Genomic DNA, 54,817 nt, shown 5'->3' with positions numbered 1-54,817 from the left:
TTGGCCCGGTGCGCGGGATCGCAGCCAGCGGCGCGGCAGGCAAAAGTGCCGCACCCGTTGCCTCCGCGCCAGCGGCGCCCGGCGCGCGCCTGGCCAGCCAGTATCAGTGCGTGGCCTGCCATGCGATGGACCGCAAGCTGGTGGGGCCGTCGTTCGCCGACATCGCCGGCAAGTACAAGGGCCAGGATGCGCATGCCGCGCTGGCGCGCAAGGTGAAGGCGGGCGGGCAGGGCGCATGGGGCAACGTGCCGATGCCGCCGCAGCCGCAGATCCCGGATTCGGACGTGCAGGCCATGGTGGGCTGGATTCTTGAGGCAAAATAGCGGACTGGCCGTTGCAGTGCCCCCAGGCGGCGGCCAGAGTGTGCCGCGAAGCCACCGCAGTACGGCCCAGCGGCCTTTGCCGTCCCCACGGCGTTATTGAGTTTGGAGAGCTTAACAATGAAGCAGTTTGTCATCGCAGCGCTGATGCTCGGCGCCGCCGCATCGGCCCACGCGGTCGATGCCGCCAAGGCACAGGAAATCGCCAACAAGAACGCCTGCATGGGTTGCCACCAGGTCGACAAGAAGCTGGTCGGCCCTGCCTTCAAGGACGTGGCCGCCAAGTACAAGGGCGACAAGAACGCCCTGGCGACCCTGACCAAGAAGGTCAAGAGCGGTGGCTCGGGCGTCTGGGGCCCGGTGCCGATGCCCGCCAACGCGGCGGTCAGCGACGCCGACCTGAAGACCGTGGTCGAGTGGGTGCTGGCAGGCGCCCCCGCCAAGTAAGACCGACTGCCAGGGCGGGCAGTCCGCCGATGCAGCGGGCCGGGCGGTGAACGCCGCGCGGCCCGGGACAACCAGCGGCCGGCCATGTACCGGCCGCATGCAACACCCTGAAGCGGTCCACGACCGACTGGAACGGAGTAGCCGGAGAGCAAGCAATGAATTCAAAACGACGAGAAGTGCTGCGGGTCACCGCTGTCCTGTCGCTGATGGCCGCCACCGGCCTGATCAGCGAAGCGCAGGCGGCCGAGTGGAACAAGACCGCCTTTGACGGCAAGAGCGTTGCCGATGTGATCAAGGCGCTCGGCGGCGGCGGCACCGAAAAAAGCACCGCCATCACCTTCACCGCCCCCGATATCGCCGAGAACGGCGCCGTGGTGCCGGTGGCCGTGACCAGCAATATCCCGGATACCGAGCAGATCGCGATCCTGGTGGAAAAGAACCCCAACACGCTGGCCGCCGACTTCGTCATCCCGGCCGGCACCGAGCCGTTCGTCTCCACGCGCGTGAAGATGGGCCAGACCTCGGTGGTGCATGCCGCGGTCAAGGCCGGCGGCAAGTGGTACGTGGCATCGAAGGAAATCAAGGTCACGCTGGGCGGCTGCGGCGGCTGATGCCGCGCCCCGGATCGAGATTCCACACTGCAACAGGAGAGACATATGGCAGACCCGATGCGCGTACGCGCCACCGAAAACGGCGGCGTGGTTGACGTCAAGATTCTGATGAAGCACGACATGGAGACCGGCCAGCGCAAGGACGCTGCCGGCAAGATCGTCCCGGCCTGGCATATCCAGACCGTGACCGCCCAGTGCAAGGGCAAGGAAGTGTTCCGCGCCCAGTTCGGCCCGGCGGTGTCCAAGGACCCGTTCCTGAACTTCAAGTTTAAGGGCGGCGCCAAGGGCGACAAGGTCGCCGTGACCTGGATCGACAACAAGGGCGACAAGCGCACCGACGAAGCGACCATCGCCTGACGCCGGCCGATGGTGCCTGATCCCGGTCCGGGGCCGGCAGGACACGCCGTCGTCTGCTAAGGTTCGGGACGGATGCCGGGACTGGCCCGGCGGGAAGGAACAACATGCGGCGAGCATTTATTCGAGCATCGGCGGCACTGGCCGCCATCGGCCTGAGCGCCAGGGCGGCGGCACAGGCAGCCCCGGCTGCCGCGTCGGCTGGCAAGGGCGGGCGCGTGAAGGTGGTGTACCAGCTGTCCGAAGGCATCGACCAGGCCGTGCGGGCGATGGGCAACCTGCGCAACCACCTGAACGGCGCGCCGGGCACCAGGATCGTGGTGGTGGCGTTCGGCTATGGCGTCGATTTCCTGGTCGAAGGCGCCAAGGATGCGCGCGGCAACACCTTTGACGGCCCGGTCGGCGCGCTGGCCTCCGCCGGGGTTGAGTTCCGCGTGTGCCGCAATACGCTGACGGCGCGCAAGATCTCGGAATCGAGCCTGTTGATGGAAGCCAAGGTAGTACCGGCCGGCGTGGTCGAGATTGCCCGCCTGCAGGCCGAAGAAGGCTACGCCTATATCAAGCCCTGAGCCGGGCGGCGTAGCTTCCGGCAATACAAGAGAAAACGGCCCGCGACCGTGCGAGGCCGCGAGGAGAAGCCCCATGAACACCATCCGAAGCCTGGGCCGTCGCGCCGCGCTGGCCGCGGCCGCCACCGCGGCGGTGGCCGGTGCTGCCGCCGTGCATGCGCAGGGCAGCACCGCCGACGAAATCGCCAAGTACCGCCAGATGCTGGCCGAAGGCAATCCCGCCGAACTGTGGGAGGCCGCCGGGGAAGAGCTGTGGAAGAGGCCCGCCGGCCCCAGGAACGCCTCGCTCGAGCAGTGCGACCTGGGCAAGGGCCCGGGCGTGACCAAGGGCGCCTACGCCGAGCTGCCGCGCTACTTCAAGGATGCCAACAAGGTCATGGACCTTGAGCAGCGCCTGGCGTATTGCCGCGAGACGCTGCAGGGGTTGACCAGGGAAGAGGCAACGAAGAACCCGTTCTCCTCGTCGGGCAAGCCGTCGGATATCGAGCGACTGGCGGCCTATCTGACCGGCGAGTCGCGCGGCGTGAAGATGAACGTGCAGCTCAGCCATCCGGAAGAAAAGCGTACCTATGCGCTGGGCGAGAAGATGTTCTTCTACCGCGGCGGCGCCTATGACTTTGCCTGCGCCACCTGCCATGCAGTGGACGGCCAGCGCATCCGCCTGCAGGACCTGCCCAACCTGCTGACGAACAAGGGCGCGCAGGCGGCCTACACCACCTGGCCCGCCTACCGCGTCTCGCAGGGCGAGGTCCGCACCATGCAGCACCGCCTGTACGACTGCCTGCGCCAGCAGCGCTTTCCCGAACCCGCCTATGGCTCGGACGTGATCACCGCGCTGACCATGTTCCTGGCGAAGAACGCCAACGGCGGGACCTACGATGGCCCGGCAATGAAGCGCTGACGGTACGGGAGAGAAGTTATGCAACGACACAATCAAGCGCTGGCCATCGCGGCCCTGGCAACCCTGCTGGCAACCGGTGCACACGCGCAGGACAGCACCAAGGCCCGCGCGCCCAAGGACAAGCCCGCCGCCGTCAGCGGCGCCGACATCAAGCACATGATCGAGGACTCGTTCTCGTCCCGCGGCCCGGCCACGGTCGAGGGCGTGCTGAACCAGGACGGCATGCAGCAGGCCTGCAGCCAGTACCCGGACCGCACCAAGGTGCCCGCAAAGGTGGCCAGGAAGGTCGAGGCCGCCGAGCTCAGGCAGATCAAGTACCCGGCCGACGACAAATGGCTGGGCGACTGGAAGGAGGGCGAGAAGATCGCCCAGAACGGCCGTGGCATGCAGTTCACCGACCCGGTCGGCGGCACCAACGGCGGCAACTGCTACGCCTGCCACCAGATGACCAAGGCCGAGATCTCGTTCGGCAATATCGGCCCGTCGCTGTACCAGTACGGCAAGCTGCGCGGCAACTCGCAGGATGTCGTCAAGTACACCTGGGGCAAGATCTGGGACTCCAGCGCCTATGCCGCCTGCTCCAACATGCCGCGCTTTGGCCACAAGGGCATCCTGACCGAGGCCCAGATCCGCGACGTGATGGCGCTGCTGCTCGACCCGGCCTCGCCGGTCAACCAGTAAGGCCGGTGCGCACGCCTGCCATGCTGCTGCGCTGGCTGCTTGCCTTCAGCCTGGCCGGCGCCACTGCGGGCGCCGCCGCGCTGGAGGTGGGCGATCCCGTGCGCCTGCCCGACGTGCGCACGCTCGACGGCCGCACCCTCAGCGCCGCCTCGCTGGCCGGCAAGCCGCTGGTGGTCGAATACTGGGCCTCGTGGTGCCCGTTCTGCGCGATGCAGAACCCGCGCCTGCAAAAGCTCCATGAGCGCACGCGCGGCACGCCGCTGCAGGTGCTGGCCATCAGCATCGACAACGACCCGCGCGAAGCTGCCGGCTACATGAAGAAGCGCGGCTACACCTTCCCGGCGACGATGGATTCGCCCGCGCTGCAGGCCGTGTTCGGCAAGCGCAAAGGGTTGCCCGAGCTGTACGTGATCGACGCGCGTGGCCGCGTGGTGCAGAAGGAAGTGGGCGAAATGCTCGAAGACGAGGTGGCCGCGCTGGAGCGGTACGCGCGGCCATAGCAATGCGATGGCGGGGCCGACCGGCACGCCAATTCCAGGAAGAGACATGAACCGACGCGAGTTCCTGCAGGTGCTGGCCATTGCCGGCGCCGGCGGCATGACGTTCCCCCACCAAGACGCGCACGCTGCGCAGGCCGCCGAGGCCATGTACGACCTGCCGCGCTTCGGCAACGTCCACTTGCTGCATTTCACCGACTGCCACGCGCAGCTGCGGCCGGTGTATTTCCGCGAACCCAATGTCAATCTCGGCATCGGCGACTACGCCGGCAAGCCGCCGCACCTGGTCGGCGACGCGCTGCTGCGCCACTACGGCATCCGCCCCGGCACGCCACAGGCGCATGCGTTCACCTATCTCGATTTCAATGAAGCCGCGCGCCGCTACGGCAAGGTCGGCGGGTTTGCCCACCTGGCCACGCTGGTGAAGCGCCTCAAGGCGGGCCGGCCGGGCGCCTTGCTGCTCGACGGCGGCGATACCTGGCAGGGCTCGGCCACCGCGCTGTGGACCAAGGGCCAGGACATGGTCGACGCCGCGCTGGCGCTGGGCGTGGACGTGATGACCCCACACTGGGAAATGACGCTGGGCGCGGACCGCGTGAAAGAGATCGTCGACAAGGACTTCAAGGGCAAGGTCGCCTTCCTGGCACAGAACATCAAGACCAACGATTTCGGCGACCCGGTGTTCGAGCCCTACGTGATCCGCGAGATCAACGGCGTGCCGGTGGCCATCATCGGCCAGGCCTTTCCCTACACGCCGATCGCCAACCCGCGCTACTTCGTGCCGGACTGGACCTTCGGCATCCAGGAAGAGAACCTGCAGCAGGTCATCGACGAAGCGCGCGGCAAGGGTGCGCAGGCGGTGGTGCTGCTCTCGCACAACGGCATGGACGTCGACCTGAAGCTGGCCTCGCGCGTGCGCGGGCTCGACGCCATTCTGGGGGGCCACACCCATGACGGCGTGCCCGCGCCGGTGCCGGTGAAGAACGCCGGCGGCACCACGCTGGTGACCAATGCCGGCTCCAACGGCAAATTCCTCGGCGTGCTGGACTTTGACGTGAAGGGTGGCAAGGTAGCCGACTTCCGCTACCGGCTGCTGCCGGTGTTCGCCAATTTCCTGCCCGCCGACCCGGCCATGGACGCCCTGATCACGAAGATCCGCGCGCCCTATGAGCAAAAGCTGGGCGAAGTGCTGGCCGTCAACCGCGGCCTGCTGTACCGCCGCGGCAACTTCAACGGCACTTTCGACCAGCTGATCCTGGACGGCCTGATGCAGGCCCAGGGCGCGCAGATCGCGTTCTCGCCGGGCTTCCGCTGGGGCACCACCCTGCTGCCGGGCCAGGCCATCACCATGGAGCACCTGATGGACCAGACCGCCATCACCTATCCGTACACCACGGTGACGCAGATGAGCGGAGAGACCATCAAGACCATCCTGGAAGACGTGGCCGACAACCTGTTCAACCCCGACCCGTACTACCAGCAGGGCGGCGACATGGTGCGCGTGGGTGGGCTGCAGTACACCATCGATCCCGTCGCGGGCATGGGCAAGCGCATCAGCGACATGCGCCTGTCCGGCAAGCCGCTGGAAGCCGGCAAGACCTACAAGGTGGCCGGCTGGGCCCCGGTGGCCGAAGAGGCGCGCCAGGCCGGCGGCGCGCCGATCTGGGACGTGATGGCGCAATGGCTGCGCAGCACCAGGGAAGTCAGCGCCCGCCCGCTGAACCTGCCGCGCGTGCGTGGCATGGACGGCAATGCGGGCATGGCGGCGTGATGCTGGCCTGATGTTGCAACGGCTCCGCATGGCGCGGGCCGAGGATTGAAGGCCGCTGCCCAAGTAGGCTACAATCCTCGCGACGGGCCGATAGCTCAGCTGGGAGAGCGCTGCGTTCGCAATGCAGAGGTCGGGAGTTCGATCCTCCTTCGGTCCACCAGAATATTCCAGACGTCCGCTTCAGACGTCGTCCTGAAGGCCGGGAAGCCAATTGAAAAATGGCTTCCCGGCCTTTTTTGTTGCCCGCAGCCGCGCGTGCGCTACGCAAACGCCGGCGCAGCGCAGGCGTCCATCAGCTCGCGGAAGCCGGCACCATGGCGCTGCACCGCATGCGGTGCATACCAGGCGTTGGCTGCCTGGCCGATGCGCCACGCGGCGGGCAGGTCGGGCGTCATGGCCTGGACCGAGGGCAGGTAATGCCCGGGCGTCAGCCCGTCATGCACGCCGCAGCTGCGCGACAGCAGCACGGGACAGACCGCATGGGCGCAGTAGGCGGCGAACACGCCGCTCTTGGCCGCATAATCCACCGGGTAGGCCAGCACGCCATAGGTGGATGCCGACAGCAGCCGTGACGCCTCGTCGGCCTCGACCCGGCCATGCACCACCGCGCCGCGCCGGGCAAGCCTGGCGGCGAGCGCCGGATTGCCCATCGGTGGCCCGATATCATGCAGTTCGAAGCCGGCACGGCTAACCCACTCGAACAGGGCATCGCCCGCGGCCTGGTAGGTTTCGGCGCGCAGCGCGGCGCCGCCCAGCACCACCACCGCGGCACGCTTGTCGCCGTAGCGTGCGCCGCCTTCGCCCAGATTGGAAAAAACCGGCAGCACGCGGTGCGGCCGCGCCGGTGCGTGGGTATTGAGCCAGCGTGCCGAACCCTCGCGGTTGGTCAGCCAGAAGTCGGCCAGCGCCGCCAGTTCGGCGGCAATGTGGCGCTGCACGGGAGACAGCCAGAACGCCGACCTCCACGGCGGCCCTTCCGCATACAGCTCATGGAAGAACACGCCGAAGCGGCGCATGCGCGGCCTGGCCTCGCGCAGGCCGCGCAGCAGCCACAAGGGCGTGCCGCGCCTGGCATAGCCATAGCCGCTGTAATGCAGGATCACATCGGCGCCGGCCAGCGTGGCGGCCGGCAGTTCGGGCGTGACCTCGAGCAGGCGTCCGCGCAGCAGGCCGTTGAGCGTCGCCGCATAGTCCTTGACGCCACCCTCGCCGGGGGCAATCAGGTTGATCGTGCTCGCGCTGCCCGCGGCGCCCGCATTCCGGTCCGGGACGGATTCATTCTGCATCGAAATAGGCTCCTGGCCGCATTCAGCGAGGTTGTCATTTCCGCAGGCGGGGTTCTGTGCACCGGCGCACGCACGGATCCATGAGCCGGATTGGCTATCCGCAAAGAATGAAAAAAGCCCGCGCGGCGCGAACCGTGCGGGCTTCAGGGAAGCGGTCTGACAGCTTGGGAAGCTTGCCGGGATTAACCGGCGTGCCTCAGGCTGACATGACGCTCAGGGTACATTGCTTTGGGTAAAGTTGAACGGCTTGCCGGCCACTGCATAGGCGCCGCCAAACTCGAACTGGTCATTACCCGACTGGCCCACGCCGATATTCAGCGGGGTATTGCCGCCCTGCAGGGAAATCGGTGCATAGCGATAGTTCATCACTTGCTTGCCCGTATAGTCGGTCAGCGAAATGACGCTGGTCAGCAGCGGGCTTTGCTGGGTCTCAGACACGGAGATCGGATCGACGATGCGCGAGTCCTGCAGCGTCTTCACGACCGTCAGCGACGCCATATCCACGAGTTGGACCTTCTGCTCGCCACGCGACACCACCCAGACCCTGGTGTTCGAGTTGCCAAACGTATCCCGGTTCACATTGTGGGAGATGCTGGTGGGGTTCTTGCCGACCTGCAGGGTGTTCACTTCGCTGATCAGCGCCGGATCCAGGTTGGTACCGGATTGAACGCCCGCCACCGAGATCGCATGGATCACGCCATCTTCGGTTGCCACCCAGGCCTGGCCGGGGTTTGCCAGGATCGACACCTTCACGGCCGTGGGCTTTTGAGCCAGGCTCATGGTCTTGACGATGGTCGGCGCATAGTTGTCCACAGAGAACGCCTGCGGCCACTGCGAATCCCCCTGGCCGGTATTTGCCAGGGTGCTGTTCAGGCTGCTCAGCGTGCCTTCGAAATAAGTCTTGTTGACCTTGTCGAACAGCGGCTTCAGATCCAGGAACACCACCTTCTGTTCCGACTTCGAAATCACCGCGGCAACGCCGGAGCGGGAAATCAGGTTGGCGTTCACGCCACCCGGGGCAAAGCTCTTCCGGTTGGCGTCGCTCAGGGCAGGAGTTACCTGGCGCAGCGACATGCTGGCGCCGGCGTTACCGACCGGATCGTACAGCCAGCCCTGGGTCGTGTTGTCCTGCATGGTGCCGAAATCGGTCACGGCGGAAATATCCGTCGGGGCCTTCATGTCAGGCAGGTCAACGAAGCCCAGCAGCTTCATGAAGACGAAGTTCGACATGTTGCGCAGGCCCGGATAGAGGCCCGCCCACGACATATCGCTGGAATCATACGGACCGCCCAGTTCGCTGCCGTCGGCGAGACTGCCCAGCGCGATCACCGCCACCTGGCCCTTCAGGTTCACCGTGTCCCAGATGGTCACCAGGGCGAACTCCGAATTCGTCGTGATGGCGATAGCCGTCGGCACCTTGCCCGCGGGCAGCTTCACCGAAGCCGAGTGCGAAGCCGTATTGCTGCCGACCGAGGCGATCAGGCCGTTCTGGAACGCCACCAGCGACTGTGCGCAGTCATGCTCGCTGCAGCGGCCCACGGCAATCGGCTGCGTCGGCATGGCACCGCCATTGGCGGAAACGTAGCTGCCCAGCTGCGGATTAGTCGTGGCATTGCCGAAGACCCAGGCCGTCTGGGGCTTCTCGGTAATCACGCCGGCGCTCAGATCCAGGGTCAGCAGGGACGTGACCGCGGAGTCCGAAGCCACGTCGGGGCGGTAAATCACGTCGCCCATGTTGCTGCCGAAGTCGTTACGGCTGCAATCGAGATTGCCCAGCTGGTAAATGATGCTGGTGCTGGTATCCATCGAGTCGCCAGGGAATTCCTGCTGGTAGCAGGTATTACCATGCGGATGAAAAGTGCTATCCGTGGGCTTCCAATAAGTCTGGACTGCTGCGGCTGCCGAATTACTTGCGCCGTACCGATAAGCGATGGCCTTGTCGCTGCCGTAGTCCGATGCAATGGCGACATATTCAGTCGCATTCAGATTGCCGGAGGCGTCAAAAATGGCATCGGCGCCCGGGGCCGTTGCCGTCGGGGTGTTCGTAGGCGTCGTGGGGGTCGTGGTAGTAGGAGTCGTGGGATTGCGGCGCGACCAACGGGTGGCATCGGTCGCGGAAGAACCGCCCGAGGCATCGTCGCCGCCGCCTCCACATGCCGAAAGCACCACAGCGGCGCAGGTAGCGGCCAGGATGCTGAGGGCGTAGGAGTTACGCGCTCTGCGCGCTTGAGTTTTGGTATTCGCGAGTAATTTTGTCCCAGTCATTGATTTATAGGTAACTTGATAAAATTAAAAGTGCACAAATATCCCCGCACCCAGGCAAGCGCCTGACGGCGGTGTGCGCGACGAATTGCTGTGGCAGAAAAAGCGAATCGGGTTAACCCGTTGGAGTAAACCCAGCAGCGGCGATACTAGGGGTACGTGTTGGACACCGTACAGACAAGTAACAATGGGTTACGTGTGATTTTCCGGCGGCGCACCTGTGCACTAATGCGGGGCATGCATGCGATCTAACGATTACCCGCGAATGGATCACATGTAAGGAGTTGTTCGATTTGTGGACGGCATTCCGTACGGGCTAATATCATCGCGCGCGATTTTCGGAATCAAAATATCCGGGATATCGGGTCGAAATGAACTTGCCCTGGCTGGGCCATTAATGCCGGAGCCAGGCCGCGTCGCGGCCGGGTTAATGCCATATGTATGCCATATGTATTGCCGGATGAATTCCAGCGGCAAGCGCCGTTAAGCGCCACCCCGACGCCGTGCATGCGGTCGCGCGCCGGGCGTCTCGCCCTGGCCGCCGCCATACGCTATCGTTGACGCTCTTGCCATCCCGACACCGACATGCGCCATATCCTGCTGATCAACCCGAATACCTCGAGCGCCACCACGCAGATGATGGTTCAGATTGCGCGCGCCTGGCTTGCGCAGCACATGGCCGCGCCGCCGGCGGTGGTCGGCGCAACGGTCACGCGCGGCGCGCCGATGATCGTCGACGAAGACGACCTGGCCGTGGCTGCCGGTGCGATATGCGATGAGGAGATGCTGCGCCTGGCAGGCTGTGCCGACGGCGTCATCGTCGGCGCCTTCGGCGACCCCGGCATCGAGGCCCTGCGCGCGCGGCTGGCGGTGCCGGTGGTGGGCATCGGCGCGGCGTCGATGCATGCCGCCGCGGCCGGGCAGCGGCGCTTCGGCATCGCCACCACCACGCCGCGCCTGGCCGCGTCCATCGATGCCAGCGTGCGCCGGCAGGGCCTGGGCGACCTGTTCTCCGGCGCGCGCTTCACCGAGGGCGATCCGCGCGCGCTGAGCAGCTCGCCGCAGCAGCAGGAAGACCTGCTGGCGGGTGCTGTGCAAGCATGTATCGAGGATGGTGCGCAGGCGGTGATCATTGGCGGCGGCCCGCTGGGCGAGGCCGCGCGCGCGCTGGGTCAGCGCTTTCCGATTCCCGTCATCGGGCCGGTGCCGGCCGCGTGTGCGGCGCTGGCACAGGTATTGCGCGATTGCCCGGCTACGTAGCCGGGCCGGCGACCAACGTGGCAGGCAGGTCTGGCGTGGAGCCCTAGGCCGCGCGTGTCGGCCGTCTTGCCTTCATCGCCGACGGCCGTACCTGTTGCAGCGCGCGCAGCGACTGCAGTGCGTCCTCGACCGCCTCGATGCCGTCGCGCAGGCGGCCGGTGGCGTAGCCAAGGCGACTTTGCGCGTCGGCATCGGGCGTGGAAAGATTCTCGAGTGCGTCGACTTCCGCCTGCATCTGTCCGACCAGGCGGCGTAGCTGGGATGTGCTGTGCGAGGCAAGTGACCGAATCGCCATCGTGGAGGTCCTCCTTGCAATGACCGGGCAGGCGCGTTGCCGCTGATCCGTATGGTTTTCCGTCCGGTGCCCGTCCTTGTCTACGGTAAAGGCGGCACAAGAAGTTAGCCAGCGCTGTTACGAAATCGGCACGGCGCCGCCGCGGCAGGCCGGATTCGCACCCGGCGCATGTTCGGCTATAGTCACCCGATGGAATCGCACTCCCATCCCACGCGGGCCGATCCGGCCGCTCCCGCCGGCTTGCCGGAGGACATTGACACCACCGCGGCCGAAGCCGACGCGCGCCACCGGGCCGGCCGGCGCAGCACGCTGGTCAGCTTGGTCGTCAATATCGGCCTGACCACAGCGCAGGCGGTGGCGGGCGTCGTCGCGGGCTCCCAGGCGCTGATCGCCGACGCCGCGCATTCGCTGTCAGACCTGCTGTCCGACTTCGTGGTGCTGGCGGCCGGCTGGCAAAGCCGCAAGGATCCGGATGCCGACCATCAGTACGGCCACCTGCGCTTCGAGACCGCGGCTTCACTGGCCCTGGGCGCGCTGCTGCTGGCAGTGGGCGTGGGCATGCTGTGGGCGGCCGTGGGCAAGCTGCAGCATCCGGGCGGCTTGCAGCCAGTGCAGCCCGTGGCGCTGTGGGTGGCACTGGCCGCGCTGGTATCCAAGGAACTGCTGTTCCGCTACATGCTGGCCGTGGCGCGGCGCGCGCGCTCGGGCATGCTCGTGGCCAATGCCTGGCATGCGCGCTCGGATGCGGCGTCGTCGCTGGTGGTGGCGCTTGGCATCGGCGGCAACCTGCTGGGCTACCACATGCTCGATCCGGTCGCGGCCATCGTGGTCGGCCTGATGGTGTCGCGCATGGGCCTGCGCTTCGGCTGGGACGCGCTCAACGACCTGATGGACCGCGCCGCCGACGAGCAGACCGTCGACGCCATCCGCGCGACCATGCTGGCCACGCCCGGCGTCCTGGGCCTGCACGACCTGCGCACCCGCAAGATGGGCGACCAGGTGCTGGTGGACGTGCACCTGGAGATCGATGCCACGCTGACCGTGGCCCAGGGCCACGCCATCGCGGTGGAAGCGCGACGCCGCACGCTGGAACACCATCACGTGCTCAATGTGATGACGCACGTCGATCCGGTATACATCGCTGGAAAAGCCAGGCCGGCATGAGCCCGGCTGTGGATATCTTTGCCGAAGGCTGGGGATAACCGGCCGGACAAGCTGTGCCCCGCCTGGGGGCGCGTTGTGGGACGTATACGGATAACTCCGGTGCCCACATCGCCGATGTATACGTGGGCGCGGTTCTATCCCGGCAAATCAGGGTTATCCCGGATAGGTTATCTTCCCTGCAAGTCACTGAGCCGAAAGGGAAAAGGTGACTTATCCACGGCCTGCGGCCCCGTTTACCTACTACTACTATGTTTACATATGTAAACAATATAAAAGAGATAGACAGGACCGTTGCGCTGGACAGGGTGCCGGCCGTATACAGCCAGCAACGTATACGGTCCTGGAGGTATACCGGCTAGCGCGGCACCTTGAACGCCTTGCGCGCGGCCAGCACTTCGGCACGCGTCGCGCAGCCTTCCTGGTGGTCGTTGACCAGGCCCATCGCCTGCATCAGCGCATACATGGTGGTGGGGCCGACAAAGCGCCAGCCGCGCTTCTTCAGGTCCTTCGACAGCGCGGCGGACTCCGGCGAGGTCGCCATGGTGCGCAGGACCTCGGGCGTCAGCACCCTGGGCCGGCTGGCCGGATCGGGTTCGAAGCGCCAGAAGTAGGCGGCCAGCGATGACTCCGTTTCCAGCAGCTCGCGGGCCCGCTGCGCGTTGTTGATGGCCGCCTCGATCTTGCCGCGATGGCGCACGATGCCGGCATCCCCCAGCAGCCGCGCGATGTCGCGCTCGGTGAAACGCGCCACCTTCTCGATGTCGAAATTGGCGAACGCTTTGCGGAAGGCCTCGCGCTTGCGCAGGATGGTCAGCCAGCTCAGGCCGGACTGGAAGCCTTCCAGGCACAGCTTCTCGAACAGCCGGCGGTCGTCGGCGACCGGAAAGCCCCACTCGGTATCGTGGTAGTGGCAATAGTCCTCCAGCGTGCCGCACCAGCCGCAGCGCGCCGGCGCGGCCAGCGCTTCCTTCTTGCTCGTCATGCGTACCTTTCCCAGTTGATTGTGCCGGGCACCGGCCTGCCTCTCGCCGGCCGGCGCATTTGCTGCGATCATGCCCGCACCTGAGAGATTGCGGAAGGCTGAAAATGGACATGCGATTGACAACCCTGGACGAGGACGGATGGGAGCTCGACGACGCCGAGCCCATCGCCGCCGCCCATCCCGACACCTTCTGGATGCCGCCACAGGAGGAGCGCGACGCGCTGGCCGTCGGCCAGCAGGTCAAGCTGATCTTCCGCATCCTGGTGGCGGACGACGCCGGCAACGAGGAAGTTCACGTCGAGCGGATGTGGGTCAACGTCACCGGGCGCGAGGGCGGCCTCTATACCGGCGAACTCGACAACCAGCCGTATTGCACCGATGAGATCAACCCCGGCATGCCGCTGTGCTTCGAGGCCCGGCATGTGATCAATATCTACCGGGAAGGCGGAGGAGAGGCGTAGCCAGCCGCCCGCGGGCAACAAAAAAGCCAGCCGCGCGGCTGGCTTTTTGTCTGGAACCGGCGGCTGCCGCTCAGTCCAGCTTCTTGCCGGTGCGGTCGTGCATGAACACCAGCGCGACAAAGCTCACCGCGGCGGCGGCAATCACGTAGTACGCTGGCGCCAGCTTGTTGTGCGTCGACTCGATCAGCCACGTCACGATCAGCGGGGCAAAGCCGCCGAAGATGGTCACGGCGAAGTTGTAGGCCAGCGACAGCCCAGTGGAGCGCACTTCGGTCGGGAACTGCTCGGCCAGCACGGCCGGGGCCGGGCCGGTGAACGCGGCCAGCAGGATGCCCAGCACGATCTGCACCTGCAGCAGCGTCTGCGTGCTCGGCGACACATTGAGCCAGTGGAACAGCGGATAGGCCAGCACGCCGATCAGCAGCGCCACGATGCCCAGCATGCGCTTGCGGCCCATGCGGTCCGACAGCATGCCCATCAGCGGGCACAGCACCAGGATGATGGCGCCGCACAGCGCGGTCGACTTGAAGGTCGCGCCCAGCGGCAGGCCCAGCTGCTGCTTGGCGTACGACGGCATGTAGAACACCAGCACGTAGGTGCAGACCGTCCACAGGATGGTCACGCCCAGGCCGGCCAGCACTTCGCGCGGGTGGTCGCGCAGCACCTGCGACAGCGGCGAGAACTTGACCTTGGCGGCCTTGCGGGCAGCCTGGCGCGCCTCGAACTCGGGCGGCTCGTGCAGGTGCGAGCGGATATACATACCCACCGGGCCGATCAGCAGGCCGAACAGGAACGGGATGCGCCAGCCCCAGGCGTCGATCTGTTCCGGCGACAGGCCGTTGGTGACCAGCGCGCCCATGGCCGCGCCCAGCATGAACGAGATGCCCTGGCTGGCCTGCTGCCAGCTGGCGTAGGCGCCGCGCTCGGCGTCGGGCGCATGCTCGATCAGGAAGGCGGTGGCGCCGCCCACTTCGCCGCCGGCGGAAAAGCCCTGGATCAGGCGCGCCAGCACGATCAGCGCCGGCGCCCACAGGCCGATCTGGTTGTAGGTCGGGGCCAGCCCGATGATAGCCGTGCCCAGCGCCATCATCAGGATGGTCAGCGTCAGCGCCGCCTTGCGGCCGACGCGGTCGGCGTAGACGCCGAGCACGATGGCGCCGACCGGGCGCATGAAGAAGCCCACGCCGAAGGTGGCGACGGTCAGCAGGAACGAGGTCAGGTCATCGCCGGTCGGGAAGAACAGCTTGGCGATGATGACTGCAAAGAAGCTGTAGACGGTGAAGTCGAACCACTCCAGGCCGTTGCCGATGGTGGCGGCGATGATCGCCTTTCGTCGGGTCGCGGTGGTCAGTTCGGGGATGGGGGCGGTAGTCGCGGTCATGAAGCCTTGTTGGCGATGCAGAGGAAAGCACCATATTAAGCGATTCCTTAAGCCGCATCCGCCCCCTGTGCGGCTCAGAAGCTTGCCGCCAGCCCCACCGAGAACCCTGACACGTTGTTCCCGAACACATAGCGCAGCACTGCGCGGATCCGGGTGACGAAGACCTCGTGCGCGCTGGTATCCAGTTCCAGTCCGGTGCCGAGCGTGGTCAGGTAGTTGAAGCCGAGGATGCCGGCCTGGCTGCCAAGGTAGTGTGAATGCGACAGTTCCAGTACGTACCGCACCGGCCGGTCGAACGCATGCATGCCGGTCGGCGCCCGCCAGCGCGCCCACAGGTTTGCGGTCTGGGCGGTGGCCGTGCCCGTTACCGAACTGGTGGTGCCGCCGAAGCTCTGCAGGTGGATATTGGTGTAGCGAAGTTCCAGGTCGACCTCGTAGTTCTCGCGATAGTGCTCCCAGTCCAGCATCACCGAGCCGCCGAGCCCGTAGGCGTTCAGGCTGCCGCCATCGAGGAAGTTGATCTGGCGGTCGGTGACCTGTTCGACCACCACCTTGCCGACCTGCAGGTCGCTGGAGACATTGCCCAGCGAGGTGTTGAGGATCGGCCGGAACACCAGTTCCTTGCTGGCCGTCAGCGGAAAGTCCCAGCCGACGCCGATGGTGCCGGAAAACGTGTTCCAGCGGGTCGGGATGGCGCGGGAGTCGGCGCCGTTGGTGGCAACGAAGGTGGGATCGTAGCGGCTGTAGGCAATCGCGCCTTCCAGGTACAGCGGGAACGACTTGCTGATGGTGAAGCCGCCGCCCAGCTGCGACATGACGATGCCGGGATCGTTGGTACTTGTGTTCTTGATCGAAAGCGAGCTGGAGGTCAGGTCTGGCACCACCGAGTACGCCATCAGCGACAGCACCGCGTTGGCGTGCCGCTGCACATTGGCCCCGACCAGGCGCAGTTCGGGAGCGCCCTGGGCATGCGCGGCGCCTGCGGCCAGCAGCGTCGCCGCGCCCATGCCGGCAAGGGCCGCCCGCCAGAAGAGGGGGGAGCGGCGGCTTGGCGCGGGGTGGATCCGGCGGTGTCGCTGGCGTGCGGACATGGACAATCTCTGTGCAGTCGGTGCCGGGGCGCGCTGCAGTGCGGCGTGCGGCAGTCTCCCGCGCATTCTAGCGATGCAGGGTGATGCGGGAGCGCCGCGCGAAATCTTTCAGATCGGACTGTTGGCGGCTTATATCGGCGCGGCACGCCGCTCAACCCGCGGGATGGCGGTGGGGGGCGGAGCCGGAGGGGGCCGAGGGCAGGGGAGGTGGCGAGGACTGCGCCGCCGGATGAGCCGGCGCAGCGGGCGCCGGCTTGCGGCGCGCCAGCCACAACAGCAGCGCGCTGGCGGTCCAGCCGCTGACGAACACGGTATCGCCGGCATGGTTGAGCCAGGTTGCCGCAGCGGGCGTTCCGGCCAGGGACAGCAGCAGGCCGGCCGGCAAGCGGGCCATGATCCACAGCGCAACGGCGGGCACGCTGCCATAGACGCCTGGCTGCCACCAGCGACTGCGAAAGGGAGTGTGCCGCCCGGGGCGGCGCGGAATGCGCGGTACCACCGAAGTCTCCGGCCACCCCGGCGCGCGTGGCGTGGCGGTGGCATCTGCTGTTGCGGGAGTCCCGCCGCATCACATTGCCGGCCGGCTCCCGGTTGCATCATAGGCCGATCGCCCCGGCCGCGGTGCCGGCGCCGGAGGCGCTGTGTGGCCTACGCCACGCTTCGCCCAGCTGTTCAACTTTTTTGCACGATGTGTCCGCAAATGGCGGCCGTGCTTGCCGCCGATCTTTGTCAAACTGGAAGCCAGTACACAAACGGTTTGAAGGCGGTATCGCCATGCTTCCCTCGCTCTATATTTCCCACGGTTCCCCGATGCTCGCCATCGATCCCGGCCCGACCGGCGCCGCCTTCGATGCGCTCGGCGAGCAGCTGCGCGCGCAGCGCCCGCGCGCGGTACTGGTGATCTCGGCGCACTGGATCTACAGCACGCTGGCCGTCACCAGCCGTGAACGCCAGGAAGCCTGGCACGATTTCGGCGGCTTCCCGCGCGAGCTGTATGCGCTGCGCTACGACGCCCCGGGCTCGCCGGAACTGGCCGCGCGGGTCAAGGCCCTGGTCGAGGCGGCGTCGGTTCCCGGCGCCGGCTTTGTCGGCCAGGACGACGAGCGCCCGCTGGACCACGGCGCCTGGATGCCGATGCGCCACTTCTTCCCGGATGCCGACCTGCCGGTGGTGCAGCTGGCGCTGAACCCCTACCTGTCGCCCGCGACGCAGATCGCGATCGGCCGCGCGCTGGCGCCGCTGCGCGACGAGGGCGTGCTGGTGCTCGCGTCCGGCAGTTTCACGCACAACCTGCAGGAAGTGTTCGGCGGCGGCCGGCGCGACCAGCACGGGCCGCAGGCCGAGCCGTATGTGGAAGCCTTCCGCCACTGGATGACCGAGGCGCTGGGCGAGGCCCTGGCCACCGGCGATACCCGCCGCATTGCCGACTACCGCGCCCAGGCCCCCTATGCGCGCCGCGCGCACCCGACCGACGAGCACCTGCTGCCGTTCTATGTGGCACTCGGTGCCGCATTGGGCCCGGCAGGCGCGAGTCCTTCGATGTCCAGCCCGGCCACTGTGTCGCGGGTTGCCGACGAAGTGACCTATGGCGTGCTCGCCATGGACAGCTTCGTGTTCGAGGGCATGGGCGCCGGGGCGCCCGGCGTGCGGTCAGGCGCGGCGGCCTGACGCCTTGCCGCCTGGCCGTGGCATGACAGCGCCACGCGGCAAGACCTATTGTCCAGTTCCGCTGGCGGCAGCCACGCGCAGCAGCCCGCGCCGGTGCAGCGCGTAGCCGAAGGCCAGCAGCGCGCCCAGCGCCAGCGCCACCATCACCCACAGCATCAGCCAGTAGCCGCCGGCCGCGCGCCACAGCAGCGCGCCCAGCCATGGGGCCGCGGCCTGCATCAGCAGCACCGGCGTCATCATCAGCCCGTTGAGCGTGGCGTAGTGGTGGCGCGAGATCAGCTCCGGCATGGCCATCGCGCGCAGCATGGTGTTGACGCCGTTGGCGCAGCCGTACAGCACCGCGGCCACCATCAGCCAGGCACCGTGCCCCAGCGCAAAGCACAGCAGCCCGGCGCCCATCAGCACATAGACCGGCAGCGACAGCCGCACCGGGTGGCGCACGCCCGCGCGCATCATCAGCATGCGGCCCACCACCTGGGCCGGGCCGATCAGCGCGGCCACCACCAGTTGCTGCGCCACCGGCATGCCCTTTTCGGTCAGCATCGGGATCAGGTGCGCGCCCAGCAGCGAGGCCACCACCGCGGTCGCGGTAAAGGCCAGCACCACTGCCCAGAACACCGGCTGGCGCAGCGTGGCGCGGGCAATGCCGCGGCTGTCGGCCTGGCCGTCGGCGGGAGTCATGCCAGTGTAGGTGGGATGCAGCGCGTAGCGCATGCGCGCGTGCAGCGGCGCGCAGACCAGCAGGTTCAGTGCGGCAAAGCCGATCAGTGTCGGGCGCCAGCCCAGGTGGATCACCAGCCATTGGGCCAGCGGCACGAAGATCGTGCTGGCAAAGCCGGCCATCAGCGTGACCGCCACGATCGGCTTCTGGTACTGGTCGCCGTAGGCCTGGCGCAGCACCACGAAGGCGGGCTCGTACAGCGTGGTCGCCATGGCCAGCCCGATCGGCACCCACATCAGCAGGAACACGGGCTGCGACGGTGTCCACGCCCACAGCAGCAGGCCCAGCCCGGCCAGCACCGAGCCCGCGCCCATCACCTTGCGCGCCGGCGCACGGTCCAGCAGCCGGCCCACGGCGAACGAGCACAGCGCCCACACCAGCAGCCCCAGCGAATAGCCGCCCGCCAGGAAGGGCTTGGACCAGCCCAGGCTGCGGATCATGGGGTCGATGAAGACAGTGAAGGCGAAGAACAGCGTGCCCCAGGAGATGGTCTCGGTCAGGCCGAGGATCCAGACCAGCCGGCGCGGCGGCGTGGTGAGCTGCGGGGGGGGCGCTGGTCCGGCGCGAGCCGGGCTGGCGTCTGGGTTGGTGCTGGCGGCGTCCGGGTCGGAGCTGGCTTCTGCTGTAGTCATGGCGGGCCCGGCGGGGGTGGTCGCCATGGATGGCGGCGCGTGGGGCCAGCTGGAAATTGTAGCGATCCTGCGCGCACGCTGTGCGCGGCTATACGCCCGCGTGCGCGTTACTGTGCGGTCTCCGGCGCGGGCGGTCCCTTGAGCTCGACCACATTGCCGTCCGGGTCCCGCACATAGAGCGACGGCCCCTTGCCTTCGGCGCCGAAACGCTGCGCCACCTCGCCGGCGTCCACGCCATGCCGCGCCAGCTGCGCCCGCAGCGCGTCGGCATCGAAAGGGTCGATGCGCAGGCAGAAGTGGTCCAGGTTGCGGCCCTCCGCGCCCGGCCCCGCGCCGCCGGCGCGGCCCAGCGGGCCGTCGAGCGCGACCAGGTCGATCAGGCCGCTGCCCGCGCGCAGCTGCGTCAGGCCCAGGTCGGCTTGCTCGCGTTCCACGCTGCAGCCCAGTACGTCGACATAGAAGCGCCGCAGCGCCGCCACGTCGGCGCTGCGCAGCACCAGGTGGTCGATGCCGAGGATGCGGAACATGGCGTCAGTGGTGCAGCCCGTCATAGTCGATGACCTTCAGGCTATCGAGGTCGACATTGTCCAGGCAGCGCACATTGACCGCGGCCATCGGCCTGCCGTCCTTGTCCTGTCCGTCCGCATATGGGCCGCAGCCGCACACCGGGCAGAAGCGGTGTGCGATCTTCATGGTGTTGAAGCGATAGGTGGAGGCATTGCTCTCCGGCGTCTCCAGCTTGAAGGCCGCGCGCGGCACGAACCACATCAGGTGGCCGCGCCGGCGGCAGATCGAGCAGTTGCAGCGGATCACGCTGGGGATGCTGTCGGCCTCCACTTCGAAGGCAACGGCGCCGCAGTGGCAGCTTCCGTGGAACGTCATGTTGTCTCCTTGGGCTTGGGTACCGCTCGGGCGAATTACATCAACGGCTGCTGCGCCGCAATATGCCGGCACATTGTTAGCTTTTTGACAGTGTAGCGCCGCTGCAGGTGCCACAATGCCTGCAAAACACGGCGAGACGACGCGCGGCCATCGCGCACACGCCAACAAAAGGAGACCCGCATGAGAGACATCCACGCGCCCGCACGCGCCACCTTCAGCCATATGGACCACGGCACCCGCGAAGACTGGGCCGCCATCTCCGCCGAGTTCATGCCGTTCGCGCGGGCGCTGCCGGATCGCGTGCTGGCGCACCTGCGGCTGCTGGACGGCGATTGCGGCGGCTTCCCGGTGGACCGGCTCACGCATTCGCTACAGACCGCAACGCTGGCGCACCGCGACGGCCAGGACGAAGAGTACGTGGTCTGCGCGCTGCTGCACGATATCGGCGATACGCTCGGCAGCTTCAACCATCCCGATATCGCCGCCGCCATCCTCAAGCCCTTTGTCAGTGCCGAGAACCTGTGGATGGTGGAAAAGCACGGCGTGTTCCAGGGCTACTACTTCTTCCATCACCTCGGCCTGGACCGCAACCTGCGCGAGCAGTACCGCAGCCAGCCCGAGCTGTTCGAACGCACCGCGGAGTTCTGCCGCAAGTACGACGGCGCCGCGTTCATGACGGACTACGACACGCTGCCGCTGTCTTTCTTCGAACCGATGGTGCGGCGCGTGCTGGCGCAGCCGCGCAACTCGATGTATGTGAAGCCGGGCGAGGCCACGCTGGCGCAGCCCTGAAATCACGACGGCCTCGCTGCATGCACAGCGAGGCCGTCGTGTGGTGCCGTGGCCGTCAGGCCGCGCGCTGCGCCGTCTCCGGATGGCGGAACTGCTCCAGCAGCTTCGCCCAGTGCCCGCGTACCGCCTTCAGGTTGTTTTCCTTCACGTGCCCGAAGCCGCGGATGTCGTCCGGCAGGTTGGCCAGTGCCACCGCGGTGTCGTGATTGGCGGCATTGAGCCCCGCTACCAGCTCATCTAGCAAGGCACGGTACTCGCCGATCAATGCGCGCTCGGTGCGGCGCTCTGCGGTCTTGCCAAAGATGTCGAAGGCACCGCCGCGCAGGCCCTTCATCTTGGCCAGCACGCGGAACAGCTTCATTGTCGACGGACCGAACTTGCGCTTGACCAGGTGGCCCTTGTCGTCGCGCTTCGCGCTCACCGGGGGCGCCAGCCAGAAGTTGAGCTGGTAGTCGCGTCCCGGCTCGCCTTCGAACTGCGCGCGCAGTTTGTCGAGGAAGACCGGGTCGGTGTAGAGCCGCGCCACTTCGTACTCGTCCTTGTACGCCATCAGCCTGGCCAGGTTGCGCGCCGCCGCTTCGGTCAGCGGCAGCGCCTTGCCGCTGCCCGCCAGCGTGCTCTCGGCCGCGCGCACGCGGTCGATGGCTTCGCGGTAGGTGCGCGCGTAGGCGGCGTCCTGGTACGCGGTCAGGTGTTCCATGCGGCGGGCCACCAGCTTCTCGAGCATGGCGCCGGTCGAGGTCGGCAGCTTGACCACTTCGGCGCCTTCGGCGGTGGTCTTCAGCTTGCCGGTCAGCGACAGCACGTGCTCGGGGTCGTGCGCCATGTGGCGGCCCCAGTCGAACGCGGCCTTGTTCTTCTCGACCGCCACGCCGTTCAGTTCGATGGCGCGCTCAAGTGCCTGCAGCGTCAGCGGGATCCAGCCCTTCTGCCAGGCATAGCCCAGCACCAGCGGGTTGGTGTAGATGGCATCGCCCAGCAGCGCCACGGCCAGGCCGCTGGCATTGATGAAGTCGCACTTCTCGCCGACGGCGGTGCGCACGTCCTGCTCGGCCGACAGGCCCGGGAACTGCCACTTCGGGTTCTTGATGAAGTCGGCGGTCGGGGTCTGCGCGGTGTTGACCACGGCGCGGGTGCGGCCGGCCTGGGTCTTGGAGATGACCTCGTCGGTGGCCGACACGATCGCATCGCAGCCGATCACCAGGTCCGCCTCGCCCATGGCGATGCGGGTGGCGTGCAGGTCGTCGGGGCGCGCGGCCAGCTGCACGTGCGACAGCACCGCGCCGCCTTTCTGCGCCAGGCCCGCCATGTCGAGCACGGTGACGCCCTTGTTCTCCAGGTGCGCGGCCATGCCGAGCAGGCCGCCGATGGTGACCACGCCGGTGCCGCCCACGCCGGTCACGAGGATGCCGTAGGCGCGGCGGATCGCCGGCAGCTCCGGCTCAGGCAGCGCTGGCAGGTTGCCCATCGACACGCCATGCTGCTCGGGCTTGCGCACCTGCGCGCCCTCGGCCGTGACAAAGCTGGGGCAGAAGCCGTTCACGCACGAAAAGTCCTTGTTGCATGACGACTGGTTGATCTGCCGCTTGGTGCCGAAATCCGTTTCCAGCGGTTCCACCGACAGGCAGTTCGACTTGACCGAGCAGTCGCCGCAGCCCTCGCACACCGCGTCGTTGATAAAGGCGCGGCGTTGCGGGTCTTCCATAGTGCCGCGCTTGCGGCGGCGGCGCTTCTCGGTGGCGCAGGTCTGGTCGTAGATCAGGATGGTGCAGCCCGGCACCTCGCGCAGTTCGCGCTGCACGCTGTCGAGCTGGTCGCGGTGATGGATGTCGATGCCCTGCGGCAGCTTGATCGCCGCGTTGTACTTCTCCGGCTGGTCGCTGACGATGACGATCTTCTTCGCGCCCTCGCTGTGCACCTGCCAGGCGATGTCCCGCACCGACAGCTCGCCGTCCACCGGCTGGCCGCCGGTCATGGCCACCGCATCGTTGTACAGGATCTTGTAGGTGATGTTGACGTTGGCCGCGATCGACGCGCGGATCGCCAGCAGGCCGGAGTGGAAGTAGGTGCCGTCGCCCAGGTTGGCGAACACATGCTTGTCGCCCGCGAACGGCGCCTGGCCGATCCACGCCACGCCTTCGCCGCCCATCTGGCTGAAGGTGCTGGTGCTGCGGTCCATCCACACCGTCATGTAGTGGCAGCCGATGCCGGCCAGCGCGCGCGAGCCTTCGGGCACGTTGGTCGAGGTGTTGTGCGGGCAGCCGGAGCAGAACCACGGCTTGCGCTCCGCAGTGACGCGCGGCGTGGCCAGCGCCTTCTCCTTGGCTTCGATGATGGCCAGGCGCGCGGTGATGCGCGCGCGCACGTCCATCGGCAGCTCGAACTTGTCCAGGCGCGTGGCGATGGCCTTGGCGATGATCGCCGGCGACAGCTCATAGTGCGCCGGCAGCAGCCAGTTGCTTTGCGGGATCGACCATTCGCCGCCCGCATTGTCCTTCTCGTCGAACTTGCCGTAGACCCTGGGGCGCACGTCGTCGCGCCAGTTGTACAGCTCTTCCTTGAGCGCGTACTCCATGATCTGGCGCTTCTCTTCCACCACCAGGATTTCCTGCAGGCCTTCGGCAAAGGCGCGCGCGCCCTGTGCCTCGAGCGGCCACACGCAGCCCACCTTGTACAGCCGGATGCCGATCTGCGCGCAGGTGGCATCGTCCAGGCCCAGGTCGGCCAGTGCCTGGCGCGTGTCCAGGTAGGCCTTGCCGCCGGTCATGATGCCGAAGCGCGCGTGCGGCGAATCGATCTCGATGCGGTCGATCTTGTTGGCGCGCACATAGGCCAGGCCGGCGTACCACTTGTAGTCGAGCAGGCGCGCTTCCTGTTCCAGCGGCGGGTCCGGCCAGCGGATGTTCAGGCCGCCCGGCGGCATGATGAAGTCGCCCGGCAGCGCGATCTCAACGCGGTGCGGGTCCAGCTCCACCGAGGCCGACGATTCCACCACGTCGGTCACGCACTTCATCGCCACCCATAGCCCGGAGTAGCGGCTCATGGCCCAGCCGTGCAGGCCGTAGTCCAGGTATTCCTGCACGTTGGACGGATACAGCACCGGCAGGCCGCAGGCCTTGAAGATATGCTCGGACTGGTGCGCCAGGGTCGAGGACTTGGCCGAATGGTCGTCGCCGGCCAGCACCAGCACGCCGCCGTGCCTGGAGGAGCCCGCCGAGTTTGCGTGCTTGAACACGTCGCCGGTGCGGTCTACGCCCGGACCCTTGCCGTACCACATGCCGAAGACACCGTCGAACTTCGCGTCCGGGTACATGTTGACCTGCTGCGAGCCCCACACCGAGGTCGCGGCCAGGTCTTCGTTCAGGCCGGCCTGGAACACGATATTGTGCGCGGCGAGGTGCTTCTTGGCTTTCCACAGCGACAGGTCCAGCGCGCCCAGCGGCGAGCCCCGGTAGCCGGAGATAAAGCCGGCGGTGTTCAGCCCGGCAGTACGGTCGCGTTCCTGCTGCAGCATCGGCAGGCGTACCAGGGCCTGCGTGCCGCTGATATAGATGCGGCCACGCTCCAGCGTGTATTTGTCTTCGAGGGAAACGTTTTCGAGCGCGCGGCGGATGGCGTCGCTGACCGGGGAGGTCAGGGGGGCATTCATAGGTGCTCCTCTATGGGCGTGCTGTCGGGATCACCGACACCTACAGTTGTGGGCAACCGCCTCGTGGCCTCTTGTGAAGGCGCCGGACGGTTGTGTCTCTGCGCGGCATGGTAGCACCGCCACTGGTGTGGCGGTACCTTGCAATGCAGCACAAAGCGTGCCCGTTGCGCCCGTGATTTCCCGTATGGACAGGGGTTCGCGTGTACACTGCGTTGCATCGAGATTGCCGGCGTGTGTACCCCGGCGGTCTGCGATGGGCCACATTCCGGCCACCTTTGCCGCGCCAGCCTGGTGCAACCCGTATTCCGATTGCGCGTCCCGATGAGATAAAGCGAGACGGGCAAACCAGTGACCACCTGAACATGACCAATTCCCCCCGCCAGGGCACCGCGACCCTGGCCGTGCTGATCGACGCCGACAACGCGGCGCCCGCCATCGTCGAAGGCCTGCTGGCCGAGGTCGCCAAGTACGGCGTTGCCGCCGTCAAGCGCATCTACGGAGACTGGACCCGGCCCAACCTGGCCGGCTGGAAGGAGCGCCTGCTGTCGCACTCGATCCAGCCGATCCAGCAGTTCCGCTACACCGTGGGCAAGAACGCCACCGATAGCGCCATGATCATCGACGCCATGGACCTGCTGTACACCGGGCGCTTTGACGGCTTCTGCATCGTCTCCAGCGACAGCGACTTCACCCGCCTGGCCTCGCGCATCCGCGAGCAGGGCCTGACCGTGTACGGCTTTGGCGAGCGCAAGACGCCCAAGCCCTTTGTCACCGCCTGCGACAAGTTCATCTACTCCGACGTGCTGCGCGCGGATGCGGATTCGGAAGGTGCCGAAGGGGCTGACGGGGCCGCCGCCCCCACGCGCAAGCGCAGCACCGGCGAACTGCGCCAGGACTCGCGCCTGGTGCGCCTGCTGCAGAACGCGGCGCAGGCCGTGTCGGACGAAGACGGCTGGCTCACGCTGGGCAGCATGGGCAACCACATTGCCAAGCAGGCGCCGGAATTCGACTCGCGCAACTACGGCTACGGCAAGCTTTCTGAGCTGGTGCTGTCCACCGGCCTGTTCGAGGTCGAGACCCGCAACGGCGGCAACAACAAGACCATCTGGGTGCGGCTGAAGAAGCGCGCCAAGGGCGGAGGCGAAGGGGATGGCCGGGGCCAGCAGCCGCAGCAGCAACAGCAGTCGCAACAGCAGTCGCAACAGCAGTCGCAACAGCAGTCGCAACAGCAGTCGCAACAGCAGGCGCCGCGCCCGGCGCAGCCTGAAGCGCGCCGCCAGCCGGCACCGGCGCCCGTGCCTGCGGATCCGCCTGCGCCTGTCGTCTTGCAGCCGGAGGCGGCACCTGAACCGGCGCCAGTTCGCGAACCCGTGGCCGAGCTGGCGGTTTTCGCCGCCGATGTCGTCGAGTCGGAGCCGGCTGCCGAGCCAGTGGTCGAAGCTGCGCCGCAGGCCGAACCCAAGGGCCGCCCCGCGCGCAAGCGTGCCACGCGCCGCCCCGACGTGACGCTGAGCGAAACGCCGTGGCCGATCGACCAGTCGATTTTCGCCGCGCCCGGCACTACCGTGCTGACGGCACAGGTCGAAGCCGAACACGAGCGGCAGCCCGAGCCGGCAGCCGCCGAAGCCGCGCCGGCGCCCGCACCGGCCCGGAAGACGCGCAAGCGCCCGAGCAAGAAGGCGGAGTGAGCTGGCGGGCCGGCCTGATTCCGGCCGCATGCGCCAAAAAGAAAACGCCGGCATTGCCGGCGTTTTCTTTTTGGCGCAGCCCTTACCGCACCAGCTGATTGATCTCGATAATCGGCATCAGCACCGCCAGCACGATCAGCAGCACCACCACCCCCATGGTCAGGATCAGCAGCGGCTCCAGCAGGCTGGTCAGGAACAGCGTGCGGCGTTCCAGTTCCTGCGCTTCGCTCTCGGCGGCGCGGTCGAGCATGATCGGCAGGTTGCCGGTGGCTTCGCCCGAGCGGATCAGGTGCACCAGCACCGGCGGGAACTGGTTCTGCGCCGCCAGCGCGCGCGCCAGCGAGGCGCCTTCGCGCACGCGCGTGTTGGCGTCTTCCACATTGGCGCGCAGCGCCTCGTTGGTCAGGGTCTCGCCCGCGGCCTGCAGGCTGCGCAGGATCGGCACGCCCGCCGACACCAGGATCGCCAGCGTGCCGGCGAAGCGCGCGGTGTTGTAGCCGCGCACCAGCTTGCCCAGCAGCGGCGCGGTCAGCAGCCAGCGGTGCCATTCGAGCCGCACCGCGGGCTGGCGCAGCAGCCGGCGGATGCCGAATGCGACCACCACGATTACGGCCAGCGCGGCCCACCACCAGTTGCGCACGAAGTCCGACAGCCACAGCATGACGATGGTCAGTGTCGGCAGCTTCTGTTTGGTATTGGCGAACACGCTCACCACCTGCGGCACCACGTACGACAGCAGGAAGATCACGATCGCGAACGCCACCACGGTGACGATGGCCGGGTAGGTAAAGGCCAGCCGGATCTTCGAGGTCAGCGTGTTGCGCGATTCGATATAGCCCGCCAGCCGCTCCAGCACCAGCCCCAGGTGGCCGGAATGCTCGCCGGCCGAAACCAGCGCGCGGTAGATGTCGGGGAAGTCGCGTGGATGCTGCGCCAGCGCCACTGACAGCGAGCTGCCGCCCATGACTTCGGCGCGGATGCCGGCCAGCAGTTCATGCACATAGGCGCGCTCGGCCTGGTCGGCCAGTGCCCCCAGCGCCTCGTCCAGCGGCAGGCCGGCCACGATCAGGCTGGCCAGCTGGCGCGTGAACAGCGCCTGCTCCTGCGTCGACAGCTTGCGCGCGAACAACAGGCTGCCGCGGCGCGGGGCCAGGCCGGCGCCGGCCAGCGGGTCGACAGTCAGCGGCGTCAGCCCGCGCGCGCGCAGTTGCGTGCGCGCCTGGCGCGGGCTGTCGGCCTCGATCACGCCGCGGTCGGTCTTGCCGGCGGCGTCGGCGGCTTCGTAGCGGAAAGCTGGCATCGGGGCGGCTCCGCCTTAGTCGCCTGTCACGCGCAGCACTTCCTCGAGCGAAGTCGCGCCGCTGTCGACCCAGCGCTGCGCGTCGCCGCGCATGGTGTGCATGCCGTGCGCCAGCGCCACCTGCTTGATCTCTGACTCCGGCGCCTGCCGGTGGATCATGGTGCGGATCTCGTCATCGACCGTCAGCAGCTCATACACGCCCATGCGGCCCTGGTAGCCCGACTGGCCGCACCGGTCGCAGCCCACCGGATGCCACACCTTTTGCAGCGGCTTGCCCTGCGCGAGCAGCACGTCGGCCTCGGCGGGCGTGACCTCGATCACTTCCTCGCGCTTGCAGTGCGGGCACAGGCGCCGTACCAGCCGCTGCGCCAGCACGCCCAGCAGCGACGACGACAACAGGAACGGCTCGATCCCCATGTCGACCAGCCGCGTCACCGCCGAGGCCGAGTCGTTGGTGTGCAGCGTGGCCAGCACCAGGTGGCCGGTCAGCGAAGCCTGCACCGCGATCTGCGCGGTTTCCAGGTCGCGGATTTCGCCGATCATGACCACGTCCGGGTCCTGGCGCAGGATTGCGCGCAAGGCCTTGCCAAAGGTCATGTCAATGCGCGGGTTGACCTGGGTCTGGCCGATGCCGTCCAGGTCGTATTCGATCGGGTCTTCCACCGTCATGATGTTGGTGGCGCGCGCATCCAGCCGCGACAGCGCGGCATACAGCGTGGTGGTCTTGCCCGAGCCGGTCGGCCCGGTCACCAGCACGATGCCGTGCGGCTGGCGGATCAGGTGGTCGAAGCCGCGCAGCGTGCCGGGCGCCATGCCCAGCTTGGCCAGGTCCAGGCGGCCGGCTTCCTTGTCCAGCAAACGCAGCACCGCGCGCTCGCCGTGGCCGGTGGGCAGGGTCGAGACGCGCACGTCCACTGGACGCCCGCCCACGCGCAGCGTGATGCGGCCATCCTGCGGCAGGCGTTTCTCGGCAATGTCGAGCTGCGCCATGATCTTGATGCGCGAGATCAACGCGCCGTGCAGCGCTTTCTTGGGCCGCACCACGTCGCGCAGCGTGCCGTCCACGCGGAAGCGCACCACCGACGACGATTCGAACGGCTCGATATGGATGTCCGATGCGCCTTCGCGCGCCGCCTGCGTCAGCAGCGCATTGATCATGCGGATGATCGGCGCGTCGTCCTCGGATTCCAGCAGGTCTTCCACTGCCGGGATGTCCTGCATCAGGCGCGACAGGTCGACCTCGCCCTCGACTTCGCCGACCACCTGCGCGGCGCTGCCGTCCTGGCGGTGGTAGGCGTCGGACATGGCGCGCTCCAGCGCCTCGGGCTCCAGCACGCGCAAGCGCAGCGCGCCGTGCACGCGCGCCACTTCGGCCAGGGCCGTCGGCGAGGTGGCGCGGCTCACCCACACTTCCAGCCCGTCGGGGCGCTGGTGCGCGATCAGCAGCGGCGCCTCGCGCGCAAAGCCGTACGAGACCATCCGCGCCGCCATCGGCGAGGGCGGCTCCAGAGTCTCGGCCTGCGCATTGGCGCCGGCGGGGAGGGCAGTTTGGACTTCGCTGGCCATGTCGGGGCTCAGTTTGGGAGCGCGGATTCACCGCGCTGGTTGAACGGCTGCGGCGCTTGCTGAGGTACCTGCTGCGGGACCTGCTGCTCGGGCTGTGGCTGGCCCGGCACGCCCGGCTGCGGCGCACTCTGCGGCAGGGGCAGCGGGGTGGCAACCGGGCCGTTCGAACGCGGATCGACGAACGGCGTGGTCGGCGCGTCGGCCGGTGGCAGCAACGGCGTATTCGTATCCCGCACCATGATGTTAGGCGATACAAACTCCTGCTGCTGCGCGCGCATATAGTCGTAGCGGTCCTGCGTCAGACGGTCGGCGGCGCTGGCAGTGCGCATCACATAGGGGCGCAGGAACACCAGCAGGTTGGTCTTGGAGCGGTTCTTGTTCTCGTAGCGGAACAGGCCGCCGATCCATGGGATATCGCCCAGCAGCGGCACCTTCTGCACGCCGTCGCCATACGAGTCCTCGATCAGGCCCCCCAGCACGATGATCTGGCCGTCGTCGACCAGCACGTTGGTCTCGATCGAGCGCACGTTGGTGGTCGGGCCCTGGATCAGGTTGGCGGTCGACTGCACCACCGATGACGATTCCTGGAAGATCTGCATCTTCACCAGGCCGCCGTCGGTGATCTGCGGCTTCACGCGCAGCGTGATGCCCACGTCCTTGCGGTCGAAGGTCTGGAACGGCGTGACCGAGGCAGCGGCCCCGGTCTGGGCATAGGAGCCGGTGGTGATCGGGATGTTCTGGCCGATCAGGATCTTGGCTTCCTCGTTTTCCAGAGTGATCAGGTTCGGCGTGGACAGCAGGTTGACGCTGCCGTTGGTGCCCAGCGCGCGCAGCAGCGCGCCCAGGCCCAGCGCCTTGTTGACGACGCCCAGGTTCAGGCCGCCCACGTCCTGCACCAGCTGCTGCGCCGCGGCGATGCCGGCGGTGTGGTTGCTGTTGTACAGCGCCCCGGCCAGCGACAGGTTCAGGATGTTCTGCCCGCCGGTGCCGAAGTTGGTGCCGGCAAAGACGTTGGTGTTGCCGCCCGGGGAGCTGATCAGGCCTTGCCACTGGATGCCGAGCTGGCTCGCCTGGGTGGCCGTGACCTCAACGATCATCGACTCGATATAGACCTGCGCGCGGCGCGCGTCGAGATCGTCGATCACGCCGCGCAGGTTGCGGTAGACCGGCTCGCTGGCGGTGATGATCAGCGAATTGGTGGAGGCATCGGCCTGGATGATGCCGCCGGTGGCCGGCTGGGTATTGGTGCCGAACGATGCGGCGAAGGCCGAATTGCCATAGGCCCCGCCCGAGCCGCTGCTGCCGGCGCCGCCGCGCGTGCTGGTCTGGGTGGCGGTGGCGCCGCCGGTGAACTGCCCGCCCGCGGGCGTCGAGACATTGGTCAGGCCCGCCGCGCCGCCAATGCCGCCGGCCTGCCCGCCAGGCTGGGTGGCGCTGGCAAAGCTGCTGTCGGCGGCGACGATGGCGCGCAGCGTGGCCGCCAGCTTGACCGCATCGGCATTTTTCAGCGGCACTACCCAGATATTGCCCGGACGTGCATAGGGCTGGTCGAGCTTCTCGATCAGCAGGCGTGCCTGCTGCAGGCGCGCGCGGCTGGTGGCGCGGATCATCAGCGCATTGCTGCGCGGCTCCGCCACCACCGAGGTGCGCAGGCTGGCGTCCACGCCCGGCGCGCCGCCGCCGGCCGCGCCTGCGGCGCCGGGGTCGAGCAGCTTCTGCAGCACCGCCGCGGTATCGCTGGCCAGGGCGTGTTTGAGCGGCACCAGCTCGACCTCGCCGGCGGCCGGCGCATCGACCGCGGCGATGATGCGCGCGATGCGGCGCAGGTTGTCGGCGTAGTCGGTGATGACCAGCGTGTTGTTGGCCGGGTAGGCGGTGATGGTGTTGTTGGGCGCGATCATCGGCCGCAGCACCGGCACCAGGTTGTTGGCCGATTCATAGTTCAGCCGGAACACCTGCGTCACCACCTGGTCGCCGCGGCTGGGGCTGCCGCCGATCACGGTGGGCGAGCCCTGCAGCTTGGCATCGGCTTCGGGCACGACCTTGGTGAAGCCATTGCTCTCGACCATGGCATAGCCCTGCATGCGCAGCACCGACCCCAGCGTCTGCAGCGCCTGCGCGCGCGATACCGGCTGCTCGGTGACCAGGTTGACCGTGCCCTTCACGCGCGGGTCGATCACGAAGTTCTTGCCGGTGGCCTGGCCGACCGCCTTGATCACCGAGTCGAGATCGGCGTTGACGAAGTTCAGCACCACCTGGTCGCGGTTGGCCGGCGTCACGTCCGGCGGCGCCGGCGGCGTGCCGGTGCGCGCCCCGGGCTGGGCCCACAGGGGCGCGGGCGCCAGCAGGGAGAGCCCGCACAGCAGGACCACGGCGCGGGCGCAGGCGGTCTGGAAAACAGGTCGGGTGGCGTGGGTTTTCATAGTCATTTCCGAGGGCTGCCGGCTCTGCGTGGCATCAGAACTGCAGCCTAGTCACATTGTTGTCTCGTCGTCCCAGCAGGCTCAGCAGGCTGGTCAGCTGCGTGGCCGCTTCAGGCTCCGCGTGCGCCGTGCCTTCGAAGCGGGCCTGCCGCCCGAGCGTGCCGCTGCCCTCCAGGTGCAGCGGGCCCGCGATGGTGCTCAGTTGCAGCTTGCCGCCGCCTTCGCCGGTCCAGTCGATTTCCGCGCGATAGCTGCCCAGCGGGCGCAGCCGGCTGACCGCGGCCGACACCTGCTCGATGCGCAGCGTCATATGGCCGCTCATGCCCTTGCCCGAAAAACGTCCCTGCAGCGTGGACCAGTCCACGCGCATCAGCCCGTCCGGGCGCAGGGTGTTGAACGGCGCGCCAACGCCTTCCAGCAGCGACGCGGGCAGCCGGATGGCGCCGGACTGTGCGGTCCAGCCCAGCGGCGTCGCGGTGACGGCCACCGGCGCGGCCATGGCCTCGGAGTGGCTCAGCACCACCTGTGCGCGGCCAGTCAGGAGCGGCCAGAATGCCAGCGTCCATTGCAGCCGGCCGGGCAGCACGGTGGCGGTCTGGCTGCCGGCGCCGGCCGACAGTGCCAGCGTGGCGCTGCCATGCCACAGCGAGCCGCTGGCATCGGCCAGCAGTACCCGCCCCTGCGTCTGCGCGGCCACGCGCGCGGCGATCCATGTCGCCGGCAGCATCGCCACCGTGGTCACCGCGGCGGTCGCCAGGCCCAGGCCGAGCCAGCGCAGGCGCCGCCACGTGGCCGGCTGGCGCAGCGCGCGGCGTGGCAGGCGCAGGGTTTCCAGCCGTACCATCAACTGCGTCCGCCCGGACCCTGCAGGGTCGCGGTGACGTTCACCAGCGCCGTGGCGCCGACATAGACGATGCGGGCATCGACCACCTTCAGGCGCTGCTGCTGGCGCATGTCCTGCAGCCAGCTGCTGACCGCGCCGAAGGGTACCTTGTCCAGCTGCACCTGCACGTTGTTGTCGGCGCCGGCGGCCAGCCGCGTGGCCTTCAGGCCGTACTGGCCCAGGCTATCCTGCAGCGCCTGCGTCAGCGCGTCGCCGCGCAGGGACGACGCGGGCGTGGCCTTCATGCCGCGGGCTTCCTGCGCCAGCGTTTCCATTTCGGCCAGGTCGGCACGCAGCTTGGGCAGGTTGCGCGCGACCCGCTCGCGGCCGTCGGCCGCCGGCTCCCACAGCAGCAGGTAGCCGATCACCAGCACCAGCACCGCGCCGCCGCCGGCCAGGATGGCCTGCTCGCGCGGATTGCGCGCCGACCAGAAGGCGTTGAAGCGTTCCTGCCACGCCGGCGGCACGGACGGGCGCATCCGCGCCAGGCGTGCGCGCAGCGCGGAGGCGCCCGGGGTCGCGCCCGGCCGGCTGGCGCGTGGCGTCTGGCTGCGGGCAGAGTCTTTCAATGGGTTCATATTGCTCGTGCGCCGGTTACAGGCCGGGCTTGATGGTCCAGCGCGAGCCGGGTGTCACCGGCGTGCCGGCACTGATGCCAGTGCTGCCCGACGCATTGCCGGCCTTGTCTTCTTCCATCTGCAGCCCTGCCTGGCGCGCCGCATTGCGCAGGCCGGCCGTGTCCGTGCCGGGCTTGAGCGTCACCACCAGCACGCGGCTGCGGTACTCCAGCGCCTGCAGCGCGTCGGGCGGCAGCCGGCGCGCGGCCTGGGCGAAGCGGTCGGCCAGCGGCAGGAAGTCTTCGGGGGTGCTGCGGCCGCTGGCGATGCGCAGCTGCTCGACCTGCCGGCGCATCTGCAGCGGTGCATCGAGCACCGTCTGGATCTGCGGGAAGGCGCTGTGCAGCGTCTGCAGCTGCGCGGCTTCCAGCCGCTGCTGCTCGTTGCGCAGCAGCAGCCAGTGCGTGTTCATGCCGATGATCTGGACCAGCACGATGCCGGCCAGCAGCGCCAGCGGCAGGCGCCACGCCACCAGGTTCCAGCGGTCGGCGCGGCCCTGCGCGAACTCAAATTGCGCCAGGTCCAGCGCCGGCTCGCGCAGGCAGTCCTGTGCGCCGTCGATCCACAGCCGCCAGCCGGCGCGGGTGGCCTGGCGCAGGCCGGGCACCGGCGCCATCGCGGCGGCGTCGGCATCGGCATACCAGGTGCCGTCGGGCGCGAGTGCCTGCCAGGCGGCCAGGGCGTCGTCGCCCAGCAGCAGGCCGTAGCCAGCGTGCGCACTGGTGCGCACGGTCAGCTGCCACTGGCGGGCCTTGGCGGCCGCCGCGGTGTCCAGCAACTCGCCGCCCGATTCCGCGCCCAGGGCGTCGCTTTGGGCCAGCGCACTGGCGGCGGCTTCGACCACCAGCGTGGCCGGCTGGACCGGTGCCGGTACGTCGTCAGCCGGCGCAAGCGTCGGCTCGGCGCCGGCTTCTTCTTCGGGGAGCGCGGCCAGCGGCACGCACAACTGCGCGGCCAGCACATGGCGGCGGCGATGCTGGTGTTCGGCGAAGGCATCCAGCACTGCGCGCAGCCAGGCGCGGTCGGCCACCATCAGCAAGCGCTGGCGGGGCCCGCGCGGTCCACGGGCGGGGGTGCTGCCGTCGAGCGCGGGGCCAATGCCGATATGGCATGGCTGGGCATCGGTGGCGAGCGCATCCTCGACCAGGTTGGGCAGCGCCTGTTTCAAACGCGCGGGCGGCAGCGGCGGCACGCTGGCGCTGGTCAGCAGTACGTCGCTGGCGGCCAGGATCAGCACCAGGCGCTCGGCTGCCGGCAGGTCGGCGATGCGGGCGTGGCCTTCTCGCAACACTTCCGGCGCAGCACGAGCCTGGCCGCGCCGTGCAGGGTCGGCCAGGGCCGTGCGCACCAGCGCAAACGGCAGGGCCCCAAACTGCCACGGTTGCGGCTGGTCATGCGGCCGGTGCGGCAGGCGGACGTACAGGGTGGTGCTCAAGATGTCCTTGCTCAGGCTTCAGTAGAACGGCTCGATAAGGCGCATGGCCCATGGGAGTTGCGCCCCGGATCGCCCCCGCGGCAGGCAACTTGCCGGGGTGCGCGGATGCCGGCGGGCGGCCTGGGAGGCCGTACGGCGGCGGATGGGCTGGTGCCACGCTCGCGCCAGCGCCGCAGCATACCTTGCCTGCGTGACATAACCGCGTCAATACCATTCTCCCCGGCTGCCCGGACCTGCGGTTTTCATATGTGCGCCAGGCCGCGTAGTCATCGTTCAGCGCAGGTCCGGCAGCCGGTCCGCGTCCTGGATCCAGACCACGCGGGTGGTGTTGGCCGCACCAAGCGGTTCGCCGCGGAAGATCAGCGACACCTGCAGCCGGCTGGCGCGCTCATGCCGCACCAGCCCGTAGACCAGGAAGTAATGCGAACGCACATCGAACAGGTTGCCGAGGTTGGCCGAGCTGGCCTGCGGCGCCACCGCGGCCAACTGCGTCTGCAGGTTGCCGATGTTGTTGAAGTAGGCGCGGTCGCGCTGGCGCACCAGCTCGCGCGCGCGCTCCAGCGGCAGCTTGTCGATCACGGCCGCCAGCACTTCCGCGTCGGCGGTGTTGGCGTTGACCAGCGTGCGCTCGGGCAGCACGATGACAAAGGGCTCGAGCACGGCCACCATTTCGGGAGTGTAGCCGGGCAGCGCCAGCAGGCCCTGCACGCTGTCGAGCGGGCGCGGCGCGGGCCGGCCGGACGAATCTGCGCCCTGCGCGGCCTGCAGCATAAAGCGCGCAGTGGTCTCGGCCAGCGACGGGTTCAGGCCCACGGTCTGCAGCAGGCGGCCGTAGGCGGCTTGTGCCGTCTGGTCGATGGTTGCCACGCGCCCGACCTGGCCGCTGTCGCCGCTGATGGCGGACCACGTCACCAGGTTGGCGAGGTTCAGGCGCGCCTGCGCATCCAGGATGCGCCCCGACAGGAACGAGGTCTCGCCCGCGACGTCAGTGCGCAGCGACGCGCCCAAAAAGTCCGACAGCCGGGTCTCGGCGATCGGCACCGCCCACGGCTCGCCCAGCTCATCGACATTGGTGCGGCGCTGGTCGTCGCGCAGGATCAGCCGCGCCCAGTCCACCGCGGCGCGCTCGATCCAGGTGGCCTGTGCCTGCAGGCGCTGGTTCTCGATCGCCCGGATCTGTACCTGCTGCCGCCACAGCATGCCGGACACCACCACCACCGCCAGCGTCACCATTAGCAGTGCGGTGACCACGGCCGCGCCGCGCTGGCGGCGCAAGGGCAGGGGACGGGGTTGGCGGCAGGCGTGCGTCATAGCCCGGTCACGCAGATCTTCTGGAACTGCCGCGGCGCGTCGCCGTCGCCCATGCGGGCGAAGATGGTCAGCTCCACCGCGCGCACCGCGGTATTGGGCAGCGCCGCGCCGGCGGCCGAAGCCGCTACCGCGCTGGCGGCATTGCCGCTGAACAGCGCGTTGCGGATGCGGTTGCTGTCGATCTGCCAGCCGCCGGGCTCCACCCAGGCGCGCGCGCTCATGCTATCGACGTCGGCCAGCACGCGCCGTACCTGCGCGCCGTTGCCCCCGCCCTGGCGCAGCGCCAGCAGCGACGACTGCAGCGCCGCGCGGCTGTCCACCGGCGGCGCGGCCACGCGTACCAGCGTGTTGCCGTCGAGCTGGTACGACAGCGCCTGCCACGTTGGCGGCTGGCCTTCGTCGCGGCGGTCGCGCACCAGCAGCACGCGGTTCTGGCCGATCTCGACCGGGCTGGCCTGCAGCAGCGCGGGGCTGGCCAGGTGCTCGCAATCGGCCTGCAGCTGACCGTAGAGGACCTTCAGCGCATCCAGGCGCAAGTCGTGGTCGGTCAGCCGTTCGCGGCTGCGCGTCAGGCTGTCCAGCGCGCGCCAGCCGATCACGGCCATCACCGCCAGCAGGGTGATGGCGACCAGCATCTCCAGCAGCGTGAAGCCGCCGGCGAATTTGCGCCCGCGCCGGCGCTCAGAGCACGTTGCGGGTTTCATTGGGGACGATGGTGACCAGCCACGCCAGCCGCACGGACTTGTCGGTGGCGGAGGGATAGACCGCGATCTCGACGCGGCGGAAGACCGGGTTGGGCGTGGCCGACACGGATTGCTCGCAGTACAGCGGCGTGCCGCCCTGTGGGCAGGTATAGCCGCTGACGCCGGGCTCGGGCCAGGTTTTGGCCAGGCGCAGCGAGGCCAGGTGGTTCTCGGCGCTCCATTCGGCTAGCATGCGGGTCTGCAGCGACGCGCTGGCATCGACCATCGAGCTCATCGCACGCATCGCCGCGGTCAGCGCCACGGCCAGGATGGTCAGCGCCACCAGCACTTCGATCAGCGTGAAGCCGCGTGCGCGCCGGTGTCCGGGAAGAAGAGCGCGGCGCGTCATGGCGTGCTGGCGAAATAGCGGCCGCTGCCGTCGCCGGCAACGTCCACGCGGATATCGCCGCGCACCAGCACCAGCCGCTGCGGGGCATCGATCAGCTCGCGCCCGAAGATAAGCCGGGGCGGACTATTGGTGCCAGTGGCGCGCCCGCCTTCGGCGACGATGACCTGGTCCAGCGCCAGGCGCCAGTGGCCGGGGGCAAACACGTCGGTGCGCATGGGGATCCAGCCGTTGGGGCTCGACTCCAGGAAACGCCAGCCGCTGGCGTCGCCCTCCCACGCGATCGGGCGGGCGCCCAGCTGCGCCTCTTCCTGCGCCAGCTCAAACAGTCGCGCGATGCGCTGGCCGTCGTCGAGCACGCGGCCGCGCTCATTGGGCGACGCGTTGACAGCGACCAGCGAGATCACGATGCCGGCGATCACCATGACCACCAGCAGCTCGAGCAGCGTGAAGCCGCTGCGCCGCTGGCGGGGCGCGCGGCGGTGCGGCACCGTGGTCATGATGGATGCGGCAAGGGTGGCGGCGGGGCTGGGCTTATTCCCAGTTGCCGATATCGGCGTCGTTGCCGGTGCCGCCGGCCTGGCCGTCGGCACCGAAACTGAACACGTCGATCTCGCCGCGCACACCGGGGTTCAGGTACTGGTACGGGTGGCCCCAGGGATCCTTGGGCAGTTTTTCCAGGTAGCCGCCGCCCTTCCAGTTGTTGGGCACCGGCTCGGTGGTGGGCTTGACCACCAGCGCGCCCAGGCCCTGCTCGGTGGTCGGGTAGCGGCTGTTGTCGAGGCGGTACAGCTTGAGCGCCTGCATGATCGACGAGATGTCCTGGCGCGCGGCCACGATGCGGGCCTCGTCCGGGCGGCTCATGATCTTGGGCACCACCAGTGCCGCCAGCACGCCGAGGATCACGATCACGACCATGATTTCGATCAGGGTGAACCCGCGCGCGCGGCGGGTGCGTTCGGAACGGGCGGGGCGGGCAAACTGGGTAGTGAATCTGCGCATTGTTGGTGGACCTCTTTGCTGGAATGGCGGGACCCGCGCCAGGGGGCTGGCGGGGCCGGGTTCGCCAATCAGTATAACCGGCGCCTTATGACTCTTTTATGGGCGCGCCCGCCGGGACATGCCGAAAGTCTGATCCGAATCACAAAGCGCGCGGGCGTCATTCGGCCCGGAAAATAAACTTGCATCCTGAATGCATCTTTTTTAAGATGACGCCACGATGCAACTGACCCGCTTCTCCGATTATGCGCTGCGCCTGCTGATGTACGTCGCCCGTGGCGACGGCAGCCGGCCGATCACGATTGCCGAGGTGGGCCAGCAGTTCGAGATCTCGCACAACCACCTGGTCAAGGTGGCGGCGCGGCTGTCGAGGCTGGGCTGGATCAGCGCCACGCGCGGCCGCCACGGTGGCCTGCAGCTGGGCCCCGGCGCCGAGCGGCTGACCATTGGCACCATCCTGCGCGAGCTGGAAGGGCACAAGGGGGTGATCGACTGCGACAACCCGCCCTGTGCGCTGAACGGCAACTGCCGCCTGAAGCGCGCGCTGGACGTGGCCGAGCAGGCTTTCTACCGCGCGCTGGACGACGTCACGCTGGCCGATGTCACCGGCAGCCAGACGGCCGAGTCGATCATCCGCCTGCATCGTGATTTCCTGAACCGGCGTACGGCCTGAGCGGCGTGGTCCGCACTGGCCGGCGGATGCCGGTTTTTTGTTGAGCAAAAACATGCATTTAATATGCATGAAATTAAACGGAGTGATTCCTGATGCTGTCCGCTGCTTCCCGCCCCTTTATCGATGCAAGCGTGCCCGTGCTGCGCGAGCACGGCCTGGCCATCACCACGCATTTCTACCGCGAGATGTTCGCCGACCGGCCCGAGCTGACCCAGCTGTTCAATATGGGCAACCAGGCCAACGGCAGCCAGCAGCAGTCGCTGGCCTCGGCCGTGTTCGCCTATGCGGCCAACATCGATAACGCGGCGGCACTGGGGCCGGTGGTCGAGCGCATCGTCCACAAGCACGCGGCCGTGGGCATTACGCCCGCGCACTACCCGATCGTCGGCCGCCACCTGCTGGGCGCGATCTCCGCAGTGCTGGGCGAGGCCGCCACGCCGCCGCTGCTGGCTGCCTGGGACGAGGCTTACTGGCTGCTGGCGGGCGAGCTGATCGCCGCCGAGGCGCGCCTGTACCAGCGCACCGGCTTGGCGGCCGGCGAGTTGATGCCGGTACGGGTGGTGCGCCGCGAGGCGCAGGGCGACCAGGTGGTGGCGCTCACGCTGGCCGCCGCCGACGGCCAGCCGCTGCGCGATTTCCGCCCGGGCCAGTACATCAGCGTCGAGGCGCGCCTGGACAACGGCACGCGCCAGCTGCGCCAGTATTCGCTGTCGGCCGAGAGCGGGCTGCCGACCTGGCGCATCTCGGTCAAGCGCGAGGACGGCGACCAGGCGACGCCGGCCGGCGCGGTCTCCAACTGGCTGCACGCCAATGCGCGCGAGGGCACCGGGCTCAAGGTGAGCGCGCCGTTCGGCGAGTTCACGCCGGTGCTGGAAAGCCGCCGTCCGCTGGTGCTGCTATCCGGCGGTATCGGCATCACGCCGATGCTGTCGGTGCTGCGCACGCTGGCCGCGCAGGGCTCGCAGCGCGCGGTGCTGTTCGCCCATGCCACCCGCAACGGCCGCCACCATGCGCATCGCGCCGACCTGCAATGGGCGCGCGAACACCTGCCGGAACTGGCGACGCACATCAGCTATGAAAGCCCGGAAACCGGCGATGTCGCCGGCCGCGACTACGACCACGCCGGCACCATGCCGGTGGCCGAACTGCTGCGCCAGCCGGACCTGCAGCGCTTTGTCGACGGGCGCTTCTACCTGTGCGGGCCGCTTGGCTTCATGCAGGCGCAGCGCCATGCGCTGGTCAGCGCGGGCGTGCCGGTCGCGCATATCGAGCGCGAGGTGTTCGGCCCCGACCTGCTGGACGACCTGCTCTGAGCAGCACTGCGGCCGGACCGCCCCGGCAGACAGCGTCATGGGGCTCTGGTACGCTTGGCTTGTCTGCGCTCACGCGCCATGACCCGCCCGAGCGGGTATCCAGGGTACCGATCCCATGCAACTGTCCCTCCGGCCTTCGTTCCGCTTCGATGCCTCCGCGCCATGGCTGCCGCGCCTGGCCAGCCTGGTGCTGTTTATCGCGCTGTGCGCGCTGGTCACGTACTGGGTGCTGGCCTTCAGTGCGATGCGGACCATCCCGGTGCCGCAGAGCGCGCGCGTCGCGCAGACCGAGGCGGTCGAGACCGGCGCGGTCGCCACGCTGTTCGGCGGCTCGGCCCAGGGCGGGCCGCGCGATGTGCAACTGCTCGGCGTGGTGGCAGAGATCGGTGGCGGGGCGGGCGCAGCGATCGTGTCGCTCGACGGCGGCCCGGCCAAGGCGGTGCGCATCGGCGCCGACCTGTCGCCGCAGATCCGGCTGGTGGAGGTGCGCCAGCGCTCGGTGGTGATCGAGCGCAACGGCGTGCGCCAGGAGATCGTGCTGCCGGTGCAGGCGGGCGCCACGCGTGGCCCACCGCGTGGCCCGCCGCGCGCGGCCGCGGCATTGCCCACGCCGCCCTCCGGCGCCGCTGCGCCGATGGCAACACCCGTGCCGGCCCCGGCGCCGGCCACAAGCCCGGCCGCGGCAGGGTCCCAGGAGCCAGCTCCGGAATCCCAGCCGCAGCCGCAACCGGTCGATCCGCGTCAGTATCAGCCCGTGATGGCTCCGCAGGCAGCCGGCGAAGGCCAGCCGGCGCCGAAAGAGTAGCCCGAGCACCCGATTATTCGTCCTGGCTTGCATTCGCTTACGCCGTGCGGCCCTTTCTGTGAGGCGGGTAACATCGTATTAAAAGCGCCAACTTTCGTTCATCGTCTGCGTTCTAATCCGTACATGCCCAACGTGATGAAAAGGAGCAAGACATGCAACGCAATCACAAGCCGCAGATCCTGAAGCAGTTCCTGGTCGCATCGGCCGCTTTCCTGCTCGCCGGTGGTGCTTTTGCCCAGGCCAGCGCGCCAGCCGCACCCGCCGGCAAGCCCGGCATGGAGCACCACCACATGGGCCACGGCGGCGGCATGTGGATGAAGTCGATCGATACCGATGGCGATGGCGCCATCTCCAAGGCCGAAGCCGACGCCTGGTTCAACAAGCTCGACACCAACCACGACGGCAAGATCGACAAGGCCGAAATGGACGCGTACCGCAAGACCGCCATGGCTGAGCGCCACGCACGCATGCAGGCTGCCTTTGACGAAAAATTCAAGGCGGCTGACAAGAACGGCGATGGCGCGTTGACCAAGGCCGAGGTCGCCGCTGGCCTGCCGCACCTGGCCAGGCACTTCGACCAGCTCGACGCTAATCACGACGGCAAGCTGACCCGTGACGAGATCCGCGCCGGCATGGAGAAAATGCACCAGGACCACTCGCAACGCGGCGATCGTGGCCCGCGCGGTCAGGCCCCGGCGCCCGCGACCCCGGGCGCTCCGTCCTCCAGCGGCGGCTGACCGGCCCCGGCAGGGCCGCGCCTGCGGACCACCTGCCAGCGATGCCAACTAGCGCGCAAGCCTGACGGCTTGCGCGCTTTTTCTTTGCCCGTTCGCCGGACGATACGCGCCCGGGACAACAGGGAGAGATCTGACCCCGAAACGCGCATTGGCCCGTAGAATGCCGCTTCCCTGTTTTTGCCGGGCTTGGCACCATCCTTGCCTGCTCCCGGCCGGCGGGGGCGCGTCCGCGATACGCGGCAGCGCCGCCAGACAGGTATTGCCCAGCCCGACCGGCTGCCGCATGAGTGACCGATAAGGCTGCCCACTAACCAGAATCGGGCCAAGATCGGGCGTAATTGCACAAAAAATTGCGTACTTGTGCACGGCTTGCTAAATTTGCGCAAAAAAATTGCCAATAAACATATTGCGGAGCAACAATATCGTGAGCAAGGTGGAGTTGGACAAGATCGACCGGAAGATCCTGGAAGTGCTGCAGACCAACGGCCGGTTGACCAACCTGGAGGTGGCCGAGCGCGTCAACCTGTCGCCCAGCCCCTGCCTGCGCCGCATCCGGCGGCTGGAGGAGATCGGCGTGATCCGGCAGTACGCAGCGCTGCTGGAGCCCAACAAGATCGGGCTGGGCCTGCTGGCCTATATCAATGTCCGGTTGGAAAAGCATGGCGGGGCGGCCAAGGGCAAGGCGCCGCTGGACCTGTTCCGCGCCTCCATCGCGGTCTGGCCGGAGGTGGCCGCGTGCCACGCCATGACCGGCGAGATGGACCTGCTGCTCAAGGTCTACGTGGAAGACATGGAGCACTTTGCGCGCTTCATGCAGGAACAGCTGCTGGCGCACCCGTCGGTGATCGACGTGCGCTCCAGCTTTGCGCTGGAAAGCATCAAGGACACCACGGCGCTGCCGGTGGGCGGCGCGGCCTGATGCAGCAAACCTGAGCTTGGAAACAGAAACGGCGCATTGTTGCGATGCGCCGTTTGCGTGGTTGCGGCGGGGGTGGACTCAGGCGGTATGCTTCTGCGGCACCATGGTGCGCCAGAAGCGCAGCCCGAAGCGGCGAGCGTCGCGCAGGTTGCGGCGCACCGCGTAGTCCAGGTCGGCGAGCTGCTCGTCCAGCGCCTCGGTCAGGCGGCTGGCGGCGTCCGCCGGCGGCAGTTCCAGGTAGGCATCGGCTTCACCGTAGGCATACTGAACCTTCATGCCGGCCTTCTTGGCGATGTGCATCATCGCGGCGTTGCGCGACAGGCAGTGCATGTACAGCGTGCGCACATTGGTATTGCGGCCATGGATGGCGGCACGCTCGAACAGCGCGCTGCCGATGCCGCGGCCGCGGGCACTGCCCGAGACCGACACGCCGAACTCCGCCACGCGGCCCTGGGCGTTGTCGCGCAGGTTGGCGAAGTGGCCCACCCCGATCAGCTCGAGCTTGTCGTCGTAGACACCGAACACGCTGTCATGGTCGAAGTCGATGCTGTCGACGTAGGCTTCGATCACGTGGTCGCCCACCGACTGGCCGAAACGGAGCAGGCGATCCTCCTCGCCCAGGGCGAGGAAATGCTTCAGCAGGCGCGAGCGGTGATGGGCCGCCAGCTCGCGCACCAGAACGGTGGCGCGCTGGGTGGCCTGTGCGGCTTTGGCTGCCTTGCGCAGATCTTCGTCGGTCAGTGCGCCGACGGCCTTGCTCAGTTCGAGCGGATTCACTTTTTATTCCTTCCTGGTGCAGTCACAGATAAAAATAGGCACTGCGGTGGTATTTTTCCAGTCACTTTTCCCTGCGTCGGTGCAGGATCCGGGGAAACACCATCTTGATGCAGCACGAAAAGTATTGTAGTGGAATTGTCAGTTTGACGTAAGCTTCCCGCGCTGCAGCAGGCCGACAACTCGCCACTGCTTTGCTAAAAATCAATTAAAATCAAAGGTTTGCAAAAATGTGATGAATTGTTGCAAGGCGCCTGCTGTGGATTTGGTGCAACGCCGCAATTTCGCGCCCGCCCAGGATTTTTTCCCGACTACTCGCCAGCCGATCGCCTTTCGATGACCGAGCCCCCAATCGTTGTGATCTACGCGCATCCTACGCCCAGCCGTTCGCGCGTCAACCGGCCGCTGGCCGATGCGCTGGGTGCGCTGCCGCAGGTACAGGTACGCGATCTTTACCGCAGCTATGTCGACTACGACATCGACGTCGTCGCCGAGCAGCGCGTGCTGGCGGTCTCGGACACCATCGTGCTGCAGTTTCCGGTGCGCTGGTACAGCGTGCCGGCCTTGCTCAAGCTGTGGCTCGATGAGGTCCTGGAGCCGGGCTGGGCATACGGTCCCGGCGGTACCGCGCTGCGTGGCAAGTCGCTGCTGGTGGTAGTCAGCACCGGCGGCACGGCCGATGCCTACGGCCCGGAGGGCACCCATGGCCACCCGATTGCGGACTTCCTGTTGCCACTGGAGCAGACCGCCTTGCTGTGCGGCATGAACTGGCTGCCGCCGGTGGTGCTGCATGACGCCAACAATGCCGACGCCCAGGCACTGGCCGACCATATCGCCCATGTGTGCGGGCGGCTTGGCACGCATGCGATGCCCGCGGAGGTGCGGGCATGAACCAGCACGACTTCCTGATTGCGCTGCTGGTGTTCCTGGTGGCGGCGGTGGTGGCGGTGCCGCTGGCGCGGCGCAGCGGCCTGGGCGCGGTGCTGGGCTACCTGCTGGCGGGGGCGGCGATCGGGCCGTTCGCCCTGCGCCTGGTGACCAATGTCGAAGCGATCCTGGACTTCTCCGAGTTTGGCGTGGTGCTGATGATGTTCGTGATCGGCCTGGAGCTGGAGCCGCGCAAGCTCTGGGCGCTGCGGCGGAGCATCTTCGGCTACGGCGGCGCGCAGCTGGCCGCCTGCGCGCTGGTGATCGGCACGGTGGCGGCGCTGGCGGGCGCGCCGTGGCAGGTGGCGCTGGTGGCGGGCCTGGGGCTGGCGCTGTCGTCCACCGCGATCGCGCTGGCGACGCTGACCGAGCGCAACCTGTTCGGCACGCCAGCGGGGGCCGCCAGCTTCGGCATCCTGCTGTTCCAGGACATCGCCGCGATCCCGATGATCGCGCTGCTGCCGCTGCTGGCCACGCAGGGCGCCGAAGGTGCGGGCTCGGGCGCGGCCGGCTGGCTGGCGGCGGGCAAGGCGGTGGCGGTGATCGGCGCGGTGGTGGCTGGCGGCCGCTACCTGGTGCGCCCGGCGCTGCGGTTTATCGCCCGCACCGACATGCGCGAGATGTTCACCGCGTTTGCGCTGCTGCTGGTGGTGGGCATCGCGCAGATGATGGACGCGGTGGGCTTGTCGATGGCGCTGGGCACCTTCCTGGCCGGCGTGCTGCTGGCCGATTCGGAATACCGCCACGCGCTCGAGGCCGACCTGGAGCCGTTCAAGGGCCTGCTGCTGGGGCTGTTCTTCATGGCGGTCGGCATGTCGATCGACTTTGCGGTGCTGGCCAGCTCGCCCTGGCTGGTGCTGGGGCTGGTGGCCGCCTTCGTGGTCGCCAAGACCGTGCTGCTGGCGCTGCTGGCCCGGTACTTTGCCATTGCCCGCGGCCAGCGGCTGCTGTTCGCGCTGCTGATCTCGCAGGGCGGTGAATTCGCCTTCGTGGTGTTCGGCGTGGCCGGCACCGCCGGCCTGCTGCCGCGCGAGACCGAGGCGCTGCTGGTGCTGGTGGTGGCGCTGTCGATGGTGGCCACGCCCTTGCTGCTGCTGGCCTACGACCGCCTGGTGGCGCCCCGTCTGGGCGCGGGCAAGGCACGGCCCGACGACGCCATCACGCCGCAGCACAGTCCGGTGCTGATCGCCGGCTTCGGGCGCTTCGGCCAGATCGTCGCCCGCCTGCTGTACACCCAGGGCGTGGGCGTGACGGTGCTGGACCATGACCCCGACCAGATCGAGTTCCTGCGCCAGTACGGCTTCAAGGTCTTCTATGGCGACGCCACCCGGCTGGACCTGCTGGAAGCTGCCGGCATTGCCAACGCGCGCATCCTGGTGGTGGCCATCGACGGCATGGACGACAGCCTGGCGCTGATCGACCGCGTGCGCGAGCGCTTTCCCGAACTGCAGATCTACGCCCGGGCGCGCCATGTGTCGCATGTCTATCAACTGAAGGACCGCGGCGTGCACCTGTTCGAGCGCGAGATGTTCGAGGGCTCGCTGATGCTGGGCCGCCGCGTGCTGGAAGGGCTGGGCTTCGATCCGGCCGAGGCCCGCAACGTGGCGCTGCGGTTCCGCCGCCACAACATCCAGGCGATCGACCGTTTCTATCCGCACTACACCGACCAGAAGAAGCTGGTCTCGCTGGCGCGCCAGGCGCGCGACGAGCTGGAAGAGATGTTCCGCCAGGACCGGGAACAGCGGCGCCAGCGTGAAGAGGCCGAGTGGATGTAAGTGACGGCTTGGCCGGCCGGGGCCGCGTCAGCGTCCGGCCGCGACCCGGCCGGGCAGGCCGCCTTCGAGCAGGTCGACCACCATCTCGGCAAAGTCGGCGTAGGACATCTGGCCGCCCGGCTTGAGCCAGGTGAAGGTCCAGTTGATCATGCCGAAGATGGTCATGGTCAGCGCGGTCTGGTTCTCGCGCGTGACGCGCTCGGGGTAGGCCCGGCGCAGCAGGCGCGAGAACGCCGCGACCACGTCGCGCTCGCGGCCCAGGATCAGGTCGCGCTGGGTCTCGGCCAGGAACTTGACGTCGTTGATCAGCGCGATATGGCGCGTCTGCGAGGTCTCGTACTCGGCCAGGAAGGCGCGGATCAGGTTGCCGAAGGCTTCCTTGTCGGTGCGGGCGTGGCGCTCGGCGTTGGCTTCCACTTCAGTGACCAGCAGCATCAGCCGGCGCGTGTAGCGGTCCAGCAGGTCGAACAGGATCGCTTCCTTGCTCTCGTAATAGTGGTACAGCCGCGCCTTCGAGGTGCCGCAGGCGGCGGCCAGGTCGGCCATCGAGGTGCTGGGGTAGCTGCTGTTGGCAAAGGCGGCGGCGGCCAGGTCCAGGATCTGCTCGCGCTGTGCCTCGAAATCGGGTGCCTTGGTACGGGCCATATTCTTCTGTTTATTGCCAGCCGTTCATTCGCCGCCGTTGCCTCCACCACTGGCATGGCGGCGCAGCTCGCAGGTATCGAGCGAGTCGGCGTTGCCGCGCAGCACCAGCTGGCCCATGGCGATCAGTTCGCGGCAGCGCCAGAACACAAACCAGTCGCTGGCCAGCAGGCCCTCGATCGCGCCCATCACGCTGCCCACCACCTGCGCCGCGGCGGTCCAGTCGGACGGGGCGCGTTCCATGATGATGTCGTCGATGGTGTGATACGCCGCCGGCACCAGCGTGTTGCCCTTCCACAGCCGCACGTCGGCGTTTTCCTTGACGTTCTGCTGCCACTCGTAGCCGAGCCGGCCCAGGCGCAGCACCGAGACCGGGGCGATGGTGGAAAAGCGCCGCGCCAGCCGCGCGGGCGAGTACATGCCGATGGCCGCCAGGTTGCCCTGCGCCGGCATTTCCAACTCGCGCAGGTCCATCGCGATTTCATTGATGCGCTGCGGCGCCTGGTACAGGTGGAACACCACCCTGCGCAGCATCAGCTGGTCGGCCGCGCTCTGGCCGTGCCAGATGGCCACTTCCATGTCGTCCTGGCGCAGCCTCTGGAGCTGGTCCAGCGCCTGGCGCATCTCGGCGCCGAAGTCGATGTCGGTATGCGGGGCGACCCGCTGCCAGAAACCGGAGCGGATCAGTCCGGTGCTGTCGATGTCGGCCAGCGGACCCACGGCAAGGTCGTCGCGCAGCACCACGACAGGGTCCGGCCGCGCGGCCTGGGCCAGGGCCTGGCGCAGGGTCGTGCCTGCTACATCACCATTGACGACGTGGATATATTGCATGGCCGTGATTGTATATGGGTGGGACGGTTCGCTGGCGCCGCCGCGGCGGCGATGCGACAGGCCCGAGCGCCGCCCGCACTGTCACGCTCCTGCAAGCATCGCGCCAGCAGGGTGCCGCCTGCCGCCATTGTAGTCACGGCCCATGCTGGCCAATGTCGGCAATTGTCTGAATACGCACCCCCGGCATGCCAGGATCAGCGTTCGTCGTAGCTGACCACCACCCGCGGCGTCAGCGCGCGCGCCTGGCAGGTGAGCACGAAGCCCTTTTCCATCTCCCACGGCTCGAGCGTGTAGTTCTTTTCCATTTCCACCTTGCCTTCCAGCACCTTGGCGCGGCAGGTGCAACAGACGCCGCCCTTGCAGGCATAGGGCAGGTCCAGCCCGGCGGCCAGCGCGGTGTCGAGCACGTTGGCGTCTTCCAGCGGCAGGCGCATGCTGTGCTGCTTGCCGTCCAGCACCACCACCAGCTCGGCCGTGCCGGCCAGGTCGGTGTGTATGGCAGCCGGCTTGCGCTTAGCCTGGGCCAGCGGCACGCCGAAGCGCTCGGCATGGATGCGGTGCGGGTCTAGGCCCGCATCGCGCAGCGCCGCCTCGACCTCGTCGATCATCGAGGCCGGCCCGCAGACAAAGGCCGCGTCGATGTCGTCCACCGGGATCAGCGTCTGCAGGAAGGCCGTCACGCGGGCGTGGTCGAGCCGGCCGTGCAGCAGGTCCACCTCCTGCGGCTGGCGCGACAGCACGTGGTAGAGCGTGAAGTGCGCCAGGTACTGGTTCTTCAGGTCTTCCAGTGCCTCGGAGAAGATAATGCTGTCGACGTTGCGGTTGCCATAGACCAGCGTGAAGCGGCTGTGCGGCTCGGCCTGCAGCGTGGTGCGGATCAGAGACAGCACCGGCGTGATGCCGCTGCCGGCGGCAAAGGCCACGTAGTGGCGCGCGGCGCCGGCATCGAGCGGCACGTGGAAGCGACCGTCGGGGGTCATCACGTCGATCACCTGCCCCGGGGCGATGGCGTCATGCAGGTGCGTGGAAAAAAGCCCGTCCTCGACCAGCTTGACCGCCACCCGCAGCTCGCCGCGTTCGTCGTAGTCTTGCACCGCCGAGCAGATCGAGTAGGAGCGGCGCAGGTCCTTGCCATCGACCGGCGCCCTCAGCGTCAGGAACTGGCCCTGGGTGAAGCGGTAGGCATCGCGCAGCGTGTCCGGCACCTCGAAGGCGATCGAGATGGTGTCGGCGGTCTCGGGGCGCACCTGCGCCACGCGCAGCGGGTGGAACTGTGGAGTCATGGCAGCCTGGCTTCGGCCCGGCGGGGCTCAGTAGGGTTTGAAATAGTCGAACGGCTCGCGGCAGTCCAGGCAGCGGTACAGCGCCTTGCAGGCGGTCGAGGCGAAGCGCGAGATCTCCTGCGTGTGCACGCTGCCGCAGCGCGGGCAGGCCACGGCATCGGGCGCACCGGCGCGGGCGGGCACAAAGCGCAGCGGCTGCGCTTGGGCCGGCGTGCCGCACTGGCCCGGCGGCGCTATGCCGAAGGCGCGCAGGCGCTCGCGCGCGGCCGGGGTGATCCAGTCGGTGGTCCAGGCCGGCGCCAGCACGGTGCGGATGCGCCACGGCGCCAGCCCGGCGCCGTCCAGCGCCTGGCCGATGTCCTCGGCGATCTGCGACATGGCCGGGCAGCCGGAGTAGGTGGGCGTGATGACGATCTCGAGCGCGCCGTCGGCAGCGGGTACGACATCGCGCAGGATGCCCAGGTCGCGGATCGACACCACCGGGATCTCCGGGTCCGGCACCGCCTCGAGCGCCGCCCACGCGCGCGCGATGCGGCCGTCGGCGCCGCGGTGGTCGTTATGCAGGGGGAGGGCGGTGACATTCATGCTGGTCAACCCTTCTCGTCGAAGCGTGCGCTCACCATTGCGCGCCCGGATGGGACCGCGCCAGCCCCTGCATCTCGCCCAGCAGGTAGCTCATGTGTTCGGAATGCACGCCGTGCTTGCCGGTCGAGACAAAGCCCGTGGCCTGCGGCGGGGTCAGCGTGGCGGCCTGCAGCGTCTCGGCGACGGTGGCGTCCCAGGCCGGGCGCAGCGTGGCCGTGACCACGCCGATGCCTTGCGCGGCGGCCTCGGTCTCGACCGCGTCTTCGGCAAAGCACTCATTCATATAGGGCAGCAGGTGCTCCAGCGCGCGCTGCATGCGCGCGTGCGACCCCTCGGTACCGTCGCCCAGGCGCACCACCCAGCCGGCCGCGTGGTGCAGGTGGTAGCGCGCTTCCTTGACCGACTTGGCGGCGATCGCGGCCAGTTGCTCGTCGCGGCTCTCCAGCAGTGCCTCCCAAAGCTCGACCATCAGCGCGCTGTACAGGAAGTTGCGCATGATGGTGACGGCGTAGTCGCGCTCGGCGGCGGCGTTGCCGGCCAGCGGGCCGCGGTGCGGCAGCTCCAGCAGCGTCCAGTTGCGGAACTCGCGCTCGGCGCGCCAGTAGGCGTAGTCGTCCTCATGGCGGGGCAGGCCGGTCAGCTCGCCTTCGAGCTCGCCGGCGCGGCCGTACAGCAGCCGCGCCTGGCCGATCAGGTCCAGGCTGATATTGGCCAGCGCAATGTCTTCTTCCAGCACCGGCCCGTGGCCGCACCATTCGGCGTTGCGCTGGCCCAGGATCAGGGCGTTGTCGGCCAGGCGCAGCACATAGCGCAACGCGGCGGTGCGCGCCGGCGCCAACGGATCCAGCAAGGCAGGCACGGAGGGCTGTGGGGACGCGGTCATGGTGCGGGCCTTACATGTGGTTGACTTCGTCGGGCAGCTGGTAGAACGTCGGGTGCCGGTAGATCTTGTCGGCCATCGGGTCGAACAGCTCGGGCTTTTCCTCGGGCACGCTCGCGGTAATGGCCGCCGACGGCACCACCCAGATCGACACGCCTTCCTGGCGCCGCGTATAGACGTCGCGCGCCATGTGCAGCGCCTGCTGCGCGTCGGCGGCATGCAGGCTGCCGCAATGCTTGTGTTCCAGGCCTTGCTTGCTGCGCACGAATACTTCCCACAGCGGCCATTCCTTGCGTTGCATGGTGTCTCCTCCGTCCTCGGACGCCGGGTTCAGGCGGCGGCCCGGCTGGCACGGGCTTCGCGTTCGGCCACCTTGGCGGCATGCGCCAGCGCGGCTTCGCGCACCCAGGCACCTTCCTCGTGCGCTTTCACGCGGGTGGCCAGGCGCTCCTTGTTGCAGGGGCCATCGCCGTTGATCACGCGCCAGAACTCATCCCAGTCCAGCGGCCTGTAGTCATAGTGGCCACGTTCGGCATTCCATAGCAGGCCGGGGTCCGGCAGGGTAACGCCCAGCACGCGCGCCTGCTCGACGGTGGCATCGACAAACTTCTGGCGCAGGTCGTCGTTGGAAATGCGCTTGATGCCCCAGGCCATGGTCTGGGCGCTGTTGGTCGAGGCCGCGTCGGGCGGGCCGAACATCATCAGCACCGGGAACCACCAGCGGTCGACCGCGTCCTGCACCATCTCGCGCTGGGCATCGGTGCCGCGCATCATCGCCAGCAGCGCGTCAAAGCCCTGGCGCTGGTGGAACGACTCTTCCTTGCAGATGCGGATCATGGCGCGCGCGTACGGGCCGTACGAGCATCGGCACAGCGGGATCTGGTTCATGATCGCCGCGCCGTCGACCAGCCAGCCGATCACGCCCACGTCGGCCCAGGTCAGTGTCGGGTAATTGAAGATCGACGAATACTTGGCGCGGCCGCTGTGCAGCGCATCGACCAGGTCGTCGCGCGAGGCGTCCAGCGTCTCGGCGGCGGAATACAGATAGAGGCCGTGGCCGCCTTCGTCCTGCACCTTGGCCAGCAGGATGGCCTTGCGCTTGAGCGACGGCGCCCGGCTGATCCAGTTGCCCTCCGGCAGCATGCCGACGATCTCCGAGTGCGCGTGCTGCGAGATCTGGCGCACCAGGGTCTTGCGATAGGCCTGCGGCATCCAGTCCTGCGGCTCGATCTTGCCGTCGGCGGCCATGCAGGCATCGAACGCCGCCTGGCGGGCGGCTTCGTCCTGGGGCGCGCTGGCCTGCGCCGCGTCGGCGTGCTGGCCGGGCAGGTCAAGACTCTGCGTGTACATATCGTCTCCTCTGGCGGGATCGCCGCACGACTGCCTCGGGGGCGGCTGGCCCTATTATATATAAGCCGACCGGTCGGTCAATTTAAGGGAAAACCTCCTTCCCGGGCCGTGGCTTGATCCCGGCACGCACGGGCACCGCGGCGTGCGCCGGCTGGTGCTGGGCAGCGTGGCCGAGGCGGTGATGCGCCAGATGAGAAAAAGAAAACGCCCCCGGCTACGGGGGCGCCAGGACCTCGCGGCAGGATTCAGCCCGCGAAGCGGAAATGGCCGCTGCGCAGCACGATTTCGCGTGCCTCGGTCAGTTCGAACAGGCTTTCGGCCAGGCGCTCGATGCGCTGGCGGTTGCTGGTGAAGGCTGCCACCAGGTCTTCCTCGCGCGGCGAACGTGCGCCGAAATGGGCCTCCAGGGCCTCGGCGGTGACGGAATACAAGGTGGGACTGCCGTTGACCGTGGCGGGGCAGGACAGCGTGAGGCTGGCTGCGCAGTAGGTCGGGAGGCTGCGAGGGAACGTGATGTCTGGCATGGCGTGCCTCGTGCTGGCGGCGGGTATTAGATCAATATAGGCCATTGCCGCGTTCCGTAAAGCCCGGCCGGGCAATTGGCCAGCCCGGCAGGTGCGAGCGCCACCCGCGACGCCTGCAAAGTTGGCGGCCCGTCGTGAGATCGCTCTACGAAACTGTCTGCTGCGTCGCAACAAAGCCTGCCTGTCGTCCCAATCGGCGGAGTGGCCGCACTTCATCAGGCGTCAAATCCGCCTGGCGAAGATCGTGGCACTATTCCTGCGCAATGGCAGGCAAAGGACGCACAGGGTTGTGGAAGTCCCCGCGCGCAGGCGAAAAAAAACCCACGCAGGTTGTGCGTGGGTTGCAATCCACCGAGGTGGTGGAGGAGACAGACTTCACTATACATGGTTTGTTGCGACGCACCAAGTCGCTATGTGTCAATGTATGATGATGCGCACAATAGCGTTGTATCGGTGCAACGAAATCGCATGCCACTTTACCGGCAGAGGTTTAGCGGAACAGATAAGCGGCGCCAACCGCACACACGAGCCCCGCGGCATCGGCCACCAGTGCACAGCCCAGCGCGTGGCGCGTATTACGCACGTTGACGCTGCCGAAGTAGACCGCCAGCACATAGAAGGTAGTCTCGGTCGATCCCTGGATGATCGCCGCCAGCCGGCCCTGGAACGAGTCCACGCCATAGGTCGTCATCACATCCACCATCAGCCCGCGCGCGCCGGCGCCGGACAGGATCTTCATCAGCCCGACCGGCAGCGCCGGCACGAAGTCAGTATTGACGCCCAGGTGGGCAAAGCCCTGCGTCAGCCAGCCCATCAGCACGTCCATGCAGCCGGTGGCCCGGAACAGGCCGATGGCGACCAGGATCGCCACCAGGTAGGGAATGATCTGCACGGCGACGCCAAAGCCATCCTTGGCGCCGTCGATAAAGGCCTCATAGACATTGACCCGCCGCAGCGCGCCGCAGACCAGGAACAGGGTGATCAGCGACAGGATGAAGCCTGCGCCGGCCAGCGCTGTCACGCGGCTGACCTGCTCCGGCGGCGCATGCCGCAGCCACGCGACCATCCCGCCCAGCAGCGCCACCACCAGCCCGAACGCCACCAGCACAGCCGGGCGCAGCAGGTTCAGCCGCTGCACCCACGCCACCGCCAGCAGCCCGGCGAGGCAAGAGCCGCCGGTGGCCAGCAGCGTCGGCAGGAAGATATCGGCGGCGTTGAAGCCCACCAGCCCCTGCTTGACTGCGATCGCCTGCCGGATCGCGATCACTGAGGTCGGGATCAGCGTCAGCCCGGCGGTATTCAGCACGATGAACATGATCTGCGCGTCGGTGGCGACGTCAGGGCGCCGGTTCAGCGTCTGCAGTTCGCGCATGGCGTTCAGGCCGAGCGGCGTGGCGGCATTGTCCAGCCCGAGCAGGTTGGCCGACACATTCATCATCATCGCGCCCTGCGCGGGGTGGCCCTGCGGCACGCCGGGGAAGAAATGGCGCAGCAGCGGGTTCACCAGCCGGGCGAAGGCATCGACCACGCCGGCGCGCTCGCCGATGCGCATGACGCCAAGCCAAAGACTCATCACCCCTGCCAGGCCGAGCGCGATCTCGAAGGCAGTGCGCGCGCTGTCGAACAGGCTTGCCAGCATCGCCGGGAAGACGGTGAGGTCCCCGCTGGCCATGCGGACGCAGGCGGCGAAAAAGGAAATCAGGAAGAAACCGAGCCAGACAACGTTCAGGGCCATCGGAATGCCGGAAGCGGGGAAATCAAAGCCGGGGGAGACGCCCCGGCACGGCGTGCTGCTCAGTCGATCACGGCCCCGCGTTCGGCCAGCAGCTCGCGCAGGATCGAGCGGTGGCAGTGCGCCTCGTTCTCGCAATAGCAGCCGACCGAGAAATTGGTCTGGTGCGACAGCGCCGCCAGCAGATCGAGCGTGCGGCTGGCGTCTGGCTCGGCCATTTCCTTGCGGAAGTGCCGCACGAAGGCCTGCCATTGCTTGTCGTCAGTGGCCTGCAGCGCCTGTGCCACCAGTTCCGGCGAGGGCGACAGCACCGGATACCAGACATCGTAGAAATCGCGGCTGGCGAACTCGGATTTGGGCACGCCCCGCGGCGGGCGGCGCACGGTGCCGATGCGCAGGCCCTCATTGGCCGCGCGGGGTGTTCCCAGTCTTACGATTCTGATGGTCATAGAAGATCCCGCTCATCTCTGCCTGCGCGGTGGCGCCTGGCATGGGGTTTGGCTCAAGCCCCAAATCATGAATCATGGTGTCGCGCATGACAAACTTCTGCACCTTCCCTGTCGCCATCGTCATTATTGAGCCTTATGCGCCACTTCTTGGGGTGCTGCGAATTATTTCGCGAAATCGCTTGCCAACCCCGCTACGCTCCCTTACTATTCGCCCCCTCGCAACACAACGCAGCGCTGCAAAGCAGACGGGGCGCGGGTTACGGGGTCGACCGGGAAGGTTGGCGCAGCGAAGTCAGCGCGCCGGCCGCAGCAAAAAAAGATTGCTGAAACGGTTGACGAAACGAAGAAAGCTCTGCATAATTTCTTTCTCTGCTGCTGACAACGCAGCGACGCAAACGGCAAAGCCGGTGCGGGTTCGGACGGTAACGAACGGACGAGTTCTTTAACAAACAAACAACCGATAAGTGTGAGCGCTGGGTAGCGGACGCCGCTGTCTTCGGGCAGTGATGCTTCACAAGTTATACAGTGCTCGCACAGCAAAACGTGACTGGGTCTTCGGATCTGGTCAGTCAGTTTTCTGAGAGTGAGCGACCGCTCGAAAGAGCGAGGACCCGCGAGGGTCCACACAGA

The 54,817-nt window shown here is 67.8% G+C and carries 55 protein-coding genes, 1 tRNA gene and 1 pseudogene (1 of these 57 cut by a window edge); 24 read left to right on the top strand and 33 right to left on the bottom strand.

Translation table 11 applies throughout. The annotated features are described in order from the left end of the window. From DN412_RS20705 to DN412_RS20660, 10 genes are all read left to right on the top strand, one after another. A protein-coding gene (locus tag DN412_RS20705; RefSeq protein ID WP_115213295.1) for a c-type cytochrome crosses the window boundary here: on the top strand, window positions 1–323 show its final stretch. The gene continues 715 nt to the left of window position 1, outside the view; only the last 323 of its 1,038 coding nucleotides appear in the window; its start codon lies beyond the left edge, outside the window; it ends in the stop codon at window positions 321–323. Window positions 324–440: 117 nt separating this feature from the next. Next, a complete protein-coding gene (locus DN412_RS20700; RefSeq protein ID WP_078198218.1) occupies window positions 441–767 on the top strand; it encodes a c-type cytochrome in 327 nt (108 codons plus the stop codon). A 155-nt stretch (window positions 768–922) separates the two neighbouring features. Further along, window positions 923–1,378: a thiosulfate oxidation carrier protein SoxY gene (soxY, locus tag DN412_RS20695; protein WP_115213294.1), complete on the top strand. Its 456-nt coding sequence runs from the start codon at window positions 923–925 to the stop codon at window positions 1,376–1,378. A 45-nt stretch (window positions 1,379–1,423) separates the two neighbouring features. Next, entirely contained in the window at window positions 1,424–1,735 is a 312-nt protein-coding gene (soxZ, locus tag DN412_RS20690) for a thiosulfate oxidation carrier complex protein SoxZ (protein ID WP_115213293.1), read from the top strand. Window positions 1,736–1,839: 104 nt separating this feature from the next. Next, window positions 1,840–2,301 (top strand): DsrE family protein, encoded by a 462-nt coding sequence (locus DN412_RS20685; protein ID WP_115213292.1) that lies wholly within the window; start codon window positions 1,840–1,842, stop codon window positions 2,299–2,301. A gap of 73 nt (window positions 2,302–2,374) precedes the next feature. After that, window positions 2,375–3,202 carry a sulfur oxidation c-type cytochrome SoxA gene (gene soxA / locus DN412_RS20680; RefSeq protein ID WP_115213291.1) on the top strand — a complete coding sequence of 276 codons (828 nt, stop codon included), beginning with the start codon at window positions 2,375–2,377 and terminating at the stop codon, window positions 3,200–3,202. Window positions 3,203–3,220: 18 nt separating this feature from the next. Then, the gene (gene soxX / locus DN412_RS20675; protein ID WP_115213290.1) at window positions 3,221–3,883 is read left to right on the top strand and encodes a sulfur oxidation c-type cytochrome SoxX; all 663 of its coding nucleotides are present in this window, start codon (window positions 3,221–3,223) and stop codon (window positions 3,881–3,883) included. Window positions 3,884–3,888: 5 nt separating this feature from the next. Continuing rightward, window positions 3,889–4,383: a TlpA family protein disulfide reductase gene (locus DN412_RS20670; RefSeq protein ID WP_115213289.1), complete on the top strand. Its 495-nt coding sequence runs from the start codon at window positions 3,889–3,891 to the stop codon at window positions 4,381–4,383. A 46-nt stretch (window positions 4,384–4,429) separates the two neighbouring features. Then, window positions 4,430–6,151, top strand: coding sequence for a thiosulfohydrolase SoxB (gene soxB / locus DN412_RS20665; RefSeq protein WP_115213288.1), 1,722 nt, complete (start codon window positions 4,430–4,432; stop codon window positions 6,149–6,151). An 84-nt stretch (window positions 6,152–6,235) separates the two neighbouring features. Then, window positions 6,236–6,311: transfer RNA gene (locus DN412_RS20660), tRNA-Ala, on the top strand. A 100-nt stretch (window positions 6,312–6,411) separates the two neighbouring features. Here DN412_RS20660 and DN412_RS20655 read toward each other — a convergent pair. Together DN412_RS20655 and DN412_RS20650 are read right to left on the bottom strand one after the other, a co-directional pair. Beyond that, window positions 6,412–7,437: a hypothetical protein gene (locus tag DN412_RS20655; RefSeq protein WP_115213287.1), complete on the bottom strand. Its 1,026-nt coding sequence runs from the start codon at window positions 7,435–7,437 to the stop codon at window positions 6,412–6,414. A gap of 213 nt (window positions 7,438–7,650) precedes the next feature. Continuing rightward, window positions 7,651–9,243, bottom strand: a complete 1,593-nt coding sequence (locus tag DN412_RS20650) for a hypothetical protein (protein WP_244222718.1) — start codon at window positions 9,241–9,243, stop codon at window positions 7,651–7,653. A gap of 1,041 nt (window positions 9,244–10,284) precedes the next feature. On the opposite strand from DN412_RS20650, the gene DN412_RS20645 reads away from it, so the two are divergent. Then, the gene (locus DN412_RS20645) at window positions 10,285–10,959 is read left to right on the top strand and encodes an aspartate/glutamate racemase family protein (RefSeq protein WP_115213285.1); all 675 of its coding nucleotides are present in this window, start codon (window positions 10,285–10,287) and stop codon (window positions 10,957–10,959) included. A 43-nt stretch (window positions 10,960–11,002) separates the two neighbouring features. Here the strand turns inward: DN412_RS20645 and DN412_RS20640 are convergent, their stop codons facing one another. Then, window positions 11,003–11,254, bottom strand: coding sequence for a hypothetical protein (locus DN412_RS20640; RefSeq protein ID WP_078198208.1), 252 nt, complete (start codon window positions 11,252–11,254; stop codon window positions 11,003–11,005). A 189-nt stretch (window positions 11,255–11,443) separates the two neighbouring features. Between DN412_RS20640 and DN412_RS20635 the strand changes: the two genes are divergently transcribed. After that, the gene (locus tag DN412_RS20635; RefSeq protein WP_115213284.1) at window positions 11,444–12,418 is read left to right on the top strand and encodes a cation diffusion facilitator family transporter; all 975 of its coding nucleotides are present in this window, start codon (window positions 11,444–11,446) and stop codon (window positions 12,416–12,418) included. A gap of 355 nt (window positions 12,419–12,773) precedes the next feature. Here DN412_RS20635 and DN412_RS20630 read toward each other — a convergent pair whose 3' ends face one another. Then, entirely contained in the window at window positions 12,774–13,400 is a 627-nt protein-coding gene (locus tag DN412_RS20630) for a DNA-3-methyladenine glycosylase I (RefSeq protein WP_115213331.1), read from the bottom strand. Between the two features lie 104 nt (window positions 13,401–13,504). Between DN412_RS20630 and DN412_RS20625 the strand changes: the two genes are divergently transcribed. Beyond that, the gene (locus tag DN412_RS20625) at window positions 13,505–13,861 is read left to right on the top strand and encodes a DUF2314 domain-containing protein (RefSeq protein WP_115213283.1); all 357 of its coding nucleotides are present in this window, start codon (window positions 13,505–13,507) and stop codon (window positions 13,859–13,861) included. Window positions 13,862–13,931: 70 nt separating this feature from the next. Here the strand turns inward: DN412_RS20625 and DN412_RS20620 are convergent, their stop codons facing one another. The 3 genes from DN412_RS20620 to DN412_RS20610 all read right to left on the bottom strand — a co-directional run bounded on the left by DN412_RS20620 (window position 13,932) and on the right by DN412_RS20610 (window position 16,832). After that, window positions 13,932–15,242: an MFS transporter gene (locus DN412_RS20620; RefSeq protein ID WP_078198205.1), complete on the bottom strand. Its 1,311-nt coding sequence runs from the start codon at window positions 15,240–15,242 to the stop codon at window positions 13,932–13,934. A gap of 74 nt (window positions 15,243–15,316) precedes the next feature. After that, on the bottom strand, window positions 15,317–16,333 hold the full coding sequence (locus tag DN412_RS20615; RefSeq protein ID WP_425267433.1) for a hypothetical protein: 1,017 nt from the start codon (window positions 16,331–16,333) through the stop codon (window positions 15,317–15,319). A 151-nt stretch (window positions 16,334–16,484) separates the two neighbouring features. Then, entirely contained in the window at window positions 16,485–16,832 is a 348-nt protein-coding gene (locus tag DN412_RS20610) for a hypothetical protein (RefSeq protein ID WP_115213281.1), read from the bottom strand. Window positions 16,833–17,107: 275 nt separating this feature from the next. On the opposite strand from DN412_RS20610, the gene DN412_RS20605 reads away from it, so the two are divergent. Continuing rightward, window positions 17,108–18,001: a dioxygenase family protein gene (locus DN412_RS20605; protein WP_115213280.1), complete on the top strand. Its 894-nt coding sequence runs from the start codon at window positions 17,108–17,110 to the stop codon at window positions 17,999–18,001. 45 nt (window positions 18,002–18,046) lie between these two features. Here DN412_RS20605 and DN412_RS20600 read toward each other — a convergent pair whose 3' ends face one another. The 3 genes from DN412_RS20600 to DN412_RS20590 all read right to left on the bottom strand — a co-directional run bounded on the left by DN412_RS20600 (window position 18,047) and on the right by DN412_RS20590 (window position 20,236). Further along, on the bottom strand, window positions 18,047–19,354 hold the full coding sequence (locus DN412_RS20600; RefSeq protein ID WP_208647626.1) for an MFS transporter: 1,308 nt from the start codon (window positions 19,352–19,354) through the stop codon (window positions 18,047–18,049). Between the two features lie 107 nt (window positions 19,355–19,461). After that, window positions 19,462–19,881 (bottom strand): VOC family protein, encoded by a 420-nt coding sequence (locus tag DN412_RS20595; protein ID WP_115213329.1) that lies wholly within the window; start codon window positions 19,879–19,881, stop codon window positions 19,462–19,464. Between the two features lie 4 nt (window positions 19,882–19,885). Further along, complete coding sequence (locus DN412_RS20590; protein WP_078198200.1) at window positions 19,886–20,236, bottom strand: GFA family protein; 351 nt, start codon at window positions 20,234–20,236, stop codon at window positions 19,886–19,888. 180 nt (window positions 20,237–20,416) lie between these two features. On the opposite strand from DN412_RS20590, the gene DN412_RS20585 reads away from it, so the two are divergent. Beyond that, the gene (locus tag DN412_RS20585; protein WP_115213279.1) at window positions 20,417–21,028 is read left to right on the top strand and encodes an HD domain-containing protein; all 612 of its coding nucleotides are present in this window, start codon (window positions 20,417–20,419) and stop codon (window positions 21,026–21,028) included. A 55-nt stretch (window positions 21,029–21,083) separates the two neighbouring features. Here DN412_RS20585 and DN412_RS20580 read toward each other — a convergent pair whose 3' ends face one another. Beyond that, entirely contained in the window at window positions 21,084–24,677 is a 3,594-nt protein-coding gene (locus DN412_RS20580) for an indolepyruvate ferredoxin oxidoreductase family protein (RefSeq protein ID WP_115213278.1), read from the bottom strand. Between the two features lie 362 nt (window positions 24,678–25,039). On the opposite strand from DN412_RS20580, the gene DN412_RS20575 reads away from it, so the two are divergent. Then, complete coding sequence (locus tag DN412_RS20575) at window positions 25,040–26,365, top strand: NYN domain-containing protein (RefSeq protein ID WP_115213277.1); 1,326 nt, start codon at window positions 25,040–25,042, stop codon at window positions 26,363–26,365. A gap of 82 nt (window positions 26,366–26,447) precedes the next feature. Here the strand turns inward: DN412_RS20575 and gspF are convergent, their stop codons facing one another. The 11 genes from gspF to gspG form a co-directional block, all read right to left on the bottom strand. Further along, window positions 26,448–27,665 (bottom strand): type II secretion system inner membrane protein GspF, encoded by a 1,218-nt coding sequence (gene gspF / locus DN412_RS20570; protein WP_115213276.1) that lies wholly within the window; start codon window positions 27,663–27,665, stop codon window positions 26,448–26,450. A 15-nt stretch (window positions 27,666–27,680) separates the two neighbouring features. Next, complete coding sequence (gene gspE, locus DN412_RS20565) at window positions 27,681–29,231, bottom strand: type II secretion system ATPase GspE (RefSeq protein WP_115213275.1); 1,551 nt, start codon at window positions 29,229–29,231, stop codon at window positions 27,681–27,683. An 8-nt stretch (window positions 29,232–29,239) separates the two neighbouring features. Then, entirely contained in the window at window positions 29,240–31,654 is a 2,415-nt protein-coding gene (gene gspD / locus DN412_RS20560; protein ID WP_115213274.1) for a type II secretion system secretin GspD, read from the bottom strand. A 34-nt stretch (window positions 31,655–31,688) separates the two neighbouring features. Further along, entirely contained in the window at window positions 31,689–32,498 is an 810-nt protein-coding gene (gene gspN, locus DN412_RS20555; protein WP_115213273.1) for a type II secretion system protein N, read from the bottom strand. Then, window positions 32,498–33,115 (bottom strand): type II secretion system protein M, encoded by a 618-nt coding sequence (locus tag DN412_RS20550; protein WP_115213272.1) that lies wholly within the window; start codon window positions 33,113–33,115, stop codon window positions 32,498–32,500. The genes gspN and DN412_RS20550 overlap by 1 nt, the downstream gene beginning before the upstream one ends. A 16-nt stretch (window positions 33,116–33,131) precedes the next feature. Further along, on the bottom strand, window positions 33,132–34,589 hold the full coding sequence (gene gspL, locus DN412_RS20545; RefSeq protein WP_115213271.1) for a type II secretion system protein GspL: 1,458 nt from the start codon (window positions 34,587–34,589) through the stop codon (window positions 33,132–33,134). Window positions 34,590–34,862: 273 nt separating this feature from the next. After that, on the bottom strand, window positions 34,863–35,900 hold the full coding sequence (gene gspK, locus DN412_RS20540) for a type II secretion system minor pseudopilin GspK (protein ID WP_115213270.1): 1,038 nt from the start codon (window positions 35,898–35,900) through the stop codon (window positions 34,863–34,865). Further along, window positions 35,897–36,604, bottom strand: a complete 708-nt coding sequence (locus tag DN412_RS20535; RefSeq protein WP_115213269.1) for a PulJ/GspJ family protein — start codon at window positions 36,602–36,604, stop codon at window positions 35,897–35,899. The genes gspK and DN412_RS20535 overlap by 4 nt, the downstream gene beginning before the upstream one ends. Beyond that, on the bottom strand, window positions 36,582–36,992 hold the full coding sequence (gene gspI / locus DN412_RS20530; protein WP_115213268.1) for a type II secretion system minor pseudopilin GspI: 411 nt from the start codon (window positions 36,990–36,992) through the stop codon (window positions 36,582–36,584). Before gspI ends, DN412_RS20535 begins: the two co-directional genes overlap by 23 nt. Continuing rightward, window positions 36,989–37,489, bottom strand: coding sequence for a GspH/FimT family pseudopilin (locus DN412_RS20525; protein WP_115213267.1), 501 nt, complete (start codon window positions 37,487–37,489; stop codon window positions 36,989–36,991). Before DN412_RS20525 ends, gspI begins: the two co-directional genes overlap by 4 nt. A 34-nt stretch (window positions 37,490–37,523) precedes the next feature. Next, a complete protein-coding gene (gene gspG / locus DN412_RS20520) occupies window positions 37,524–37,991 on the bottom strand; it encodes a type II secretion system major pseudopilin GspG (RefSeq protein WP_115213266.1) in 468 nt (155 codons plus the stop codon). Window positions 37,992–38,208: 217 nt separating this feature from the next. On the opposite strand from gspG, the gene DN412_RS20515 reads away from it, so the two are divergent. From DN412_RS20515 to DN412_RS20495, 5 genes are all read left to right on the top strand, one after another. Next, entirely contained in the window at window positions 38,209–38,661 is a 453-nt protein-coding gene (locus DN412_RS20515; RefSeq protein WP_115213265.1) for an RrF2 family transcriptional regulator, read from the top strand. Between the two features lie 92 nt (window positions 38,662–38,753). Next, the gene (locus tag DN412_RS20510; RefSeq protein WP_115213264.1) at window positions 38,754–39,974 is read left to right on the top strand and encodes a globin domain-containing protein; all 1,221 of its coding nucleotides are present in this window, start codon (window positions 38,754–38,756) and stop codon (window positions 39,972–39,974) included. A 115-nt stretch (window positions 39,975–40,089) separates the two neighbouring features. Next, on the top strand, window positions 40,090–40,779 hold the full coding sequence (locus DN412_RS20505; protein ID WP_115213263.1) for a type II secretion system protein N: 690 nt from the start codon (window positions 40,090–40,092) through the stop codon (window positions 40,777–40,779). A gap of 152 nt (window positions 40,780–40,931) precedes the next feature. Then, window positions 40,932–41,516, top strand: a complete 585-nt coding sequence (locus tag DN412_RS20500; RefSeq protein WP_115213262.1) for an EF-hand domain-containing protein — start codon at window positions 40,932–40,934, stop codon at window positions 41,514–41,516. 424 nt (window positions 41,517–41,940) lie between these two features. Continuing rightward, window positions 41,941–42,435 (top strand): Lrp/AsnC family transcriptional regulator, encoded by a 495-nt coding sequence (locus DN412_RS20495; protein WP_078198652.1) that lies wholly within the window; start codon window positions 41,941–41,943, stop codon window positions 42,433–42,435. Window positions 42,436–42,513: 78 nt separating this feature from the next. Here the strand turns inward: DN412_RS20495 and DN412_RS20490 are convergent, their stop codons facing one another. After that, window positions 42,514–43,212, bottom strand: coding sequence for a GNAT family N-acetyltransferase (locus tag DN412_RS20490; protein WP_115213261.1), 699 nt, complete (start codon window positions 43,210–43,212; stop codon window positions 42,514–42,516). A 333-nt stretch (window positions 43,213–43,545) separates the two neighbouring features. Between DN412_RS20490 and kefF the strand changes: the two genes are divergently transcribed. After that, on the top strand, window positions 43,546–44,100 hold the full coding sequence (gene kefF, locus DN412_RS20485; protein ID WP_115213260.1) for a glutathione-regulated potassium-efflux system oxidoreductase KefF: 555 nt from the start codon (window positions 43,546–43,548) through the stop codon (window positions 44,098–44,100). After that, complete coding sequence (gene kefC / locus DN412_RS20480; RefSeq protein ID WP_115213259.1) at window positions 44,097–45,911, top strand: glutathione-regulated potassium-efflux system protein KefC; 1,815 nt, start codon at window positions 44,097–44,099, stop codon at window positions 45,909–45,911. Before kefF ends, kefC begins: the two co-directional genes overlap by 4 nt. A gap of 27 nt (window positions 45,912–45,938) precedes the next feature. On the opposite strand, the gene DN412_RS20475 is transcribed toward kefC, so the two are convergent. The 7 genes from DN412_RS20475 to paaA form a co-directional block, all read right to left on the bottom strand. Beyond that, window positions 45,939–46,556, bottom strand: coding sequence for a TetR/AcrR family transcriptional regulator (locus tag DN412_RS20475; RefSeq protein ID WP_115213258.1), 618 nt, complete (start codon window positions 46,554–46,556; stop codon window positions 45,939–45,941). A gap of 24 nt (window positions 46,557–46,580) precedes the next feature. Beyond that, entirely contained in the window at window positions 46,581–47,384 is an 804-nt protein-coding gene (locus DN412_RS20470; RefSeq protein ID WP_115213257.1) for a DUF1835 domain-containing protein, read from the bottom strand. 194 nt (window positions 47,385–47,578) lie between these two features. Then, window positions 47,579–48,667, bottom strand: a complete 1,089-nt coding sequence (gene paaE, locus DN412_RS20465) for a 1,2-phenylacetyl-CoA epoxidase subunit PaaE (RefSeq protein ID WP_115213256.1) — start codon at window positions 48,665–48,667, stop codon at window positions 47,579–47,581. Between the two features lie 27 nt (window positions 48,668–48,694). Further along, on the bottom strand, window positions 48,695–49,252 hold the full coding sequence (paaD, locus tag DN412_RS20460) for a 1,2-phenylacetyl-CoA epoxidase subunit PaaD (RefSeq protein WP_115213328.1): 558 nt from the start codon (window positions 49,250–49,252) through the stop codon (window positions 48,695–48,697). Window positions 49,253–49,283: 31 nt separating this feature from the next. Continuing rightward, a complete protein-coding gene (gene paaC, locus DN412_RS20455; RefSeq protein WP_115213255.1) occupies window positions 49,284–50,135 on the bottom strand; it encodes a 1,2-phenylacetyl-CoA epoxidase subunit PaaC in 852 nt (283 codons plus the stop codon). Window positions 50,136–50,145: 10 nt separating this feature from the next. Continuing rightward, window positions 50,146–50,433 (bottom strand): 1,2-phenylacetyl-CoA epoxidase subunit PaaB, encoded by a 288-nt coding sequence (paaB, locus tag DN412_RS20450; protein ID WP_012354162.1) that lies wholly within the window; start codon window positions 50,431–50,433, stop codon window positions 50,146–50,148. A gap of 29 nt (window positions 50,434–50,462) precedes the next feature. Next, window positions 50,463–51,482, bottom strand: coding sequence for a 1,2-phenylacetyl-CoA epoxidase subunit PaaA (paaA, locus tag DN412_RS20445; protein WP_115213254.1), 1,020 nt, complete (start codon window positions 51,480–51,482; stop codon window positions 50,463–50,465). A 121-nt stretch (window positions 51,483–51,603) separates the two neighbouring features. Here paaA and DN412_RS44575 point away from each other — a divergent pair. Beyond that, a pseudogene (locus DN412_RS44575) lies at window positions 51,604–51,672 on the top strand (universal stress protein); the annotation flags it as partial. Window positions 51,673–51,727: 55 nt separating this feature from the next. Here the strand turns inward: DN412_RS44575 and DN412_RS20435 are convergent. From DN412_RS20435 to DN412_RS20425, 3 genes are all read right to left on the bottom strand, one after another. Further along, on the bottom strand, window positions 51,728–52,006 hold the full coding sequence (locus DN412_RS20435) for a DUF1488 family protein (RefSeq protein ID WP_078198172.1): 279 nt from the start codon (window positions 52,004–52,006) through the stop codon (window positions 51,728–51,730). A 490-nt stretch (window positions 52,007–52,496) separates the two neighbouring features. Further along, window positions 52,497–53,741 (bottom strand): nucleoside recognition domain-containing protein, encoded by a 1,245-nt coding sequence (locus tag DN412_RS20430; protein ID WP_115213253.1) that lies wholly within the window; start codon window positions 53,739–53,741, stop codon window positions 52,497–52,499. A gap of 59 nt (window positions 53,742–53,800) precedes the next feature. Next, window positions 53,801–54,187, bottom strand: a complete 387-nt coding sequence (locus DN412_RS20425; protein ID WP_115213252.1) for a DUF488 domain-containing protein — start codon at window positions 54,185–54,187, stop codon at window positions 53,801–53,803. Window positions 54,188–54,817: the final 630 nt, after the last annotated feature.

The organism is Cupriavidus lacunae (assembly GCF_003353055.1).
Lineage (GTDB): Bacteria > Pseudomonadota > Gammaproteobacteria > Burkholderiales > Burkholderiaceae > Cupriavidus > Cupriavidus lacunae.
This window is presented reverse-complemented; position numbering and strand designations above follow the sequence as displayed.

What these genes read in the sequence shown, in the direction of transcription:
- DN412_RS20700 (WP_078198218.1), top strand. Translation starts at nt 441, where the DNA reads ATGAAGCAGTTTGTCATCGCAGCGCTGATGCTCGGCGCCGCCGCATCG.
- soxY (WP_115213294.1), top strand. Translation starts at nt 923, where the DNA reads ATGAATTCAAAACGACGAGAAGTGCTGCGGGTCACCGCTGTCCTGTCG.
- soxZ (WP_115213293.1), top strand. Translation starts at nt 1,424, where the DNA reads ATGGCAGACCCGATGCGCGTACGCGCCACCGAAAACGGCGGCGTGGTT.
- DN412_RS20685 (WP_115213292.1), top strand. Translation starts at nt 1,840, where the DNA reads ATGCGGCGAGCATTTATTCGAGCATCGGCGGCACTGGCCGCCATCGGC.
- soxA (WP_115213291.1), top strand. Translation starts at nt 2,375, where the DNA reads ATGAACACCATCCGAAGCCTGGGCCGTCGCGCCGCGCTGGCCGCGGCC.
- soxX (WP_115213290.1), top strand. Translation starts at nt 3,221, where the DNA reads ATGCAACGACACAATCAAGCGCTGGCCATCGCGGCCCTGGCAACCCTG.
- soxB (WP_115213288.1), top strand. Translation starts at nt 4,430, where the DNA reads ATGAACCGACGCGAGTTCCTGCAGGTGCTGGCCATTGCCGGCGCCGGC.
- DN412_RS20655 (WP_115213287.1), bottom strand. Translation starts at nt 7,437, where the DNA reads ATGCAGAATGAATCCGTCCCGGACCGGAATGCGGGCGCCGCGGGCAGC.
- DN412_RS20650 (WP_244222718.1), bottom strand. Translation starts at nt 9,243, where the DNA reads ATGGATACCAGCACCAGCATCATTTACCAGCTGGGCAATCTCGATTGC.
- DN412_RS20645 (WP_115213285.1), top strand. Translation starts at nt 10,285, where the DNA reads ATGCGCCATATCCTGCTGATCAACCCGAATACCTCGAGCGCCACCACG.
- DN412_RS20640 (WP_078198208.1), bottom strand. Translation starts at nt 11,254, where the DNA reads ATGGCGATTCGGTCACTTGCCTCGCACAGCACATCCCAGCTACGCCGC.
- DN412_RS20635 (WP_115213284.1), top strand. Translation starts at nt 11,444, where the DNA reads ATGGAATCGCACTCCCATCCCACGCGGGCCGATCCGGCCGCTCCCGCC.
- DN412_RS20630 (WP_115213331.1), bottom strand. Translation starts at nt 13,400, where the DNA reads ATGACGAGCAAGAAGGAAGCGCTGGCCGCGCCGGCGCGCTGCGGCTGG.
- DN412_RS20625 (WP_115213283.1), top strand. Translation starts at nt 13,505, where the DNA reads ATGGACATGCGATTGACAACCCTGGACGAGGACGGATGGGAGCTCGAC.
- DN412_RS20620 (WP_078198205.1), bottom strand. Translation starts at nt 15,242, where the DNA reads ATGACCGCGACTACCGCCCCCATCCCCGAACTGACCACCGCGACCCGA.
- DN412_RS20615 (WP_425267433.1), bottom strand. Translation starts at nt 16,333, where the DNA reads ATGTCCGCACGCCAGCGACACCGCCGGATCCACCCCGCGCCAAGCCGC.
- DN412_RS20605 (WP_115213280.1), top strand. Translation starts at nt 17,108, where the DNA reads ATGCTTCCCTCGCTCTATATTTCCCACGGTTCCCCGATGCTCGCCATC.
- DN412_RS20600 (WP_208647626.1), bottom strand. Translation starts at nt 19,354, where the DNA reads ATGACTACAGCAGAAGCCAGCTCCGACCCGGACGCCGCCAGCACCAAC.
- DN412_RS20595 (WP_115213329.1), bottom strand. Translation starts at nt 19,881, where the DNA reads ATGTTCCGCATCCTCGGCATCGACCACCTGGTGCTGCGCAGCGCCGAC.
- DN412_RS20590 (WP_078198200.1), bottom strand. Translation starts at nt 20,236, where the DNA reads ATGACGTTCCACGGAAGCTGCCACTGCGGCGCCGTTGCCTTCGAAGTG.
- DN412_RS20585 (WP_115213279.1), top strand. Translation starts at nt 20,417, where the DNA reads ATGAGAGACATCCACGCGCCCGCACGCGCCACCTTCAGCCATATGGAC.
- DN412_RS20580 (WP_115213278.1), bottom strand. Translation starts at nt 24,677, where the DNA reads ATGAATGCCCCCCTGACCTCCCCGGTCAGCGACGCCATCCGCCGCGCG.
- DN412_RS20575 (WP_115213277.1), top strand. Translation starts at nt 25,040, where the DNA reads ATGACCAATTCCCCCCGCCAGGGCACCGCGACCCTGGCCGTGCTGATC.
- gspF (WP_115213276.1), bottom strand. Translation starts at nt 27,665, where the DNA reads ATGCCAGCTTTCCGCTACGAAGCCGCCGACGCCGCCGGCAAGACCGAC.
- gspE (WP_115213275.1), bottom strand. Translation starts at nt 29,231, where the DNA reads ATGGCCAGCGAAGTCCAAACTGCCCTCCCCGCCGGCGCCAATGCGCAG.
- gspD (WP_115213274.1), bottom strand. Translation starts at nt 31,654, where the DNA reads ATGAAAACCCACGCCACCCGACCTGTTTTCCAGACCGCCTGCGCCCGC.
- gspN (WP_115213273.1), bottom strand. Translation starts at nt 32,498, where the DNA reads ATGGTACGGCTGGAAACCCTGCGCCTGCCACGCCGCGCGCTGCGCCAG.
- DN412_RS20550 (WP_115213272.1), bottom strand. Translation starts at nt 33,115, where the DNA reads ATGAACCCATTGAAAGACTCTGCCCGCAGCCAGACGCCACGCGCCAGC.
- gspK (WP_115213270.1), bottom strand. Translation starts at nt 35,900, where the DNA reads ATGACGCACGCCTGCCGCCAACCCCGTCCCCTGCCCTTGCGCCGCCAG.
- DN412_RS20535 (WP_115213269.1), bottom strand. Translation starts at nt 36,604, where the DNA reads ATGAAACCCGCAACGTGCTCTGAGCGCCGGCGCGGGCGCAAATTCGCC.
- gspI (WP_115213268.1), bottom strand. Translation starts at nt 36,992, where the DNA reads ATGACGCGCCGCGCTCTTCTTCCCGGACACCGGCGCGCACGCGGCTTC.
- DN412_RS20525 (WP_115213267.1), bottom strand. Translation starts at nt 37,489, where the DNA reads ATGACCACGGTGCCGCACCGCCGCGCGCCCCGCCAGCGGCGCAGCGGC.
- gspG (WP_115213266.1), bottom strand. Translation starts at nt 37,991, where the DNA reads ATGCGCAGATTCACTACCCAGTTTGCCCGCCCCGCCCGTTCCGAACGC.
- DN412_RS20515 (WP_115213265.1), top strand. Translation starts at nt 38,209, where the DNA reads ATGCAACTGACCCGCTTCTCCGATTATGCGCTGCGCCTGCTGATGTAC.
- DN412_RS20510 (WP_115213264.1), top strand. Translation starts at nt 38,754, where the DNA reads ATGCTGTCCGCTGCTTCCCGCCCCTTTATCGATGCAAGCGTGCCCGTG.
- DN412_RS20505 (WP_115213263.1), top strand. Translation starts at nt 40,090, where the DNA reads ATGCAACTGTCCCTCCGGCCTTCGTTCCGCTTCGATGCCTCCGCGCCA.
- DN412_RS20500 (WP_115213262.1), top strand. Translation starts at nt 40,932, where the DNA reads ATGCAACGCAATCACAAGCCGCAGATCCTGAAGCAGTTCCTGGTCGCA.
- kefF (WP_115213260.1), top strand. Translation starts at nt 43,546, where the DNA reads ATGACCGAGCCCCCAATCGTTGTGATCTACGCGCATCCTACGCCCAGC.
- kefC (WP_115213259.1), top strand. Translation starts at nt 44,097, where the DNA reads ATGAACCAGCACGACTTCCTGATTGCGCTGCTGGTGTTCCTGGTGGCG.
- DN412_RS20475 (WP_115213258.1), bottom strand. Translation starts at nt 46,556, where the DNA reads ATGGCCCGTACCAAGGCACCCGATTTCGAGGCACAGCGCGAGCAGATC.
- DN412_RS20470 (WP_115213257.1), bottom strand. Translation starts at nt 47,384, where the DNA reads ATGCAATATATCCACGTCGTCAATGGTGATGTAGCAGGCACGACCCTG.
- paaE (WP_115213256.1), bottom strand. Translation starts at nt 48,667, where the DNA reads ATGACTCCACAGTTCCACCCGCTGCGCGTGGCGCAGGTGCGCCCCGAG.
- paaD (WP_115213328.1), bottom strand. Translation starts at nt 49,252, where the DNA reads ATGAATGTCACCGCCCTCCCCCTGCATAACGACCACCGCGGCGCCGAC.
- paaC (WP_115213255.1), bottom strand. Translation starts at nt 50,135, where the DNA reads ATGACCGCGTCCCCACAGCCCTCCGTGCCTGCCTTGCTGGATCCGTTG.
- paaB (WP_012354162.1), bottom strand. Translation starts at nt 50,433, where the DNA reads ATGCAACGCAAGGAATGGCCGCTGTGGGAAGTATTCGTGCGCAGCAAG.
- paaA (WP_115213254.1), bottom strand. Translation starts at nt 51,482, where the DNA reads ATGTACACGCAGAGTCTTGACCTGCCCGGCCAGCACGCCGACGCGGCG.
- DN412_RS20435 (WP_078198172.1), bottom strand. Translation starts at nt 52,006, where the DNA reads ATGCCAGACATCACGTTCCCTCGCAGCCTCCCGACCTACTGCGCAGCC.
- DN412_RS20430 (WP_115213253.1), bottom strand. Translation starts at nt 53,741, where the DNA reads ATGGCCCTGAACGTTGTCTGGCTCGGTTTCTTCCTGATTTCCTTTTTC.
- DN412_RS20425 (WP_115213252.1), bottom strand. Translation starts at nt 54,187, where the DNA reads ATGACCATCAGAATCGTAAGACTGGGAACACCCCGCGCGGCCAATGAG.